The sequence below is a fragment of the Paraburkholderia sp. BL6665CI2N2 genome, assembly GCF_004366535.1.
Lineage (GTDB): Bacteria > Pseudomonadota > Gammaproteobacteria > Burkholderiales > Burkholderiaceae > Paraburkholderia.
Window position 1 is genome coordinate 1,205,705 of record NZ_SORC01000001.1, and the last position, 57,111, is coordinate 1,262,815.

Below are 57,111 nucleotides of genomic sequence, written 5' to 3' on the forward strand. Positions count from 1 at the left end.
TGCACTGCGAGTACCCGGTCAACCGGACACGATATTCCCCGGCCGCGGTCATCATGATGTCCCTGACTACGCCTCGTTTGAACCCGATATGCTGCGCTGCGACCGAGAAGCACAGACCGACATTGCGGACGTCAACTGGAGGCTTGTCGTGTGGCGCTGTCCGAGCAAGTGAATTCGCGTGCCTCAGCTGCCCGACGCGGCAAGGTAACTATGAATCTGATGTACCACAGCCGCACCTTCACCCACTGCGGCCGCGACACGCTTGATCGAGCCGGAGCGAACGTCGCCGATCGCGAACACACCCTCGATGCTTGTCCGCAAAGGTGACGCTGCAAGGCCCGCTTCGGGAAGGTCGGTGCCCGTCAAGACGAATCCTTTGCTGTCCAACGACACGCCACATGTCTTCAACCAGGTTGAATTCGGTTCGGCGCCCACGAACACGAACAGATGGTGCGCCGTCATCGTCCCCTCGATACCGCCGGCGCCGCGGAAATGCACGCGCTCCAGACGTGCGTCACCTTCGAGTGCGGTTAGTTCGGTACGCGTATGAACCGTCACGTTCTCCAGCCCGGTAACACGCTCGATCAGATAGTGCGACATGCTCTTTTCGAGGCTCGAGCCGCGGATAAACAGGTGGACGTGTTCCGCGTGCGACGCCAAAAACACCACAGCCTGTCCCGCGGAGTTGCCACCGCCCACGAGCAGCACCGATTCTTTGCGGCAAAGCCTCGCCTCGATCGGCGAGGCCCAGGAATAGACGCCATGGGATTCGAGACGCGCCAGTCCTTCGACACCGAGGCGCCGGTACTCCGCGCCGCTCGCGATCACGACGGTACGCGCGGAGATGCGCCGCGCGTCGGCAAGCTCCACGATGAACGGGTGCCGATCGCAGTACAGCATTTTGACTTCACAGGGAATACCGAGATGCGCGCCGAACTTTTGCGCCTGAGCGAACGCGCGGCTCGCCAGCGCATGTCCGGTGATCCCGGTGGGAAACCCCAGGTAATTTTCGATGCGCGAACTCGTACCGGCCTGGCCGCCTGGCGCCCGGCCGTCGAATGCGGCCACCGACAGCCCTTCGGATGCGGCATAGACCGCCGTCGCGAGGCCCGCCGGTCCGGCGCCGATAATCGCCACATCGTAGACGTGAGTTGAATCGAACTCGGGAACGAGTCCTAGACATGAAGCCAGCTGACCCTCGTCGGGGTTTCTCAGCATCGTGCCGTTGGGGCACAGGACCAGCGGGAAATCGTCGGGCTGCGTCGTCAGCCGGTCAAGTAGCGCGACAGCTTCCGCATCGCTCTGCGCATCGATCGTCGTTTGCGGACAGCCATTGCGGTGAAGAAAATCCTGCAAGGCGACGAGCCGCGCGTTACCGGGCGGTCCGACGAGAACGACGCCCTGCCCGCGCTCGATGATCAAGGCGCGCCGCAGGATCAACGCACGCATGATTTTTTCGCCGAGGTCGGCTTCGCTCATCATCATCGCGGTGAGTCCGTCCGGCCGCAGCAACAGCGCTTCGACATCCTCTACGACGTGCGCGTCGAGCAGGGCGGGCTTGCGCGAGAGCTGCGCGACATCGGAGGTGAACTCGCCGTACCCTGTCTGAGTCCGAACGACGCGTTCGCGGCCCAAGCCGTCGCGTCCGACGATGCGAACCTTGCCTGAAAGCAGGACGAACACACCCGGGCTGATGGTTCCGGCGCGATAAAGCAGTTCGCCCGCAGCGTAGCGGCAACGGCTGGCAAAGCGCCGCAGCCTGTCGACCTCGGCTTGAGTCAGGACTGGAAACATCTGCTGGAAACGCGGATGGTCGCGCACAGTCGGATCTTCGGCCAGTTCTCCCTCCCGCGCGCGCTGCGCCTCGTCCACTGCTTCGCGGACTAACGCGCTGCCCGATGTTACTGACTCGTTGTCCATCTGAGATTTCCCTCGCGACAATCCTCAACGAGCGGTGTGGCCTCGATTGGCTTCGACACATGGGTGAGTTGTCGATGAAGCCGGTTTTTACCCTGTCGCTCCGTGCCAGGCGACGGACAGCTTCATGCGAGTTGGCCAAGATAGTATCCGAGCCGATCTTCAACATCGCCAGGCTTGTGGAAACCGCGTGCGAGCAGCGCCTTGATGCTTTCCTGCGCGGCGGGTCGCCCTAGCGATGCCATGCAGGCGTCCCACCCGGCGGCGATTTCGACATCCGGTGGCAGGCTGGTGTTGACGAGGCGCTTGGTGTTGGCGATTGCCAACTTGTCGAAGCCTGCGATCCGGGTCGCGAGCGCGTCCACGAAGGCGTCGAGGTCGGTATCGGGGAGCGCCCGGTTGACGTAGCCATAGGCTTCGGCCTGGTCGCCACTGATGTCTTCCGAGCTCAACAGCACCTCCATCGCGCGATTGCGGCCGATGAGCCGCGGCAACCGGGCCATCGGACCGCCTCCGGCGACCAGCCCCACGCCCACCTCCCATTGCGAGAGGATCGTTCTTTCTCGGCTGGCGAAACTCATATCGCAGGCGAGCGTCAGTTCACTGCCGTTCCCCGTCGCGCGCCCGCGAATGAGGGCGATGGAGACAACGGGGACGCGTGTCAGGCGAACGAGGCAGTCCGGCCATTGCGGCAAGCCTGTGGGGCCCGGCGGCATGGCGGCCAGGTCCTGGAACCTGGCCAGGAAATCTGAGTGATTCAAAAAGTAGCCGTCCACCGCGCTGTCGAAGACTACGACCCTGACCTGCTCGTCGGCTTCGAGGGCGCCGATGAGCTCGTGGAACTCGGCGATCATGGGAGGGCCCATGACGTTGATCGGCGGGTTATCGATCGTCACACGCCAATACGCTGGGGACTGCCGGGCAACTTTGATTGCAACAGGGTTCGTCGCCGCTGTCATTTTGGGGCTCCTATCACCGATAGTAAGGATGCTTTGGGCGAAGTCCGCGCGAGGATTTCTTCGCGCTTTCCGCTCCTGATTCAGGACGTTCGCTACCCGGCAGCATTGCGTTGGACGATCTCGTTCAAGCATCGAGCGCAGCTAGCGCGGCCTGCGCAACTGCAATGTCCTGCTCGATGGTTCCTGCGCTGGTTCCCACGGCGCCGATAACGTGTCCGTCGAAGACGACGGGAATGCCGCCGCCAAAAATGACAACTTCACCCGCGATGCTTTCCTGGATCCCGAACAGTGGCATCCCTGATTGCGCAAACCTGGCCAGATCAGCGGTGGTTTTCTCCAAGATTCTCGCTGTCACTGCCTTGTTGATGGCAAGGTCGATGCTGCCGATAATCGCGCCATCTTGACGCAAGAAAGCGACCAGGTGGGCGCCGGCGTCAACCACAGCGATGCTGTACGCGACCCTGAGACTCGCGGCCTTTGCCTCTGCGGCGGACACCATCCGCTTTGCGTCCTCGAGCGAAATGCTGTCGTATGTTCTCGGCATCTCATCCTCCGCGTGATCGAAGCGTTCCGCCCCTGTCCCTCGAGAAAGCGGTCCCACAAGCTCGCCGACTTCAGGGGCCCCCGCCGGATTGAAACTAGGCCTGCAGAACCTTGAGCAACTCCACGGCAGTCGGGCCGGACGAGGCTGGGTTCTGGCCGGTGATCAGGCGCCCATCGACAATAGTCAGTACGTCCCAATTCGCCACCTTTTCAAAATGGCCGCCCAGGCGTTTGAGTTCATCCTCGACGAGGAAGGGCATGACTTTGGTCAGTCCTACGGCTTCTTCCTCGTCGTTGGTAAAGCAGGTGACGCGCTTGCCCTTGACGATGGGTTGTCCCTCATAAGTGGCTTTCAGCAGAACACAAGGGCCATGACAGACGGCGGCGACCGGCTTGCCCGCGTTGTAGAAATCCTCGATCAAGGCGATCGAGTGTTTGTCATTGGTCAGGTCCCACATCGGGCCATGACCGCCGGCATAGAAGATCGTGTCGTAGTCGGCCGCCTTGACGTCAGCGAGCTTGACGCTGCTGGCCAACACTTTCTGCGTCCCAGGGTCTTTCTTGAACCGTAGCATCGAGTCGGTCTGATTGTCCGGATCGTCACTTCTGGGATCGATCGGTGGATGTCCCCCCTTGGGCGAAGTCACGGTGACTTCCGCACCGGCGTCTGTGAACGCATAGTAGGGAGCTGTGAACTCTTCCAGCCAGAAGCCGGTCGGCTTGCCGGTGTCTCCAAGCACATTGTGCGAAGTCAAAACCAACAGGATTTTCATTGCCAATCTCCGTTCATTGAGGCAAATGCCAAAACGCGGCATTGCCGGGGCAAACTCTCGAAGTCGTTGTTCAGGTCAGTTGTCCGGAGTCCCCACGTGCCGGGAAAACGGCTTGAGCAGCTCTCGAGACGGAGGCTGCCCCCACGTCAAGCGGACACTGTCATAGGGCATCGTGTTGGAGACGCGTTCAACGAACACCTCTATTCAAGACCGGCTTCCAGGTGCGCGCCATCCGGCGAAGGTATTGCTGGAGCATCCGATGGTATGAGGGACTTCGCCGTCCGCCATAGCAGGCTGAAACGAGTGCGTTCCGGGCGCGGATCTCGCTTTCGAAGGGGTTGCGGCGCGTCGCCTCGGCGTAAGGATGATCTATAGCGGAACGCTACTTCGAACACCGAAACGTGCCAGGCACTTTGACGCAATGACGGCTAAGTCGTCGTGTTCCTGCTGGAATCAATACAGGAAACTGTGTCGCCACTTGCCATGTTTTTGCGTTTCGTTTTCACCTATCGTGTGTTCACCTACCCGAAGCGGTAGAAGGGGAACCCGTAGCCAACGCCTCCAAGGAGCCAGACATGAGCAACAACCCAATGCAAAGCGGGCACGCAGTTGAGACCTCGCGCGCCGGCATGTACGACACGAAGCTCGAGATCGTCGTCATCCCCGTCTCGGACGTCGATCGCGCCAAGCGCTTCTACGGCGATCTAGGTTGGCGACTTGATATCGATTTCAAGGGCGACGACTACCGCGTGATCCAGTACACACCATCCGGCTCCGGATGTTCGGTGATGTTCGGCAAGAACATCACCAGGGCCGCGCCCGGCTCGGTCCAGGGACTGCACCTCATTGTGTCCGACATTGTGGCCGTCCGTAACGATCTGCTCCGTCGTGGCATCGAGATCAGCGAGCCATTCCACGATACGGGCGGCGTGTTCCATCATGCTGACGGGAATAGCGTGGTTAGCGGCTTGAATCCCACACGACAAAGTTACGCCTCTTACGCTTCGTTCAGTGACCCTGACGGCAACGGTTGGCTGCTGCAGGAAATCACCGTGCGATTGTCCGCGGACGTCGAAGTGGGAGACCCAAGGTTTTCGAGCGAGGTTCTGAAGGCGATTCATTCGACGACACCCGATTGATCGTCGCGGCGCATCCGTCGATAACGGCGAAATCGGGCACCTGTCACTGATGACGGTAGCACTGGAGGACGTCAGCGCGTTGGAAGACGCTGAGACACCATGCCAACTACGAATTTTGCGAGCTCGGCCCGCGCGACCATCTCCTGCACCGAGCCGGCAACCCACCCTTTATCAGCGCGGTTATATAGGTGGTATTCGCGTTGAACGACTTGCTGGTGGATCTCTTCCGCCCTAACCTGAATCCCACATTCAACCGCCCTCCAGCAGTTTGCTGGACCGGCCATCTCATGCAATCCATACACCGGCGAACTTCCGATTAAGGAAGGCGAAGGTCATATTGGAGAAGACATGCACGACAAACTCCTCTCAGTCGTCGTTACCCGGAAATGGCAACTTGCCGAGAGTTACCATGCTGTCGAGCTTCAAACCAGATGCAGATCCGAGCTTCCGCCGTTTGACGATGGATCTTGCGTCACGCTCGTTCGCGACGACGTCACCTGCAAAGAGAAAATATATCCGCTGTGCCGTTCTACGTCCCGGCCGCGTGCCTATGTCATCGCTGTGAGACAGGATGATGGCAGTGCAGATTCGAAAACCGCAGACATTACGCTGAACCAGGGCGACGAGGCGTTTATCGTAACGACACGGAGTCCTTCAGTTATTTTGGACGGTCGTACACAATCGATACTTTTTTCCGGCGGCGTTGGCGCTGCATCGATTGCGGGAATCGCAAAACGGCTAGCGGCCGCAGGGCAAAAATTCGAGCTGCACAACTTCGCTCGGTCACCCGAACGTGCAGTCTTTCGGGAAGAACTCGATGCGCTCAAAAGCGAAAGCAGGGTTTATCACCATTTCGGTTTAGGTGCTGACCGATTGGAACAGGCAACTTCTCACGCGATGAGTCCAGCGCATGCGAACACTCAGATCTACTGCAGTGGTCCGCCGGCATTTATGGATCTCATCGAGCGCCAGGCGCGCGACTGGGTGTATCCGGCCAATATCCACAGAATTTTTCTGGGCGACAGAGGCAAGGCATAGTCGACGGACATTCGTGAATGTCCGCTTCGAAAAACGTCGGCAAAGCCGGGGTGCCGGCAAATCTCCAGAACAAGTCTCCTCAACGTAGCTTCAGCGCGTCACGGCTCGCCGCCCGATTTTCGATTTGTTCCCGCTGCGCAAGACTGTTTGTACGGTGCGGGTATTCGAAACTTGAGTCAATGCGCCTACATTCGGCTCTAACGGACCATGAAGCGGTCAAAGACGAATGGTGCGGATATCAACGTGATGTAGCAAGGCGCCCGCGAGCCACGACGTTCGTTGAGCGCGAAAACAGGTCGTGGCGGCGGTGTGTATGAACGCTATCTAGTGGAGAAATGAAAAGTGAAATTCTCGGTTAAAGATGAAATTCGCTCCGACGATATTCCGGCTATCGAACATGCGATGAGGACCGTCGACGCCGACGCGAAGGTCAACGTGGACATTGATACGAAGACGGTCAGCGTTGATTCGTGGCTGATGCCTGAAGAGTTTCTCGTCGCGTTCGTCGATGAAGACTATGACGCGACGATTGTTGAAGCGTAGACAGGAGCTGCGTGATGTAAGAAAAGCCCGTCATATTCATGTTCACCACCGCGGCGTAGTCTTCCGTAGTGTGTTCGGTGAAAGGCTTGCCGATGTAGATGCCGGCGTTGTTCACCAGCGTGTCGATGCGGCCAAATCGTGCGACGCCTTCGGTAATGACACGATGAGCGGTTGCCCGGTCACCGATATCGCCGGCGATGGTGAGGATGTTCGCATCGTCCGACGGCTTGATCGACCGTGAGTTCGCGACAATGCGGTAGCCGAGCTCGCGAAACGCCCTAGCGACTTCGGCACCGATGCCTTGCGACGCGCCGGTCACGACGACAAACTTCTATGACATGCTCATCTTTCCCCAGAAAAATTCTTATTCCGTTTCGACGCCGATCGAGTCGACGGCGCCTATCAGGACACGTGCGGACACGTTGATTCAGGTTTCGCTTAAACCTGCAATCAAGCCTTCCTCGAGCGCGCGAGCCACTGGTCGAGACTAATGCGGCCGATCCGCGCGTCGCCGAGCGGCACGAGCGATTGTTCCTCGACGCGGCCGCCGTAATACAGCGCATCGCGGTCCGTTACCACTGGGCGCGCGTCGCCTACCGATTTCAGATAACGCGAGACGATCTCCGCGAAAGGCGCGCGGTCCGGGCCGGCAATCTCGACCGTGCCGTTTTGCGGCGCAGCAGGCGCGATCTGCGCGAGGTTTGCTACGACATCGTCTACGGCGATCGGCTGAAACAGTCCTTCGCCGACACGTACCGTGCCGTCGACCGTGCTGAAATCCGCGATACCGCCGATGAACTCCATGAACTGCGTCGCGCGCACGATCGTATACGGCACGCCGGCCGCTTTGATCAGTTCCTCCTGCGCGACCTTGGCGGCGAAGTACGCGTTCTCCGGCGAGCGGTCGCAGCCGACGATGGATAGCGCTACGTGATGCCGAACTCCCGCAGCTGCTTCGGCCTTGCCAAGATTGCGCGCCGAAGTACGGAAGAAATCGAGTACCGCCTGCGGCTCCCATGACGGCGCGTTTGTCACATCCACCACGACGTCCGCGCCTGCGAGCGCATTATCCAATCCCTCGCCCGTCACGGCGTTGACGCCGGTACGCGGCGATGCAGCAAGCGCTTCATGGCCCGCTTCGCGAAGCAACGTGACAAGACGCGATCCGATCAGGCCGGACCCACCGATTACGACGATTTTCATGGCAAATTCTCCAGATGAGAGTAAGTGAACGCGCGGGAGCCGGGCGAGGGTCGTATCGCGCGAAAGTGTTTCGCCGCCGTCTCATCGCGTGAGGCCATTGTGGAAGAATCATGGCCAATCGGAAAGTGCCAGGAATCGACGATCCGACTAGTACAAACCGTTTGCCGCTTTTCTTGTCCGCGAGACCGTCATGACCGTTCCGACTTCCGCTTTGGCCATTGAAATCGACCGGCAGCAGCAGTTGCCGATCTATCTGCAGATCTGCGCAGGTGCGACGGCTTCAATGTCGCTGCATAGCCTGTGCTCATACGGGCTCGTAAGCGATGAGCCCATCGTTGTCGCTTTCAACCTCGATGAGGAGAGGCGTGTATGAGTGATACCCACGAAGAGGATCGCGTGATGGATTATGACACGTACGGGCCACGCATCGCGATGCGTGAGCGCGCCGTGATGATGGTGATCGCGTCACGACTTCGAGCAATTGCTTGTGGCCGTGCCGCTGATAGCCGAGTGGATTCTGGCAAACGTGTGTGAGTCCGAAGCGAAAGAGGGCTCAGCATGAGCCGCACGCTGTGGCCGCTAATCGTCGCGGCGCGCAGTCGCCAAACGAATCAACTTGCATAATTTTCGAAGATTTACCAATTTTTCACCTTTTGGCTCATCCACGCGATGGAATAGCGCTGATCTCCCACCCAAAAAGCGACAGTGCTGCATTAACGTGAACCCCTTCTGGCAGATTGGCAGGGGGAAAAGTCGCCGCCATTTAAACCGCGGTGCATAGGGCCACCAAATCTCAAAAACACATTCTCCGGCTGATCTGTTATTTTGCATGCTCGCACGCCATCACCTAAATGCTACAGGCTCTTCGTCACTATGTCGATTAAAGAAGAAAAGCTGAATCGAATTTCAAAAAACGCTATATTTTTCGCTGGCGGCGTATTTTTATTGATCGCAGCGAATTTTTTATACTTGCAGACTACGGATTTTATAAACAACTCCGTAGTTGTGAGTGGCAAAGTCGCCCGGCTTAATCACGGCGGCCACCATGTTCAGGTGGAATTTGACACGCAAAGAGGCGAGCATATTTCCTCTTCGCAATCGGCATTTATATCCGCAAATGTCGGCGACACACTACCCATCCGCTACAGGCCAGATGACCCCACTCACACTTCAGAGATTGATCGTTTTATGGATATCTGGGATTTACCGCTTGTGTGTTTTGCACTTGGAATGGTCTTCTTGTGCTCTACCTTGGTTGATTGTTTGTTCTGGAAACGCAATCTGTTCGAAAGGAGAAGTGGCAAATGATATCGTTGCGTAAAAGCGGATGGTCGTTAAATACGAGTGCAACGGGCGGGCTTGGCATTGAGTTACTATCCATCTCGGGCGGAAAAATTATTCTCGATGATCCGCAGAAACAATCTCACGATTTTTCTTATTTCGGATTTGGAATTGGCTACTCACGAGGACTACCGAAAATCAAACTTCCGCCTATTCCAATATTGAACAGGGAAATGTCTGGCACGGGCTCTACGAAAGATTTTACGAGCGACGGCGTACTCTATATGACCAGTTATTTTCACAGGCAAGAACTATCGACATCCGATATTAAGGGTGCAACAATATATTTCGACGGTGGCGCGGGATTGCTAGCGGGATACGGTGGATCAATTATGTTGCTCGGCATTAATACGGAATTAATTGCTCCCTGGCTGGTAAATCCCGGCATTTTCGCCAGTATGGCAAAGAAGGCCCTAGATTGCGCTCCTGCCGTTCTTCTATTGGCGGGCGAGGCAGAGGGATTAATCGCCGGTGGCGGACTCAGCGCAATGATCGGTCATCTCCAGTAAACAATATCCAAACTTTTAATTATGGCGCAAGATATTTTGATTGATATCAACGGCATTTCGGGAGAATCTCAAGACTTCGAACATCTCGACGAAATTGATGCCCAGTCGTGGAGTTGGCAAGTCGCACAAAATTCCTCCATGCTTTCGGGATCAGGCGGCGGCGTGGGCAAGGCTTCAGTGTCAGACCTTGGATTTTTCCACGCATATGATCGAGCTAGTCCGAACCTGGCTAAATACTGCTTTACTGGAAAGCACATTGAAAAAGCTGTATTAACCATGCGTAAGGCAGGCACCGTACCTCATGAGTTCGCTCGCATCACCATGTATGACGTGGTAATTACCAACGTCTCGCCGGTTGCTAATGGTTCGATATGTCATGAGCATGTGACGCTTTCTTTTGCATGAATACATACTTCAAAATCCGCTTGGCGGTAGCGGTGGAGCGGTAACAGCTATGATGTATATCAAGGAAAACAGTACTGTCAAATAGTGTGGTGGCCGATGCTGCGTGCCGTTATCTCGGAAGATGCGTTGGAGAAAATGCCACACAGCACGTACACCCGCCAACAATCGTGATGAGAGTGAATATTGCGAATTTCGGCGCGAACGGCGGGCACCGGATACGAATCGAAGAATGTCATGATGCCCCGTTCACCGCGGGTTGGGACGCTGAAAAAAGCGCTGCAGCGGGCCGCTGTTGCTCGCGGCGTGCGGGCGGTAGCGCCACCCCCGCCGTGCCCCCTGTGTCTTCTATGTGGTCGGAGTTGCCCTTGATGTGCACGAAGGTGCAGGCACCCGGCGCAAGCGCCGCAAGCACCGTCAACACCAGGCACATGAGCCGAACCACATGCCCGCGAATAGCGGCTTCATGCCGGTAGCTCAGGCCACTCGATAGCGAGCGGAAAGCCTGCCTGCTGCGGCACGTCGCGAAGCGCCGCCGGTACGTTTCCCACACGTCCGCGCCGGTCTACAGCGTGACGGGCGCATCAGGTGGCACCATCACCTTGCTATCGCGCCACGCGTGGCATTCGTTACGGTAGGCGCGCACGAACATCGCACGGTGACGTTTCTCGTCGGCCCTGAAGCGCGCGAGAAAACGTGAGCAAGCCCCGCGCGAGTTGGCATCGCACGTCCGGAAACGGCCGTAGCACGGGCCTGCGTGGGCAATAGCCCGAGCCGGGTGATGCAAGTATGGAATGTGAGCTTTTACTCCGACATCTTCCGTACGGAACGCAGCGAGCGAGCCGATTCAACGGAGATCGGTATGAGCGATATCACCACTGCCATGAAGCACAATCACGTTAGCTTCCCTTCATCCGATGTGAGCGCCACCGCCGCCTTCTTCGAGGACCATCTAGACCGTACGGTTGCCGCGCGAGGGACGAGCTGCTTTCTGGAAACGCTCCGGTTTCGACATCGTGATCGATGACGCCGCCGACCATCCGGTCGAGTGGCCGCAGAACTCTCACATCGGTTTTGAGCTGGCGTCCCTCGACGAGGTTCGCGCGCTACACGAACAGATGGCCGGCGTCGGCGTCGTGATGAAAAGCGGCGTGTTCAAGCATGAACGCGGCTCGCGGTTTTTCTGCGAGGTGCCGGGTGGCGTCTCGTCGAATCAATACGCGTTCGGATGCCGACGAGAAATATCGAAGCACCTTCGACCTTTGATGTTTTCGCCTGCCGCACCGCCGAGCCGAACCACGCCGACCCACGCCGGAATCAGAAGCTGACGAACGCCTGCACGAGCCTGTTAAAAGCACCGGCGTTCGACACATTCATGCCGTGCGACGCACCGGCAATGGTTTGCCGCTCCGCATAATCGATCCACTCCGCGAGCTTTTCGACGTTGTTGCGGAACATGCGCGGACTGCGCTGGCCGTCGATCAGCAGCGTCCTGCATTTCACGTCACGCGCGGTTTCACGGGAATAGGCGGGCAACGGATCGCGGAGTTGCTTGGGCAGCGTGCCCGCGTTGTCGATCGCCATGGTGCGGAACGCGACCGGGCTCTTGCGCCACGCTCCCGGCATGCTCACCGAATCGACGAAAAGCTCCAGGCCCGCGTCGATCTGCTCGCTCTCGATGAGTTCCGCGACGCGCGCGCGTAACACATTCGTCGTAGCCGGCAGCGCCGCCTCCGGCATGCCGTCGGTCTGCAGCGGACCGCCCGGGTCCGCGAGCGTGAGCGTCTTCACGAGCCGCGGATTGTCGCGCGCAACATGGAACGCCACGCAGCCGCCGCGCGAATGGCCGACCAGATGCACGGGCCCAAGATCGATCGCCTCGATAAACTCGGCCAGTTCGCCGACGTGCGTCTGCCAGCCGAACTCGCCCTGAATGCACGCCTCGCTCGCCGGCCAGTAGTGGCTCAGGCTCACCGAGATGCAGCGGAAATGTTGCGAGAGCGCCGCCGTCTGCGCATTCCAGTAGCGATAGTCGCACAGCGAGCCGTGCACGAACACGAGCGGTTCGCCTTCTCCGCACTCGACGTACGGCACGCAGATGCCCGATGCGATGGTCGCAAACGACAGTTCGGGTACGGCAAGCACTGAGAGGTCGGTACGGGCGTTCATGGACTGGCTCCTTTGCAGCCACTATGCCCCATGTCACAACTTTAGAAAATCGCGTAATATTGATCGAATCTATCTACTTTTCTGATACCAGACTCCTTGAAAGCCCTCGACCTGGACGTGATGACCATGATCGTCGCCGTCGCCGACACCGGCAACATCAGCCGGGCGGCGGAAGTCGTGCATCGGTCGCAATCGGCGGTGAGCATGCAGATCAAGACGCTCGAAACCGCGCTGGGCAAGCCGCTGTTCGTGCGCAAGCCGAGAAATGTGGTGCCGACTCAGGATGGCGAAGTCCTGCTGACCTACGCTCGCCGCATGCTCGCTTTACGCGACGAAGCATGGGCGGCGGTGGTTCGGCCGGACGTGACGGGACGCGTGAGTATCGGCGTGCCGGACGATTACGCGTCGTCGCTGCTGCCGCCGATCCTCAAGAAGTTTTCCGCGACCTATCCGAAGGTGGAGATTCAGGTTGTCGGTTTGCCGAGCGTCGCACTCGCGCCGATGGTGAAAGACGGTTCGGTCGATCTGGTGTGTGCGACGCGAGTCAAGGGTTTATCGGGCGAGTTCATTCGCCATGAACCCATGGAATGGGCGGCCGCGCCGAGCGCCGATGAGATATGGCGCGAACGGCCGTTGCCGATCGCCGTGTTCCTGCCGGGCAGCGTCGCGCGCGAGAACGCGATTCGCAGCCTGGAGCGCGCGAAGATTCCGTACCGCACCTCATATGAAAGTCCGAGTCTGCTGGGCCTGCTGTCGATGGCCGAAGCAGGTCTCGCGATCGTGCCGCTCGCCCGCTGCGCGGTGCCGGCGCACTTCACGCTGCTTGGGCGCGCGCACGGCTTGCCCGAAATCACCGCGTTGGAAATGGTGCTGGCGCGCAGCACGGCTTCGAATCGTCCGCCGTGCGATTTTCTGGCCGAGAAGATTGTCTCCGAGTTGAGGCGCTAGTTTTTCGGCGCGCGTCCCCGGTTGGCCGGGATCATGGTCCGATTTCCGCGGCTTTGAGCGCCGCTCGAGCAGTCAACTCGTCGTCGCGATCGAACATGCCGATCAGCACGATCTGCGATTGGGCGGATGTACAAGCCGGCGACGCGCTAATTACCACGCGGTTGCCGACCACATGCAATTCATGCAGCGCGCCGTCGCTCTCCAGTCGGACAAAACCTTTCGCACGCAACAGCTTTGCCGAGAAACTCCGCAACGCGTCCTTGAGTTTCTTGCGGCTCAGGTACGCGTCGGTGACAAATGAAAAGCTGCACAGATCGCGCGGGGTGGGAGAGGCGGCCAGTGGCATCGCGCCGATAGGGCGCGCGGGTAGTACGTGCCCCTCCTCGAAGATCAAACCGAGCGGCACGGCCGCGTGTGTGGCCTGAACGATGACACGGCTATTCGCAAGCGCTTCAATGCGCGCTTTGACAGCCTCGCGTGCAGGCTCGCCAAGCAGATCCATCTTGTTCAGCACGATGGCCGTGGCGCCCGCGATCTGCCGTTGCGCGATATCGCCGACATAAGGATCGGCCAGCGTCTGTTCGACACGTTCCGCATCCACCAGCACGACAATGCCGTCCAGACGAAACGCGCGATCGAGCAAACCGATCTGCGCGATGCGCACCGGGTCGGACACGCCGCTCGCTTCGATGATCAGCAGATCGGGGGCGTCAGTGCGCGAGCTTATGGCCAGCAGCGCCTCGACCAGCCGGCCGCCGATCGAACAGCAGACGCAGCCGTTTTCCAGGTTGATCACGTCGTCGGTGCGCTGGCGAATCAGCGAAGCGTCGATATTGATCGAGCCGAAGTCATTGACGAGTACGGTGATGCGTCGCGGTCCGGCGTTGCTCAGAATATGGTTGAGCAGTGTGGTCTTTCCCGCACCGAGATAGCCGCCAATCACGACGAGCGGAATCGCACTCATCCCGCCGGCGCCTGGAAAATGCGGCCGCCGAGCACCGTGCCCCACACTTCCAGATCCTTCAGACGTCGCGGCGCGACTTCGGCGGGGTCTTCGGCGAGCACCGCGAAGTCCGCGAATTTGCCGACTTCGATACTGCCCACCAGGTGATCCATCTTGAGTGTGTAAGCGGCTCCGAGCGTGATTGCGCGCAATGCATCGGCAATCGGCACGCGTTCGTTCGCACCGAGCACTCGACCTGATGCGGTCTCGCGCTGCGACGCGCACCATGCGGTGAAAAGCGGATTGAGCGGCGTAATGGGCGCATCGGAATGAAACGCAAACGGAATGCCCAGGCGGCGCGCCGATTCCGCGGCGTTCATCCGATTCGCGCGATCCGCGCCCATGGTCTGCGAATAGTGCGCATCGCCCCAGTAGTAGATGTGGTTCGAAAAGAAATTGATGCACAAGCCAAGGCTCGCCGCGCGCGCGAGCTGGCTGGCGTCCGCCATCTGACAGTGCTGCAGCGTATGCCGATGATCGCGCCGCGGATAAAGCGTGAGAAGCCGTTCGAACGCGTCGAGCACGAGTTCGGTCGCCTCGTCGCCGTTGGTGTGCACGTGCAGTTGCAGGCCGGCTTCGTGAAACGGCCTGAACACCTCGACAAACTGGCTCGGCGGAATCAGCCACAAACCGTTGGGCTTGCCGTTCAGATAGCCGGGCCATTTCAGGCGTGCCGTGAAGCCCTGGATCGACCCGTCGACGATAAATTTGACGGGCCCGAAGTGCAGCTTCGGCGTCGCGGTTTCCATCGCCGAGAGCACGCGTTGAGCGCCGCCTTCAGGACTACGTTGCGGCGCGAACGCGGGCACGATGCGCACGGGAAAATCGGCATTCCCCGTGATTTCACGCAGATTGCGATTGCCCTGTTCGGAGAAGTCGTTGACCAGATCGGTGGCGGTCGTCACACCGGCGAGTTGCGCGACGCGGCCGAAATTCCAGATGGCCTTCGTGCTTTCGCTCGCGGCGATCGAGAGGCCGGCGCCGATCACGCGGTAGACCGGGAACATTGCGGCGAACTCCTGCAACTCGCCGGTCGGCTGTCCGCTTTCGTTCTTGTCGATGCCGTCGATATCCGTTTCGTCGTCTATCCCGGCGCGCGCGAGCATCGCCGAATTGACGTTCATCAGGTGCACGCTCGCATGCAGAATCACGACGGGCCGCTCGGCCGACACCGTGTCCAGCTCGCGCACGCTCAGGCGTTGGGTGCCGAAGAAGATCGGATCGAAACCCCACGCGAGCAGCGGAGCGTCGGCCGACGTCATCTCCGCTTGAGCCGCCCTCAGGCGCTCGATCACGGCATCCAGCGATGTCAGGCCTGGCCAGCGCCGGCCGTCGGGGCCGCGGCGGTCGTAGTAGCCGACATAGACGGCGTCCCACATCGCGCCTTCCATCAAGTGGCAATGGCCTTCTACGAAGCCGGGCATCAGCACCTTATCGCTGAATGTATCTACGATTTGTGCATCGCCCCATTGCTTGACGTCGTCAGCGTCGCCCACCGAGAGAATCTTGCCGTCGCGAATCGCAACATGCGTCGCATAGGGTTGCATGGGATTCATCGTCACGATCTTTTTCGCAACGAAGACTTGTGTCGCGTGCTTCTCTTCTCGTTGAGTCATAGGGCAGTGATTGAAGTTCGTTTCAGCTCAGCGCGTGCGCGCGGCTCGGTTTCGCGGTGAGATTCACCGCGGTAAGCACCAGCAGGTTCACGCCGAGGCACAAGAGTCCCAGATTGAAGCCGCCCAGGTCGATCTGCAGCACATACAGGATGATCGCCAGCACCTGTCCGGTCAACATGCCGGACGCGATGGCGGACGGCCGCACGCGCAATCCGAACAGCACCACCATCACGCCGGGGAAGAATTGCGTGACGCCGTAATACGTAGTGTTGATCAGCGTGAGCATCAGATTCGGCGTGAGCAGCGTCATCACGATCGACACCAGCAGATACAACACGATCACTACCTTCGTGCCGGTCTTCTGGCGAGCTTCCGGCATGCGCGGCAGAAGATTGCGCGTCACGATCGGGCCGATCGCGAGGCAAATGCCGGCCAGCACGAGCAGACCGGAGAGCGAAGCGCCGGCCGCCACGAGTCCAAGCAGCCAACCCGGCAACAACCGGATCGCGGCAGCGAAGAACGCTTCGTTAGGCGACGCGAGATGCAGGTTTTGACTAATCGCATAGTACGACGCGACCACGAGAAACGGGTACATCAGCATGTACAGTGGCATCGCGACCTGCGTGCGGCGGATAGTGTTCGCGCTTTTCGCGGTAAAGAAGTTCTGCACCGCGAACGGCATGACGTAGAAGCCGAGCGACTGGAACAGCATGGTGCTCATCGAGAAGCTTAGCTGATGCGGATTCATCAGGTTGCTCACATGCTGGCTGGCGGCATGAAAGACCTCGGTCACGCCGACTTCCATCGACACGGCAACGCCGGTAACGACGATCGCGACGACCATCAGGATATCTTTCAGCACGGCGATATAAGCCGATGCCCGCACGCCGGCAATCGCGATGTAGGTGAAGGCGAGCAACGCCGCGAACAGAATCAGATACAGCGGTTTGAAGTTCCAGCCGAGCCCGTTCAACGCGGCAACGAGTCCGGTGAACTGCAACTGCCCCCACGGCAGCAGAAAGACGATCGCGGAGCCTGCGACGATCAGTTCCAGCGAGCGGCTCTGAAAATGCCCTTTGAACAGATCGGGCAGGGTGATCGCGTTATAGCGCTTGCCGGCCTGCCAGATCTTCGGGCCGATGAAATAGCCGACGGGATAGGCGAGCAGAATGTAGCCGAGAAACCAGACGCCGTACGTCGGACCTTTGGCATAGATGCCGCCTGGAAAACCGACCATCGTGCCGATGCTGTAGATCTCGCCGGCCGCGAGAAAGAAGACCAGGTAGGCGCCGAACTGCCGCGACGCCACGAAGAAGTCATGCACGCTTTGCGGACCGCGTCCCTTGTTCGAACGGATCGCGAGGTAAAGCGAGAAAGCGAGGAAGCCGAGAAAGACTGCGGTGGCCATCCGGACACTCCTTTAGCAGTTTTGCGGGTGGGACTCGTCGTGACGGCAGTCGAACACGCGCCAGCAGATCATCAGGCAGCCGGAGGTGAGGATGAACCACGCGAAGATCCAGGCATAGATGAACGGCACGCCCAATACGAAGCGATCGACGGACGCCACCCAGGGCAGCAGGCCGATCACGCCAAGATAGGGAATGCCGAGTCCGATAAACAGTTTGAGCACGTCAACTCCTCGTAGCATGTGGCCGATACCCTCAGTGTTGCCGAACAAAAAAATAGAACCATAGAGCCAGTTCACGGGAGTCGATGAGTCCAATTCAGCACTTGCCGCAAACGTCGCGAAACCCGCGTCACGAGGCGCTGCACCAGGCGAAAGCACCGCACTGGACCTACCGGCTAAAAAACCCCCTGCCTACAATTTCCTCACGGATCGCCAGCCACCGGCGGCGTCTCATGCCTTACCGAAACGAACGCGAAAGCGAAAGTCATCCAGGAGGAGAAAGCAATGGCTCAAACACAGACCCCGCTGCAGCACGTCACGGCCGAGACACTGGCCGCGTTTTCCGATGCGTTCAATCGTCATGACGCAAACGCGCTGATGACCTTCATGACCGACGATTGCGTGTTCGATGCGGCAGGCGGTCCGGAAGTCTTCGGCGCACGCTTCGTGGGCCGCGAGGCGACGCGCGCGGCCTTCGAAGCCGTCTTCAAGACCTTTCCCGACGCGCATTGGGGCAAGGGCCGCCATTATGTGATCGGTGAACGCGGCGTGTCCGAGTGGGTGTTCACGGGAACGCACGCGGAAGGCTGGCGCATCGAGGCGGAAGGTTGCGACCTGTTCGAGTTCCGCGATGGCCTCATCGCGGTCAAGCGGGCCTTCCGCAAGGAACGTCCGAAGCAGAACCTCGCACGCTGATCGGGAGCTTCACATGGAGCACAGTGAAATCGAACGCGTCGCGCACGGCATGCCGTCCGGCCGCGAAGGCGACACGCGCTACGATCCGGCGTACGACCCGCTGGTGTCGCCGGGACCGGGCTGGGGCAAGCAATACGCGCCGACCTACTGGGTCGCGACCGCGGGCACGCCGCCCGAAGACGACGGCCCGATCACGGCGGACGTCGACGTGGATGTGGCGATTATCGGCGGCGGCTATACCGGGCTCGCCACGGCGCTCTGTCTCGCGCGGGAGCACGGCATCAAGGCGGTCGTGCTGGAAGCCAACAAGACGAGCTGGGGCTGCAGCAGCCGCAACGGCGGGCAAGGTCAGAACGCCTCGGGCCGCCTGTCGCGTTCGCAATGGATCGAGCGTTGGGGTAAAGACGTCGCGTTGAAAATGCACGATGAGATTCAGGAAGGCTTCGATAATTTCAAATCGCTGGTCGCGGAGATCGATTGCGATCCGCAACCCGGCGGCCACTTTCTGATCGCACACCGTCCGCGCATCATGCAGAAGCTCGCCGCTGAGGCCAAGGTCTGGAAGGACGTGTTCGGCTATCCGTCCGAGCTGATCGACAAGCAGACGTTCCAGCGCGAATACGTCAACGATCACGAAGCGGCCGGTGCGCTGCACGAGCCCGAGGGTATCGGCATTCATGCGTTGAAGCTCGCCTTCGGTTATCTGCGGCTGGCCCGCGAGGCGGGCGCCAAAGTGCATCCGGCGAGCCCGGTGCTCGGCTGGGAAACGATCAACGGCGTGCATCATTTGCGCACGCCGGGCGGCATCGTGCGTGCGCGCGCGGTCGGCATTGCAACGGGCGCGTATACGTCGCAAACGCTGCACAATTCGCTGCGCAGCCGCGTCATGCCGATCCTGTCGAATTCGATGGTCACGCGCCCGCTCACGAAGCAGGAAATCGACGCGTGCAACTTTCGCACGACCCAGGTGCTGACCGATACGCGCACGCTGCGTTTCTACTACCGCTTTCTGCCGGACAATCGCTTGCAGATCGGCAGCCGCTCCGCGATCACAGGCGCCGACGCACCGAATACGCGGCACTACGATCTGCTGGTCAACGGCATGCTGCGCAAATTTCCAGCCTTGCGCGGCGTTCCGATCGATTACTCGTGGTGGGGCTGGGTGGACGTCAGCCACGACATGATGCCGCGCGTGTATCAGCCGGATCCGATGCAGACGGTGTATTACGCGCTCGGCTACGGCGGCAACGGCGTGTCGTATTCGCAGCAGGCCGGGCGGCGGCTCGCTGAACGCATCGCGGGAAAGGGTGCGAAGCAGACGTTGCCGATCTTCACGTCGCCGTTGCCGGGGCACCCGTTTGCGCCATTCCGGCGCATTGGCCAGCGGATGCTGTATCAACTGTATTTCCGGCGCGACGAAAAACCCTGATGCAGCGGGCGGAAAATCGCCCGCGCGCCGGGTGGCGCTGAACTTGCAACCCGCAACTCGCCGCGCGCGCTGTGCAACCGCGCACCCAACGGCGCACACTTGCACCATGCGCGAGAGGCGCGCGGTGCTTCATCAAAAATCATACGGCGAGACGCATGAGCGTCCTCGCCCCATCCAGTATTGACGACGATAGGACCGGGGCGGCCGCGAAAGCAGGCCGGCCCGGTCCGCGATCGGATAACGGAATTGGAGGTGACATGCAGCGATCTACAGACACAACGGAATTGAAGGCGGGCCTCAAACAGCGCCACATGACGATGATCGCACTCGGCGGCGTGATCGGCGCGGGGCTCTTCGTCGGCAGCGGCGTGGTCGTGCAACAGGCCGGCCCCGCGGCCGTGCTGTCGTTTTTGATCACCGGCGCCCTGGTCGTGCTGGTCATGCGGATGCTCGGCGAAATGGCCTGCGCGATGCCGGCCGTCGGTTCGTTCTATGAATACGCGCGGCTCGCGTTCGGCGGCAAGCGCGCGTCCGGCAACCTTGCCGGCTTTTTGACCGGCTGGATGTACTGGTATTTCTGGGTCATCGTCGTCGCGGTCGAGGCCGTGGCCGGGGCGAAACTCGTGCAGTTCTGGCTACCCGACGTTCCCGCGTGGGCAATCAGTCTCGTGCTGCTGGTCACGCTCACGGCGACCAACCTGGTCTCCGTCGGCAGTTACGGTGAATTCGAGTTCTGGTTCGCGTCGATCAAGGTCGCCGCGATCATGGTGTTCCTGTTTCTCGGCGGCATGTATGTGCTGGGACTGTGGCCCGCAGCGAAGCATGTCACCGCCGTGCTGCCGACGCTACTCTCGCACGGTGGCTTGATGCCGAAGGGAATCGGACCCGTGCTGAGCGGCGCGGTCGCCGCCACCGGCTTTTACTTCGGCGCGGAGATCGTCACGATCGCGGCGGCCGAAGCGCAGGAGCCCGCCAAGGCCGTCGCCAAAGCAACCAACTCGGTGATTACGCGCGTGCTGGTTTTTTATGTCGGCTCGATTCTGCTCGTCGTCGCGCTGGTGCCGTGGAATTCTCCGAAGATGGCGACACCGTATGTGAGCGCACTCGATGCCATGGGTATTCCGGCGGCCGCCAGCGTGATGAATGCCATCGTGCTGACTGCGGTGCTGTCGGCGCTCAACTCAGGGCTGTACGCCGCGTCGCGGATGATCTTCGCGCTGACGCGCCACGGCGACGCGCCCGCCGCGCTCGCCAGGGTCAACCGTCGCGGCGTGCCGGTTCGCGCGATCCTGATCGGCACCATGTTCGGCTATGCGTCGGTGGTGATGTCGTATGTGTCGCCGGATACCGTGTTCGCTTTCCTCGTGAATTCGTACGGTACGGTGGCGATTTTCGTGTACGTGCTGATCGCCATCTCGCAACTGAAACTGCGTGCTCGTATCGAGCGGGATGCGCCTGAGAAACTGCGCGTCAGGATGTGGTGCTACCCGTACCTCACGTGGGTCGCGATCGTCGGCATGGTCGGCATTCTGGTGGCGATGGCGTTCATTCCGGAGCAACGTCAACCGTTGTGGTTTGGCGTAGCGAGCCTCGGCGTGTTGCTTCTTGCTTATCTGCTGCGCGTCCGCAAGACCGGCACCGGCTTTAGCGAACCGGACGCGCTGGAGTACCGGCATCACCATCGCTGATATCGGAGTTGCATCGGTTATAAAAAACGAGATGATTTGTATCGAAAAAAGAAAGTGCGTATGATGGACCGGCGAGGCCGCGCCGCCAACCTGTTGGCCGTCGGCCGCTGTCGTGACGAAGCGCGAGGAGACCGTAGTGACCGATATCGTGACAGGCAAGCCGGACCGGATGGTCTCGGTGCGCACGTTGTTTGGCATCGACTCAGACTTGATGGTGCCGGCCTTCAGCGAACGCGACGACCACGTTCCGGAAATCGACGAGGTGTACCGCTTCAATCCAGAAGTGACGCTGGCGATTCTCGCCGGCTTCATGCGCGAGCGCCGCGTGATGGTGCAGGGCTTGCATGGCACGGGCAAATCCACGCATATCGAACAGGTCGCGGCGCGCCTGAACTGGCCCTGCGTGCGCGTGAATCTCGACGGCCATATCAGCCGTCTCGATCTGGTGGGCAAAGACGCGATCATCGTGCGCGACGACGTGCAGGTCACCGAGTTTCAGGAAGGCATCGTGCCGTGGGCGCTGCAACGGCCCATGGCGCTGATCTTCGACGAATACGACGCGGGCCGTCCCGACGTGATGTTCGTGATCCAGCGCATTCTCGAGCGCGACGGCAAATTCACGCTGCTCGATCAGAACCGCGTGATTCATCCGCATCCGTATTTCCGCTTGTTCGCTACGACCAACACGGTCGGCCTCGGCAATCTGAACGGGTTGTACCACGGCACGCAGTTGTTGAATCACGCGCAGCTGGACCGTTGGAATGTGGTCGCCACGCTCAACTATCTGCCGCGTGCCGAGGAAGCCGGCATCGTGCTGGCGCGTGTGCCCGAACTCGCCGACGACACTGGCCGCGCGCTGGTCGAGTCGATGATCAGCGTCGCGGAACTGACGCGCAAAGGCTTCGCGACCGGCGATCTCTCCACGCTGATGTCGCCGCGCACCGTGATCGACTGGGCGGAAAACTGCCAGATCTTCCGCGATCCGGCCATGGCGTTTCGCCTGACCTTCGTCAACAAGTGCGACGAGGCCGAGCGGTCCGTCGTGGCCGAGTATTTCCAGCGCTGCTTCGATAGGGAACTGGAAAGCACGGCGGAGCGCGAGATGCGCTCGACGGTGCCGCAATGACGCCTGCCGAGCGGCAAGCCACACGCCGCGCCGAACAGCGTCAGAATCTGTGCGCGGCGGCGGTGCGCGCATTGACCGGCGACGCCGAGCTGCATTACCGAGCCGGCCGTTTGTACCGTGGCCTGCGTCCGGTGCATCTGCATGCGCCGCATCTGCGCACGGACCCGCAACTGGATGATCTGCGTTCCTTGCGCGGTGCCGCGGACGGCGCAGCATTACGCCTCACGCATTCCGACGCGAATCTCCACGCGAGTCTATGTCCCACTGAGCAGGCCGAGCCGGTCGAGCGACTCCTGTTCGAACTATTCGAGCAGCTACGTTGCGAAGCGCTTGCGCCGGCCGGCATGCCCGGACTCGCACAGAATCTGCGTCATCGTTTCGAAACATGGTCGCGTGCGTTCTATCGCACGGGATTGACCGATGGCCACCTCGGCATTCTGCTTTACACGGTGGCCCAGATCGTCTGGTCGCGTCTGTCGGGCTGGCCGGTGCTGGAAGAAACAGAAGGTCTGATTGAGGCCACCCGCGCCGCGATCACACCGACGTTGGGCGTGCCGCTCGCGGCGCTACGGCGGCATAGAACGGAGCAGGGCGTGTTTGCACTTCATGCGCTCGAATTGGCCCGTCTTGTCAGCCAGATGATGCGTGACGCGCGTGCGCAGTCCGTCGAAGATGCAGAAGCCCAGGCGCCGGAAGATGACGAAGCCGTGCGCGCCATGTTCGCACTCTGGTTCGATACCGACGACGGCGAGCAGGTCGACATGGGTCTCGCCGCCACCGGCGAAAGCCGCGTGCTCAGAGAGGCCGAGCATCGCTACCTGGCGTACACCACGCGCTACGACCGTGAGTTCATGCCGGGCTCGCGCATACGCGGCGAGTTGCTGGCCGAATACCGCGACCAGCTCGACAAGCGCATTGCCGCGCAGCGCATCAACGTGCCGCGACTCGCGTATGCGCTCAAGGCGGCGCTCGCCGTGCCGCAACGCGACGGCTGGTCGTTCGGCGAAGAGCACGGCCGTATCGACGGCCGGCGTCTGTCCCAACTGGTCAGCTCGCCGGCCGAGCGGCGCCTGTTTTTGCTCGAACGGCACAAGCCGATTGCTGATTGCGTGGTGAGTTTTCTCATCGATTGTTCGGGGTCCATGCGCACCTATATCGAACCGGTGGCGATGCTGGTCGACGTGCTCACGCGCGCGCTCGATCAGGCGGGTGTCGCGAGCGAGGTGCTGGGTTTCTCGACCGGTGCCTGGAACGGCGGCCGTGCGCGGCAAGACTGGCTGGCCGGCGGCAGGCCGCCGCATCCGGGGCGGCTCAACGAGGTCGCCCATCTCGTCTTCAAGGATGCGGCGACTAGCTGGCGGCGCGCTCGTGCCGACATCGCGGCGTTGTTCAAGGCCGATCTGTTCCGCGAAGGCGTGGACGGCGAAGCGGTCGACTGGGCCTGCACGCGGCTGCGCGCGCGTGCCGAGGCGCGGCGGATTCTCGTCGTGATTTCAGACGGCAGTCCGATGGACAGTGCGACCGCCCAGGTCAACGACGCCTACTACCTCGACAATCATCTGAAGCAAGTGGTGGCGCGCAACGAAGCCGCGCGCGATGTCGAGTTGCTGGGCCTTGGCGTTGGACTCGATCTCAGTCCGTATTACCGCCGTTGCCTAGCGGTCGATCTGTCCACGGCGCCTGACATGTCGCAGTTTGCCGAACTCGTCGGCTGGATCGGCGCGCGGCGCTAGGGCGCGTGTGTCCGCGGCCTCTTAGCGGAGCAACTGCTGCAACGCGTGCAGTATCAGGGAGCCGCCGATCACCACCAGAATCGCGTACGCGATGCGGCGTGTCATCACGCCCGACAGTGGCGGCGGATACTGCCGCGCGACGAGCGTCATCAGCGCGACGACCGGGACCGCGAACGCGGCCTGCATCCAGATATCGGCGTCGAGTTGGCCCTCATACGCACTGAACAGCGTACGAGTGATCGAAGTCACCGTGAAGATCAGAATCAACGCGTAGCGGATCTGCATGAGTGAGAGCGGCTGGCGATAGAACTGAAAAATCAACGGCGGCCCGGATACGCCGAACATCCCGCTCAGTAGACCGCCGAACAGGCCGCTCACGAAGAAACTCCGGTCGCCCGAGCGGCAAGCGAGCGGCGCCGGCCGCAGCGCCGCGCTCAAGCCGCCATACAGCACCACGGCGCCCAGCAGCAGTTGCAATACGCTGGAAGCCGAATTGCTCAACAGATCCAGCACCAGCACGCCCGCCACCACCGACGGCAGAATCCCCAACGTGGCGGCGCCCACCGCGCGCCAGTCGATGTGATGCAGTTTGCCGGGCAACGCGGCTGCGCTGTTGGCGAGCGTCACGAGGCTGAGCAAAGCGGCGAGACTCGTGACCGGCGCCAGGTCCAGGCCGCTGGCCGCGCCGATCACGATCATGCTCAGACCGAAGCCGGTGATGGTTTGAAAATAGCTCGCGACGCCCATCAGCGCGAGCAGAGGCAGCAACTTCTGAACGATCATGAACGAGACGGCGTGAGGAGGGCGTCGGGATGCGTGAGCGCGGCTTGCGCCTGCACCGCGGTGACGGCGGTGACGTAGTAGATGTCGTCCGCGCTGCAACCGCGCGAGAGGTCGTTGGCGGGCTTGCGCAGGCCTTGCAGCAAGGGGCCGATCGCCTTCGCGCCGCCGATCCGCTCGGCCAGCTTGTAGCCGATATTGCCCGCCTCGAGACTCGGAAACACCAGCACGTTGGCGTGGCCTTCAACTTGCGAATGCTTGACCTTGCGCAGCGCGATTTCGGAGACGATGGCCGCGTCGAGTTGAACGTCGCCGTCGATCGCGAGATGCGGGCGGCGTTCCTGCACGATGTGAGTTGCGTTGATCACTTTGTCGACTGCCGCATGATGCGCGCTGCCGCTCGTCGAAAACGACAGCATGGCCACGCGCGGTTCGTCCATCAGCAGGCTTTTTGCGCTGTCCGCCGCAGCCATCGCGATCTCGGCGAGTTGGGCGGCATCGGGCTCCACCACGAGTGCGCAATCGGAAAAGATCAGGCCACCTTTGAGCGTGTGGAACGGCTCGCACAACATCATCAGAAAGAAGCTCGAGACGAGCTTGAATGACGGCGCAATGCCGATGATCTGGATCGCGGTGCGCACCACGTCGGCGGTGGTGTTGACCGCGCCGGACACGGAACCGTCGGCCTGGCCGAGGCGCACCATCAGGTTCGCGAAGCACAAAGGGTTGAGGATTTCCTTCTGCGCCTGTTCGAACGTCATGCCCTTCTTGCTGCGCAATGCGAACAATTCGCCGGCATATAACGGTGCGAGCGCCGAAGCGGCGGGGTCCACCAGTTCCATACCGCTTAGATCGACGTCGAAGCGGGCGGCGGCCTCACGGATGCGCGCGGCGTCGCCCACCAGCAGAATGCGCGCAATGCCTTCGCGGCTTGCGCGCTGCGCCGCCTGCAACACGCGCGGGTCCTCGGCCTCGCTTAGCACGATACGCATCGGCGAACGGCGCGCGTGTTCAATGATGCGGTTGATGGCTTTCATAATCGTGGCCGAGAGGAGAGGTAGTGAGATCTCGAACGAAGAAGCCGGAGACAGCGCGCGTAAAAAGAATGCGCGCTGTTTCCGGCCGGTGAGCGCGGCGGCCTCGGTCCGCTTGAACACGGCGGCCGCCCGCGCCGCATGACACGCTCAGACGTAGTCCTTGTACTTGTCGAGCATGCGCACCGGCTTGGAGAGCGCGTCGCGGCGGAACGGGTCGCCCAGTTCACGCGTACACATGATTTCGATGATGGTGGTCTTGCCGTGATTCATCTGCGCGTCGATCGCACGCTTGAGCGCCGGGCCCACATCTTCGAGACGATCCACCACGATGCCTTCGGCGCCCATCGCGCGGGCAATCGCCGCGAAGCTCTGGTTGTCGAGTTCGCCCGCTACGAAGCGGCGATTGTAGAAGTCCACCTGATTCTTCTTCTCCGCGCCCCACTGACGGTTGTGGAACACCACTGCCGTCACCGGAATGTTGTGGCGCACGCAGGTCATGGTTTCCATCAGGCTCATGCCCCATGCGCCATCGCCTGCATACGACACAGCCGGACGGTGCGGCGCGGCAACCTTGGCGCCGATGATGGTCGGAAACGCGTAGCCGCAATTGCCCCAGCTCATCGCCGCGAAGAAACTGCGCGGCTTGTTGAAGCGCAGATAGCTGTTGGCCACCGAGTTGATGTTGCCGATATCGGTCGAGACCATCACGTCTTCAGGCATGGCCTTTTCCAGTTCGCGCAGCACCTGGCGCGGATGCAGATAAGCGCCGCCGCCGGGCGTGCGTTCGTGCTTCTGCTCCTCGATCATGTCGAGGCTGTAGGCATCGCGTTCGTGCGTCCAGTCGTCGAGTTCTTTTTCCCAGGCCGCTTTCTCGGACGCGATCTGAGCGCCGCGTTCCTCGCGCGTGGCGTCGCTTGCGAGCTTGCGTCCCGCAAGACGCTCGGTCAGCGCGACGGCAGCGGCCTTCGCGTCGCCGCAGATGCCCACCGAAATTTTCTTCACCAGGCCGAGCATCTTGTGGTCCGCATCGATCTGGATGATCTTCGCGTTGGTCGGCCAGTAGTCCATGCCATGCTGCGGCAGCGTGCCGAACGGTCCGAGGCGCGAGCCGAGCGCGATCACGACGTCGGCGCGCGACAGCAGCTTCATCGCTGCCTTCGAGCCTTGATAGCCGAGCGGGCCGCACCACAGCGGATGGTTGGCGGGGAACGAATCGTTGTGCAGATAGCTGTTGACCACTGGAGCGTTCAACCGCTCGGCGAGCGCCTTGCATTCTTCGATCGCATCGGCCATCACCACGCCGCCGCCGGAAATGATCACCGGGAACTTGGCTTGCGCGAGCAGTTCAGCCGCTTCGTTCAGGCTTTGCTCACCGCCCGCGCCGCGATCGAGACGCTGCGGCTGGGGGATTTCCACCTTGACCTGACCGTAGAAGTAATCGCGCGGAATATTCAACTGGGTCGGTCCCATTTCCGCCATCGCGCGGTCGAAACAGCGGCCCGTGAATTCGGCCATACGCGCCGGATGGGTGACGTGGCCTTGATACTTGGTGAACTCCTGGAACATGGGCAGTTGCTTGGCTTCCTGGAAGCCGCCCAGACCGATGCCCATGGTGCCGGCCTCCGGCGTGACGATCACGACCGGGCTGTGCGCCCAATAGGCCGCCGCAATGGCGGTGACGCAGTTGCTGATGCCGGGGCCGTTCTGGCCGATCACCACGCCGTGACGTCCCGAGACGCGCGAATAACCGTCGGCCATGTGACCGGCGCCCTGCTCGTGCACCACCGGAATCAGACGGATGCCGGCGGGCGCGAAGATGTCCATGGCGTCCATGAAGGCGGAGCCCATGATGCCGAACATATCGGTCACGCCGTTGGCCGCCAGGGTTTCGACAAACGCTTCCGACGGCGTCATGGCCTGCGGGCCGCTGGCACGGTTGTCGGCGGTAGCGTCACGCGGGGAAGGATTCTGCTCGCTCATGGGGTGTCTCCAGCTCTTTGAGATAAATGGAACAAAAAATACCGAAAAATGCTTGGTGTCTGAAATGTAGGCCAGTGGTTTCCGTCAGTCAACCAAAATTCAAATAAATGGAACGTTTTGTATCAAAAAAATGTACTGTTTTGTAGGGTTGCGGCTTGCGCCGTGGCAGCGGCGGCCGCTCACGGCCTTACTGCCATGGCAATGAGTACGTTTTGACGTTGGTGAAGCTCTTGATCGCTTCCTGGACACCTTCCTTGTAGCCGAGCCCCGAATCCTTGATGCCGCCGAACGGCGTCAGTTCGAGCCGGTATCCCGGCACCTCGCGCACGTTCACGCTGCCCACCTCCAGCTCCGCGATAAACCGCGTGATGTAGTCGAGCCGGTTCGTGCAGACGGAAGAGGACAGGCCGTAATCGGTGGAGTTGGAGAGTCGGATCGCTTCGTCGATATCGCGGAAACGGATGACCGGCGAAACCGGCCCGAAGGTTTCATAGCGAACGAGCGGCATATCCGGCGTGACGTGATCGACCACGGTCGGCGAATAGAGCGCGCCGCGGCGCACGTTGCCGAGCAGCAGCTTCGCGCCGCGGCTGACGGCGTCGTTGACTTGCGCTTCGAAGAATTTCGCGGCGTCTTCGTCGATCACAGTGCCCATGTCGGTGGCGGGATCGGCCGGGTCGCCGTAGCGTATCGCGCGGGTCTTCTCCACCAGCAATTCGACGAAGCGGTCCGCCACCGCTTCATGCACGAGCATCCGCTTGATCGCGGTGCAGCGCTGTCCCGAGTTCTTGTACGAGCCGGAAACGGCCAGCGTGCTCGCTTCGTCGAGGTCCGCGTCTTCCATCACGATGATCGGATCGTTGCCGCCCAGTTCTAAAACCGCGCGCCGATACCCCATTTTGTTCGCGATGTATTTGCCGATGGCGACGCCGCCCGTGAACGTGATCAGGTCCACGTGCCGGTTCGTGATGAGTTCGTCGGCGATGTCTTTGGGGGCGCCCGTCACCACCTGGAGCATTTGTTGCGGCAGGCCGGCGCTGTAGAGAATGTCGGCGAGCAGGCAGGTGGACAGCGGCACCTTTTCCGACGGCTTGACGACGATCCGATTATTGGTCGCGATGGACGGCACGATCTTGTGCGCCACCTGGTTCATCGGATGATTGAACGGCGTGATCGCGCAGATCACGCCGAGCAGCGGTTCGCGCTGCGTGTAGACGCGGCGCTGTTTGCCGTGCGGTGTCAGATCGCAGGAGAAGATCTGGCCGTCGTCTTTTAGCGCTTCATTGGCGCCGAAGACCAATACGTCGCTGACGCGGCCGGCTTCGTAGAGCGAATCTTTTTTGCAGAGCCCCGATTCCGCGGTAATCAGGTCGGCGATTTCGCCGGTCCGCTCGCGCACGATATCCGCCGCGCGGCGCAGGATCTGTGCGCGCTCATAGCGTGTGAGCCGGGCGCGATACGCGTGCGCGTATTCGAAAGCATGGCGCACGTCGTCCACGGTGGCTTTTGGAACGGTGCCGACCAGTTCGCGCGTAAAAGGGTTGAATACTTCGATGACCTCGGCGCGCGTGACCCTTTCACCGCCGATGCGCATGGCCTCGTGCCGAACTGCAGCAGGCATCCGTGGTTTGAAGATGGCGTTCACGCGGCCCCCTGACTGGATTGACGATGGTGGAAGATAAATGTCGTACCGTTGAGGTCGATAGTGCCGTTGGGCACGCCGGCGGGGTAGAGCCAGCGTGGGGGAGTCGCTGAGTCCAGCGCCGTGTCACCACGTGACGCAAAAAAAGAGAAAGGGCCCGAAGAAGGGCCCTTGTCAACGAACTGAACTGCGGTGAAGCCTCGTCAAACCTTCCCTTTCCAAGGCACCAGCACGCGCTCGATATAACGCATCAGCAAATCGAAGCACAGCGCAAAGAACCCGATCACGATGATCCCCATGATCACCACATCGCTCGCGAGAAACTCCGCGGCGTTGAGCACCATGAAGCCGAGCCCGCTGGTCGAGGCGACCATTTCAGCGGCCACCAGCGTGGTCCAGCCCACGCCGATGCCGATCCGCATGCCGGTAAAGATCTCCGGCATCGCCGACTTGAGGATCACGTACAGCACCACTTGCGTGCGCGAGGCGCCCATCGAATACGCGGCGTGAATCTGCTCGATCGACACCGACCGCACGCCTGCGCGGGCCGCAATCGCGAGCGGCGCGAAGATCGCCAGGTAGATCAGCAGCACCTTCGAGAATTCGCCGATGCCGAACCAGATGATGATGAGCGGCAAATACGCGAGCGGCGGCAACGGCCGGTAGAACTCGATTGGCGGATCGAACGCACCGCGCGCGAAGCGCGACACGCCCATCATCACGCCGACGGGTATCGCCGTGAGACAGGCGAGCGCGAACGCGCCGAACACCCGCAGCAAGCTGATGCCGGTGTGCTGGGCGAGCGTCGAATTGGCGAAGCCTTCCGTCGCGACGTAGATGAACTTTGCGTAGACGGCCTGCGGCGATGGCAGGAACAGCGGCTTGATCCAGTGCAGATTGGTCGCCGCGAACCAGAGCGCAAGGAACGCGGCCACCGTGATCAAGCTCGTGGCGACGCTGCTGCCTTGTCCCGGCACGCCGAACGTGTCGCCGGGCCGGGCGGGTTTCTTCGCGAGCATACGAGGTCCACGGCCCGGTCTGCGGGGCGGTCGGACCGGCGTGTTCGTCTCCATGGGCGCGGCCTCGCCGTGCAACACGGCATGAGCGGATTTAGAACTAAGCATGAGCGACTCCGGCGTCGGCGCCGTGCATTTTCTCGTCGCCGTAAATGATGTTGAGAACCTGCTCGCGCATCGCGATGAAATCGGGACTCGATTTGATCGCCCGTGCGTCGCGCGTTTCGAGAAAACGGCGATTGAAGTCCAGTTCGTAGGTATGCGTGATGCGCCCGGGACGCGGCGACATCACGATCAGCCGGCTGGCGAGAAACAGCGCCTCCTCCACGCTGTGCGTGATGAAGAAAAACATCTTGTTGGTCTTTTTCCAGACGTCGAGCAGAAGCTCCTGAATGGTTTCGCGAGTGAGCGCGTCGAGCGCGGCCATCGGCTCGTCCATCAGCAGCATCGCCGGATCGCAGGTGAGCGCGCGGGCAATGCCGACGCGCTGCTGCATGCCGCCGGAGAGCTGATAGATCATGTGCTTATGGAAGTCCTGCAAGCCGACCAGCGCGAGATTGCGCACGGCGATTTCGCGCCGCTGCGCGCGCGGCACGCCTTGCAGCTTGAGGCCGAATTCCGCGTTGTCGATCACGTTGAGCCACGGCAAAAGCGCGTGCTTCTGGAACACCACGCCGCGGTCCGCCCCAGGCCCCGCGATGGGTTCGCCGCCGAGCAGCAACTCGCCCCGGCTCGGTGCGATGAAGCCGGCCATCAGCGATAACAACGTGGTCTTGCCGCAGCCGGATGCGCCCAGCGCGACCACGAAGTCACCCGAGCGGATCGTCAGGTTGATATCGTCGAGCGCCTGCACGGTCTGGCCGGGGCGCCGCCCCGGAAACACCACGCTCACGTTTCTGACTGTCATGTTTTCCATGTTGCCTCCTGATCTCGCGGATCACGGTTACGTCATTTGAGTTGCGCGGCGGCTTCGGCATAAGCCGGTGTCACGAATTTCGAGTAGTCCGGCAACACGGTGCCGATCTGTTTCTGGCTCTTCAGGAACTCCGACGTGTCCTTGAGTGCGAGCGCGGCGCGGCTCGTCGTACCGCCGCCCAGCCATTGCGCGGATGCCTGTTCGCTGACCGTGGGGAACGCGTACAGCGACAGCGACGCCGGCACTTCCGCCGGCGAGCCGCCGATCATCTTCGCGATGGCGGCCGCTTGCGGTGAACTGGCATTCCATTGCGACGGATCGTTGCGGTACTGCTGGTCGACGTCGGCGATCGCCTTGACGAGTTTCACCATGAAGTCCTTATGTTCCTCGCCCCACTTGCGATCGACCGCGATGCCGTCGAAGGTCGGCTTGCCGAGCTTCGACAGGTCGCCGGAGGTGATCAGCACCTTGCCGCTTTTCTTCAACTCGGCGAGCGCGGGGTCCCACACATAGGCGGCGTCGATGTCGCCGCGCGACCAGGCCGCGACGATCTGATTGGGCTGCATGTTGAGAATCTTCAGGTCAGACGGATTGATGCCCCAGTGCTGCAGCGCGAACATGGTGTGATAGTGGGTTGTCGACACGAACGGCACGCCGATGGTCTTGCCCTTCAGGTCCGCCGGCTTCGTGATGCCGGAGCCGTTGCGCACTACCATCGCTTCGGCCTGGTTGATGTTGTCGAGAATCCAGAAGAGCTGCAGGTCGAGGCCCTGGCTCACGGCGGCGGCGAGCGGGCTGGAACCGATCACGCCGACCTTGACGTCGCCGGATGCCAACGCGGTCGCCACTTTTGCGCCGGACTCGAACTGCCGCCAGTTGATCTTGTAGCCGGTGGCCTTTGCGATCGACCCGTTCGCGATGCCGACCACCCACGGGTCGACGATCTGCTGATAGGCAATCGTGATTTCCTTGTCCTCGGCGTGGGCGGGCGTCGCTGCGAAACACGCCGTGGCGGCGCAAACCAGCGACAGGATGCAACGTGCCGTCCGGTGGAACCACGGCCGTAATGTCGAGTTTTTATGGCGTTTCATAATAGGTCTCACAATAGGTTTGATCAGCGGGTTTGATCAGCGGGTTTCAACAGCGGCTGTCGGTGGAGCATGGAACTCGTATGACCACGACGGGTGCTTGTCCCAATCGCGTTGGACGGGGTGAGTCGAGTATCGTCAGTAAAAAATAGAGCAAGTTAGTGCCAGACGGCGCCGATCGTTGAGTCCACATCGGCGCGTCAAGCCGTTCTGGCCGGCCCGCGCCGTCGCCGCTCACGCGGCAGAAGGCTCTCACGTGCAGCGCCGGCGTGACTGGCGCGGCTCGTTCACTTTCAGGAGGAAGCATGTCTAGCCGTACAGCGACGGCCCTTTGGACGCAGCGTTTCCAGCGTCCGAGCGACTCGAACATGAGCCTGCAAGGGCAGATTCGCCAGATGCTGGTGGCTGCGATTCTGGACGGCCAACTGCCGCCGCAGACCGCGTTGCCGTCCAGCCGGGAACTGGCCGATCAACTGAGCGTCGCGAGAAATACGGTCGTGCTGGCGTACCAGCAGCTCGTGGAGGAGGGCTATCTGATTTCCCGCGAGCGCAGCGGGCACTTCGTCAATCCGGCGATGCTGGAGGGACGGCACGGCTTCAAGGCGGCGCAGACGCTGCCCGGCAGCGAGCAGGAGCACGCGCCCGCGCCCGCGCGCCCCGATTGGGGCCAGCGCGTGCAACGTCGGCCGTCCGCGCAGCGCAATATCGTCAAGCCGGGCAACTGGCAGGATTACGAATATCCCTTTATCTATGGGCAATTCGACCAGTCGCTCTTTCCGACCAACGACTGGCGGGAATGCTGCATGAAGGCGCTGTCGGTGATGGAGATCCGCAACTGGGCGCCCGACCTGATCGGCCGCGACGACGACACGCTGATCCAGCAGATCCGCACGCGCGTGCTGCCGCGGCGCGGCGTGTTTGCGATGCCGGACGAGATCGTCATCACAATCGGCTGTCAGCAGGCGTTATATCTGATCGCCGATCTGCTCGCGCGTGAGCGCACCACGGTGGGATTTGAGAATCCGGGCTATCCGGACGCGCGCAACATCTTCGAGAACCGCAACGCGCAACTGATACCGCTGCCGGTCGACGAGGGTGGCGTGCGCCCCGTCGAAGACGCGCACCTGTTCGCCCAATGCGACTATGTCTACGTGACGCCGAGCCACCAATGCCCGACCACGGCCACCATGCCGATCGAACGCCGGCATGCGTTGCTGGAACTGGCGCAGAAGCACGACTTCGTGCTGATCGAAGACGACTACGAGAGCGAGAACAACTTCTCGGGCCTGCCGCATCCGGCGCTTAAGAGTCTGGATAAGGCTGACCGCGTGATCTACATCGGCAGTCTTTCGAAGACGTTCGCGCCGGGCTTGCGGCTCGGCTATATCGTCGGTCCGCGCGAACTGGTGCAAGAATTGCGCGCGTTGCGCCGGCTCATGGTGCGGCATCCGGCGGCGTACATTCAGCGTGCGTTCGCGACGTTTCTCTCGCTCGGCCATCATGACGCGCTGCTGCGCCGATTGGCCCACGCTTATCGCGAGCGCGCGCTGGCGCTGATGGCGGCGCTCGACACGTACCTGCCCGAAGCGCGCCACATCCCGATCACGGGCGGGGCGTCGTGCTGGGTGGAAGGTCCGCCCTGGCTCGACGCCGTGCGTCTTGCCGACGACGCCGAACAGCAGGGCATTTTGATCGAACTGGGCGGCGTGTTCTTCATGGACGGCCTGGAGCAGAAAAACTGCTTCCGGATGGGCTTCTCGGCGATCAAGCTCGACAAGATCGACGCCGGCGTGCGCCTGCTGGCCGAACTCGTGCGCAAGCAGAAGCCGGTGCTTTAACCCCGCCTGCCGTCAGAGACGCACGAAGGGCGCTCGCGTCAGAAGGTTGCCGCGAGTTCCCTGGCGGCTTCCTGAAGGCGCGGCACGAATTCGAGCGCGCGTGAGAGCGGCGCGCGCGAAACCGGCGCATGCACGGCGATCGCCGCGATACAGGTGCCGTTCGCATCGACCACGGGCGCCGCCACGCACACGATGCCGGCCAGAAACTCTTCGTTATCGATCGCGATGCGCTTGTGCGCGGTGCGGTCGAGTTCCGCTTCCAGTAATTCCGGATCGGTGATGGTGTTTTGCGTGAAGCGTTCGAGCTTCAGCGCGCGCACGAGCGCCGAGCGCTGTTCACGCGGCAGCATGGAGAGCAGCAGTTTGCCGCTCGCGCTGCAATACGCGGGGACGTGCGAACCGGGTTTGAGATCGAGGCGCAGCGGCCACGGCGCTTCCATGCGGTCGAGATAGAGCACCTCGGTCTCATGCAGCATGGTGAGATTGCAGGTCTCGCCGAGGTCGGCCACCAGACGCGCGAGGATCGCATGACGCAGGCGCCGCGCGCCGGAATGCATCACGACGCCCAACGCGAGCTGCGCGAGCCGCGGCCCGATCACGTACGCGTTCTTCTGGCCAGGCTCGCGGATCACCAGACCGCCCGCCTCCAGCGAAGCCAGCATGCGATGCAGCGACGCCTTGGGCAATGCGACATCTTGCGCGATGTCGGCAAGCGAAACCGGGCCGTCCGTGTTGACGAGGTGTTCGAGCAACGCAAACGCGCGCAGCGTCGGAGTGTCCGCTTTGGTCATGCCTGCCGTTCCGGAAAATGGATCGGCGTCATTGTACAACTCGGCTTCGGGTCGCCCGGCCTTGGCGCCGCGGGCCGGGGACTCTGCCGTGTCTAACGGATCGCTCATGGGAAAGGCCTCAGCGCTCATGGTACGGATGCTCCGTGGAAGGGCCGGCGGATAACAGCGGGGCGAGCTTCAGCGCCGCGTCCTTGAGCCTCGGCACGGCCTTCAGCAAATCGTTCAGACTCGCGCGCGCGGTCGGCGCGTGAATCGCCAGCGCGGCGAGCACGTGCCCATTGCCGGCATCGCGCACCGGCACCGCGATCGCCACCATGCCGCGCACCAGCTCCTCGTTGTCGATGCCGATCCCGCGCACCGCGAGCCGGTCAAGTTCCGCTTCAAGCAGATTCAGTTCCGTCAGCGTGCTCTGCGTTCTGCGCTCCAGCGTCAGCCGCGCGAGCACCGGACGGCGTTCAGCCGGCGGCATCTGCGAGAGGAATAGCTTGCCGCTCGCGGTGCAATGCAGCGGCACGCGCGTGCCGGGCTGCAGATGCAGGCGCAGCGGCTCGGTGGTCTCCACTCGCTCCAGATAGAGGACGGTGTCGCGGTCGAGCGCGGTGAGGTTGCAAGTCTCGCCGAGCGTCTCCACCAGTGAGCGCAGCACCGAACGGCAGGCTCGCCCGAACGTGTTATTCGACAGCGTGGTGAGCGCGAGCTGCGCCGCCTTCGGGCCCAGCGTGATGCCGCGATCCGTGCCGCGCGAATCGGGCAGATGCGTTACGTAGCCCTGCACTTCGAGCGATTCGATCAGCCGCATCAGCGTGGCCTTGGGAATGTGCAGGCGCAGCGAGAGTTGCGAAAGCGAAGACGGCTGTCCCGCGGCCGCGAGCTGCTCGAGCACGGCCAAGGCGCGCAGCGCCCGTGAATCCTCGGCGAGAGGTTCACCGCGTGGGGACGAGCAGGGTGCTTGCATACGCTTCCTTGCGGTCGATCAGTGGCTGTCCAGCGTCCGCGTACGTTGCGCGGGCCGGCCGGTCATTTCCGAAAGTGAAACAAAAAGCGCTGTTTCTGTTTCAGATGAGCCGATAGTAGCGGGAATTTCTTGATCAGGAAACGGGCTGAACATAAATTTCAACGAAACATACCGTTTTTTATAAAACATGCAGGAGACAGGTCACATGGCAGACCGATTCGACTTCGTCGTCGTTGGCGCGGGATCCGCGGGTTGCGTGCTGGCGAACCGGCTTTCCGAAGGCGGCCGCTACTCGGTGTGTCTACTCGAAGCCGGCCCCGCCGACCGGTTCATGTGGATTCATATCCCCATCGGCTATGGCAAGACGATGTTTCACCCGGTCTACAACTGGGGCTTCTATACCGATCCTGATCCGAACATGCACAATCGCCGGCTCTATTGGCCGCGCGGCCGCACGCTGGGCGGCAGCAGTTCGATCAACGGTCTGATCTATGTGCGTGGACAGCGGGACGATTACGACAATTGGGCACGGCTCGGCAATCGCGGCTGGAGCTGGCAAGATTGCCTGCCGTATTTCAAGCGATTGGAACATAACGAACTGGGCGAAGGTCCGACGCGCGGTGTCGACGGACCGCTGTGGGCCTCGACGATCAAGCAGCGCCACGAACTGGTCGACGCGTTTGTCGCGGCCTCGAATTCGTTAGGCGTGGCAAGCACCGACGACTTCAATACGGGAGATCAGGAAGGCGTCGGCTACTATCAGCTCACCACCCGCCGCGGGTTTCGCTGCTCGACGGCCGTTGCTTATCTCAAACCCGCGCGGCAGCGGCAGAATCTGCACGTGGAAACCGATGCGATGGCTTCGAAGATTCTCTTCGAAGGCACCCGCGCCTGTGGCGTGCAGTATCGGCAACACGGCGAGTTGCGCGAAGTGCGCGCCAATCGTGAAGTGATCCTGACGGCCGGTGCATTGCAGTCGCCGCAATTGCTGCAACTGTCCGGCGTGGGGCCGGCCGCGCTGCTGCGCGAGTTCGGCATTCCGGTGGTGGCCAATCGCGCGGGCGTCGGCGAGAACCTGCAGGACCATCTGCAGATCCGTCTGATCTATGAAGTGACAAAGCCGATCACGACCAACGACCAACTGCGTTCATGGACGGGGCGCGCGAAGATGGGCCTGCAATGGGCCCTGATGCGCAGCGGCCCGCTCGCGGTCGGCATCAATCAGGGCGGCATGTTCTGTCGCGCCCTGCCTGAAGTATCGGCGACACCGGATATCCAGTTCCACTTCTCCACGTTGTCGGCGGACTCCGCTGGTGGCAACGTCCACGATTTTCCCGGCTGCACTTACTCGATCTGCCAGTTGCGCCCCAAATCGCGCGGCGTGGTGCGTATTCGCAGTGCCGATCCGCGTGAGGCGCCGTCCATTCAGCCCAACTATCTGGACACCGATCTGGACCGGTGCACGACCATTGCCGGCGTGCGTTTCGCGCGCCGCGTCGCGGCGGCGCAACCGATGGCCGGGCTGATGAAACGCGAGGTGCGGCCGGGCGCGGACGCACAGACGGACGACGAACTGCTCGATTTCTGCCGGGAGTACGGGCAGACAATTTTCCACCCATCTGGTACAGCGAAGATGGGAACGGCGGGCGATCCGCTCGCGGTGGTCGATGAACGTTTGCGCGTGTACGGCACACAGGGGCTGCGCGTGGTGGATTGCTCGATCATGCCGACGCTCGTGTCGGGCAATACGAACGTGCCGATCGTGATGGTGGCTGAGAAAGCGTCGGACATGATTCTGCACGACGCAAGCGGCGTCGATCGAGGTGTGGCGACGACGCCCGCGGCGAAAGTGGCCGCTTGATCCAGCAAATGAAGTAGCAAGCGCAGAACGACGGCGGGCGATGTCCGCCGTAATACGCAGCCGCGCAACGTCCGGTGAATGGATAGCCCGTGGTCTGCACATAAACCGCCCCGGAGGAGACAACTGGGGTTATCGGCCGGGCACGCGTGTCGATACGCGCGGCATGGCCGTCCATTGAGGAGCTGCTGCTATGGCAATCGATCCCCGCGCTATCCGGCGCGTTGCGTTCGCCAGTGTGATCGGCGCAACCGTCGAATGGTATGACTTTTTTCTTTACGGCGTGGTCGCCGGCATCGTATTCAACAAGCTCTATTTTCCCGCCAGCGATCCGCTCGTATCGACGCTGCTCGCCTATTCGACCTTCGCAGTGGGCTTCGTGACGCGGCCTTTGGGCGGCGTGATATTCGGCCACTTCGGCGACCGGATCGGCCGTAAGTCTGCGTTGATTCTGACGCTCATCATCATGGGGATATCGACGGCAGGCGTCGCGTTCGTTCCCACCTATGCGCAGATCGGCATCTGGGCGCCGATCCTGTTGTTGTCGCTACGCGTGCTGCAGGGGATCGGGCTCGGCGGCGAATGGGGCGGCGCGGTGCTGATGGCCTATGAGTACGCGCCACCCGAAAAACGCGGCCTATATGCGAGCCTGCCGCAGATCGGTTTGTCGATCGGACTCTGTCTCGCATCGGGGATGGTCGCGGCGCTCTCACGCTTATTGCCCGAGACGGCCTTCCTGTCGTGGGGCTGGCGCATCGCGTTCGGCGCATCGCTCGGTCTCGTTCTGATCGGTCTGTACATTCGCGCCAAGGTGATGGAGACACCCGAATTTCTCGCGCTCAAACGCAATCGGCGCGAAGCGAAGATTCCGTTCGTGGACATGATCACGCGCTATCGCGGCGCTGTGGTGCTCGGCATGGGCGCACGTTATATCGACGGCGTGTTCTTCAATATCTTCGCCGTGTTTTCGATCGGCTACCTCACGCAGCATGTGTCGATGAGCCGTACCGACGCGTTGCTCGGCGTGATGATCGCGGCCGGCGTGATGTGCTTTTTTATACCGCTGTTCGGCAGCATGTCCGACAAGCTCGGCCGCGCGCGAGTGTATTTCTGGGGCTCGCTGATTTGCGGCGTGTCGGTGTTTCCGGCTTTCTGGCTCATTGAAATGCAGCCGGCCAACACGCTGTTGATCTGGGCGGCCATCGTGGTGCCGTTCGGCATTTTCTACGCGATGGTGTACGGCCCGGAGGCGGCATTGTTTGCCGAACTGTTCGACGCCGAAGTGCGCTACACGGGTATCTCGTTCGTGTATCAGTTCTCGGGTATCTTCGCGAGCGGACTCACACCGATCATCGCGACGATCCTGATGCGGCTGAATGGCGGTAAGCCATGGACCGTTTGCGCGTATGTGCTGTTCTCGGCTTTGATATCGGCGCTGTCGGTGCGGGCTATAGAGAGGAAGCGGGCGGGTGGGTTCGATGCGGTGGTGCATGCGCGGTCGTGATTCTGTACCCGCTTTGAACCGCAGAAGCGGCGCGTGACGCACAGCGCGCCGCGGTGAAGACCGCGCTGCCGCGCACGCTGCTAAACCACGGCCGCTGCGGGCGGCGTCATTCCCGAAACGTCTTCGCCGTCTCTTCCGCCGCGTGGCGCAAATCAGGCACAAACGCGAGCAGATCGTCGAGCGTGACTCTGCCCACCGGCGCCTGCACGGCAATCGCCGCGCAGGCGCGATTGCGATCCAGCATCACCGGCACGGCAATCGCGATCAGCCCTTGCAGATGTTCCTGGTTGTTGATCGCGAGCAACCGCCGCCGCGTGGTGGTCAATTCCTTGCGCAACGCGTCGCGATCGGTGATCGTCCGTTCCGAATAGCCGCGCAGCGGCAGCGTCTCGATCACGCGTTCGCGCCGGTCTTTCGGCAGAAAGCTCAGCAGCAGCTTGCCGCTCGCCGAGCAATGCAGCGGCACATGCGAACCCGGCTGCAAATGCATGCGCAGCGGCCATTCGGTTTCGACTCGATCCACGTAGACGACATCGTTGCCTGACAGCATGGTCAGATTGCAGGTCTCGCCGATTTTCGCCACCAGCTGTTCGAGCAGCACGTGACGCGCGGCGGCTGGTCCCGCATGCATCAGCACATTGACCGCGAGCATGCGCACGCGTGGCGAACATTCGTAAAGACGATCACCCGCGCCGCGCGTGACGAGCCACGCATCCATCAATTGCACGAGGATGCGGTGAACGGTCTGCTTAGGCAGGCCGAGCGCATTGACAAGCTCGGTCATAGAGAGCGGGCTGCCCGCTTCGGCCAGCGTTTCGAGTACGCGAAACGCGCGCACTGCAGCTGCATTCGACTGGTTCGATGTCGACATCCCACTCCCTCGCCAGCGTATTCACAGCGTTGATTTTGCATCGACTTCATTGCTTTTCGGGACTATGGAAAGTACCGAATTTTGTGTTTTCCGATGCTGGCGAACCCACTGCGATGGATAGCTTGAAAAACGGGACTTCGTCATAAGCCCGGCTGGCTAGATTGATAGCACTGCAATCAATCTATTCACGCGGAGCGAATCCATATGAACGTCAGGGCCACAGGAGCCGAAATCGCGGGCCACCATGCGGACGGCGAAGCCGAGCGCATCGTCGCCACGCTGGTTGCGAAGGCGCGCGCGGCGCAGCGCGCTTTCGAGCATGCAGGACAACAGGCGCTCGACACCGCCGCCGACGCCGCCGCGTGGGCCATCATGGAGCCCGAGCGCAACCGGCAACTGGCGGAACGCGCCGTGCACGATACGGGCCTCGGCAACGCCGACGACAAGTTCCGCAAGAACTACCGCAAAACACTCGGCCTGCTGCGCGATTTGCACGGGCAAAAGACCACCGGCGTGATCGCCGAAGACAAAGCAAGCGGCCTCGTCGAGATCGCGCGCGCGGTCGGCGTCGTGGCGGCGATCACGCCGTCGACCAATCCGGCGGCGACGCCGGCCAACAAGATCATCAACGCGCTCAAATGCGGCAATGCAGTAATCGTCGCGCCGTCTCCCAAAGGTTACTCGTCTTGCGCATTGCTGATCGAGTTCATTCACGCGCAATTCGCGAAGGCCGGTATCGATCCGGATCTCGTGCAGATGCTGCCCGCGCCGATCAGCAAGGCGGCGACCGCTGCGTTGATGCGGCAGTGCGATCTCGTCGTCGCCACCGGTTCTCAGGCGAACGTGCGCATGGCGTACGCGAGCGGCACGCCGGCGTTCGGCGTGGGCGCGGGCAACGTGGCCTCGATCGTCACGGCATCTGCGGATTTGCATGATGCGGCGCGCAAGATCCTGCGCTCGAAGACTTTCGACAACGCGACGAGTTGCTCGTCCGAAAACAGCATCGTGATCGAAGACGCGATCTATCAGCCGATGCTGGCCGAGCTGACCGCGTGCGGCGGCATACTCCTCGACGCCGCGCAGAAGGCCCGCTTGCAGGCTGCGATGTGGGTCAACGGCAAGCTCTCCGAACAGTGCACCGCTAAATCCGCCGAGGTGATCGCGCGTGTGGCGGGTCTGGAGGAAGTCGCCGCGCGTCATCCCGCTTTCCTGATGGTGGAAGAGAGCGGCGCGGGCAGCAACTATCCGTTCTCCGGCGAGAAACTCGCGCCGGTCCTTACCGTATATCGCGCCGCCGATTTCGATGCGGCGGCCGAAGTCGTACGCAGCATCTATGCATACATGGGCGCGGGCCATTCGGTCGGACTGCATTCGAGCGATGCCGCGCAAGCGGTCCAGCTCGGCGTGACGTTGCCCGTCGCGCGCGTGATCGTGAATCAGGCGCATTGCCTGGCCACTGGCGGCAACTTCGATAACGGTTTACCGTTCTCGCTGTCGATGGGCTGTGGCACCTGGGGCCGCAATAACTTCTCGGGCAATCTGGGCTTTCGCCACTATCTGAACACCACGCGGGTCGCCTATCCGATCGAAGAGCGCGTGCCGGAAACGGACGAATTGCTCGGCGACTTCTTCGCGAGGTACGGCCGATGAACACACCCGCCACCCTTCGCGCGCTGATCGACGAGCGTGCCGCGCAGCATCCGGACAAGCCCTTCCTGCTCGCCGCACGCGATGACGATGAATTGCCGGTCCCGAATCCGCGCGCGACCGTCCTGACGTTTCGCGGATTGCGCGACGACTGCCGCGTGCTGGAGGCACGCTTCAAAGAAGCCGGCCTGCAGCCGGGCGACGTCATTTCCGTGTTCATGGGCAACGGCATTCAAACGGCCCGTCTACTGCTTGCTGCCATGTACAGCGGGCTTGTCGCCAATCCGCTCAATCTGCTGTGCCAGCCCTCGCAGGTGCGCTATATCGTCGATCACTCGGATACGCGGATGATCTTCGCCGCACGCGACACGCAAGCTGCGATTAGCACGGCAGTCGCCGAATTGCACGCTGCCGGGCTGACGCGCGAGATCGCGTTGATCCAGACCGAACCGGACGACGCCGAACCGCCTTCGCTGGCTAGGCATGAACCCGCATTAGTCGAATCCACGGCACATGGCGCGAGCGCTGCCGCAGCGCCAGCGCCAGCGTTCGCGAAGCGCGGCGCCGCGCCGGGGCAAATGGCGGACAGCGCAACGGCGCACGAACCCACCGCAGATGACGTCGCATTGCTGATGTACACCTCGGGCACCACCGGCACACCCAAAGGCGTGCTGCTGACGCATCGCAACCTGCTGGCGAACGCGCGCAACATCAGCGCCGAGCACCGGCTGACGCCGGACGATCGCGTGCTCGCGTCATTGCCGCTCTATCACATCAACGGTCTGGTCGTGACGCTGCTCGCGCCATTGTTTCATGGCGGCTCCGCGGTCATGGCATCGCGCTTCTCCGCCCGCACGTTCTGGCGCGACGTCGCGCTGCACGCCTGCACGTGGATCAACGTGGTGCCGACGATTGTCGCGTATCTGCTCAACGCCGACGAAGCATGCACCTACGATCTGTCGGCGCTGAAGTTTTGCCGCAGCGCGTCGGCCGCATTGCCCGCCGATCATCATCGCGCGTTCGAGGCGCGCTTCGGGATCGGCGTGATCGAAACCATGGGCATGACGGAAACCGCGGCACCAGTCTTCAGCAATCCGTATGAAATGGACCGGCGGCGCGTCGGCAGCATCGGCCTGCCTTCGGGCAGTGAGGCGAGAGTGATCGACCGCGAAGGGCGCGAGTGCGCCGCCAACGAATGCGGCGAACTGGTGTTGCGCGGCGAGCAGGTGATGGGCGGCTATTACAAGCAGGCGGAAGAGACAGCCGCTGCCTTTACGCCGGACGGCTGGCTGCGCACCGGCGACCTCGGTTATCGCGACGCGGACGGCTACTACTACATCAACGGCCGCGCGAAAGAACTGATTATCAAAGGCGGCGAGAACATTGCGCCGCGCGAAATCGACGAAGCATTGTTGCGTCATCCCGATGTGCTGGATGCCGCGGCTGTCGGCGTGCCCGACCCGGCCTACGGCCAGGAGATCGTCGCCTTCGTGGTGCCGCGCACGAGCGACGGACGCGGCGCACCCGATCCGGCGGATCTGCGCGAGCACTGCTTGCGCGAACTCGGACGCTACAAGACACCGAAAGAGTTTCGGTTCGTCGATGAACTGCCGCGCGGACCTTCCGGCAAGGTGCAGCGGCTCAAGTTGGTGCCCACCTGACGCGGCTCGCGGCCGTCGTCGACGCGCAGTAGAGATCGATACATACAATAGAAAGGAGACAGCATGGAAACGCGTATCCGGCGTGTCAAGACACGCCATATCATCCTGGCGGTCATGTGCCTGATGTACTTCATCTCGTACATCGATCGAGTGAACATTGCGGTGGCCGGTCCGTTGATTCGTCACGAAATGGGCCTGACGACCGTTCAACTCGGGCTGGTGTTCTCGGCCTTCGCTTATCCGTATGCGGCGATGCAGATCATCGGCGGCTGGCTCGCCGACAAGTACGGGCCGAAACTGGTGCTCACCGTGCTGTCGTTGATCTGGGGCGTGGCCACGCTCGCCACCGGTTTCGCGGGCAGCGTCACCATGCTGGTCGTGATGCGCTTCGCGCTCGGCATCGGCGAAGGCGGCGCGTTTCCTACCGCGACGCGCGCCTTCACCTACTGGATGCCGGTGGCCGAGCGCGGTTTCGCGCAAGGCATCACGCATAGTTTCGCGCGTCTGGGCGGCGCGATCACGCCGCCGCTCGTGCTGGCCGTGGTGGCGACCGGCGGCTGGCGCGACGCGTTCATCCTGCTCGGCATCGCGAGCCTCGCGTGGACCGTGCTCTATCTCTTCGTGTTCACCAATTCGCCGGAACAGAACCGCCGCATCACGCCCGAGGAAACCGCGGAAATCGGCTACCGCGCCGGCGATTGCGACCGCGCCAAACATGCGGCCACGCCGTGGCGCAAGCTGGTGCGCCGCATGTGGCTCGTCACGTTCGTCGATTTCTGCTATGGCTGGCTGTTGTGGGTTTATCTGACGTGGCTGCCGTCCTATCTGCGCGAGTCGCGTGGATTCGATCTCAAACAATTGGCGCTCTTTACCGCGCTGCCGCTGCTGGCGGGCGTGGTCGGCGACACGCTCGGCGGCGTCGTGTCGGACAAGCTTTACAAGATCACGGGCCGCTTGCGCTTTGCGCGTTGTACGGTGCTGGTGGTGGGCATGGGCGGTTCGCTGGTGTTTCTGTTGCCGATGGTGTCCGCTACCGATCCGCTGACGGCCGTGTGGTTCCTGTCGGCTTCATTCTTCTTCCTCGAAATCACCAACCCGGTATTGTGGACGTTGCCGCTCGACATTGCCGGCAAGTATGCGGGCACGGCCGGCGGCATGATGAACACGGGCTTCGGCGTCGCGGGCATGGTGTCGCCGGTGGTGTTCGGCTATCTGATCGAGAAGACCGGCAGCTACAACGTGCCGTTCAATATCTCCGCGGGCCTGCTTGCGGTCGGCATCCTGGCGGCGCTTTTCATCGACACCAGCAAGACCGTCGAAGCCGATGAGGAGCGCGAGCGTGCCGCAGGCGTCGAGTTGGGCGGCATGCCGTCTTTCTTGCATGCGGGCGCGAGTGTGAGGCTGGAGCGCCATCACTTGCGCCGGCCGTTGCGGTGGCGCAAGTGATACGAGTGGCGTTGGTGACGTGAGCCGCGCGAGTTGCGTGGCTCACGTCATGCACGCTTCGCGCCATTCACGCAAGGCGGCGCACGGGTGGCGCCGCCGCTTTTCATTTGGCGACTGGCCTGAGTACGCATAAGCACGAGACGCTAGCATGGCCATACGGCATCCTGACAAAAACATCATCTTGTAATCATGCTGTCGACCCCTCCGCGAGTCAGACTGGAGTCAAGTTAATACCGACACCAGGTTGAAAGGAGGTTCAGATGAAGTTTCAAAAATTACTTGCCCTTGGTTTGCTTAGTGCTTCTTTATCCACGTTGGCATTCGCAGACGTGGAGCAGGCTTCTCCCAGACAGATCCCCATCGCGCAAGCGGAAACTTACGGCGCCGCATCGCCGGTCAAATCAGCGCATCAGGGAAAAACACGCGCTGAAGTTCGCAAGGAGCTCATTCAAGCCTATAGGGACGGGCTCATACCGACTACCGAAGCCGACTATCCGCCGAGCAAATCGACGATCGAGCGCAACAAGGCGCTGTTTGCCGAATCCGAACGCCATTTCAGGTAATCGGCAAGCACGGATTTTCCTCTCATTGTTGTCTCTCGCACTGTCCCCGCGAGTAGGCGCGACACTATTCGACAGTCACGGAGTCGCATATGAAATTGATCGTCACACTCTGGCTGACCTCGGCCTTACTTATTAGCTCCGCTGTCCAGGCTCAGGGATTGACGCGTGCCGAGGTGAAGCAGCAACTCACCGAGGCACAGGCCAACGGATTGCAGTACGTGACGGAGTCATCTTATCCGTTTGTTCATCCGAGTTTCTCTCACATGGTGAAGGTAAAGGTCGTGGCACAACCGGCGCAAAGCGGCGAGGGTGCGGAAGGTGACGAAGGCGGCGTGCCGGCGGGATCGCAGGAATCTGGCCGCGCGTCGCACGGAAACCCGATGCCGGGCGGCAATCCGCACTGTGTTGGGCCAGTCAGTTTCTGCGACATCTATTCAGGTTCGTGATGCTCGCCCTTGAGCACCGCGCCGCCGCTGGCATGGCAGACGAACCTGCCATGCCCATCCGGGGTAATGCAACGAAGTTTGTCACCGCGTTGCGTCAGCCGCACGCGCAAGCCTGCTTCTGAGCGTCAGCAAAAACGCGTATAGCGGCCAGCGTCACGCGTTGCACCGAAATCCCTTTCAGCAAGATCGCTAGTCAGCTCGCGTACCTGACTGAGTTCCCGTTTGTTGGTCATGTACACGCAGCTTGCGGCTATTAATCAGGTAGCCGAAACATCAGTCCACTTCACGTCGCGTCACGGATGAATGGCTCGGCTTTGCACGCGCGACGCGCCGGGTCAATCCATTGACCGGCGGCGCAGGCCGCGGCACGACGTAGAGACGATGGCCGGCCGATCCGCGGTGTTTGCGAGTGTGCGTCCCCCGAAAACCCGGTCGATCTTCCTACCTTGTACAAAACGTCTGGATTACACAACCATCATGAATCTACGCGAACAGTTTGCATCGTTTCCCCGCGACATGTTTGCCGGCACTGTCGTCTTTCTCGTCGCACTTCCGCTGTGTCTCGGCATTGCCAATGCAAGCGGCGTCGATCCATTCGCCGGTCTGCTTTCCGGGATTATCGGCGGGCTTGTCGTTGGGTTGCTGAGCGGATCGCATCTGAGCGTCAGCGGTCCCGCGGCCGGACTTGTGGTGATCGTCGTCGACGGGATTACGAGGCTCGGCAGCTTCCCCTCGTTTTTGATGGCGGTTCTGCTCGCGGGCGCCATGCAGTTCGGACTCGGCCTGCTTAAAGCAGGCCGCTTCGCCGCTTATGTGCCGACTTCGGTTATCAAGGGCATGCTGGCGGCGATCGGGCTGCTGCTCATCATCAAACAGACGCCGTTGGCAGCAGGGTTGGGCAACGGCGCCGCAGGCGGCACGGCTGGCACAATCACCACGCCGTTCGGCGCGATGTCCGTGGCCGCGTGCGCGATTGCGATCGTGTCGCTGGCGATCCTCGCCAGTTGGGAAACCCGTGCCGCGCGACGCTTTGCGCTCGTGCGCTATGTGCCCGCGCCGCTCGCGGTCGTGTTGTTCGGCATTGCGCTCACGCTGTTGCTGGACTTCGTTGCTCCCGGCTTCGCACCGCCGCTCGAACATCGCGTGTCGTTGCCGTCGCTGGCCTCGCTTGCCGCATTGGACCAGGTGTTTAACTGGCCTCAATTGACGCACTTGCTGAACCCCGACGTTTGGCGCCTGGCGATGACGATTGCGATCGTCGCGAGTCTGGAGACGCTGCTCAGTCTCGAAGCCGTTGAGCAGATCGATCCGAAGAAACGCCCGGCGCAGCCGGATCGCGAACTCAGGGCACAGGGTATCGGCAACATGGTGGCCGGCGCGATTGGCGGATTGCCGATCACGTCCGTGATCGTTCGCAGTTCCGCCAACGTCAATGCGGGTGCGCAGAGCCGTTGGTCGGCTATCGTGCACGGCGTATTGCTGCTCGTGAGCGTTTTCGCGCTGACGGCGGTGATCAATCTGATTCCGCTCGCGAGCCTCGCCGCGATCTTGATCTTCACGGGTCTGAAGCTCGCCAAACCGTCGATGTTTGCGGATGCCGCCAGGCAAGGTCTTACGCGTTTCGTACCGTTCGTCGTGACGATCGGCGCCGTGCTGCTCACCGATCTGCTGATGGGCATCGTGCTGGGGATCGTGTGCAGCGTCGCGTTCGCCATTCATGTGCATATGCAGCGGCCGATCACGATGGCTCGGCATGACGACCACATTCTGCTGTCATTGCGCAAGGACGTGTCGTTTCTCGCGAAGGTCAGTCTCAAGGAACATCTGAAGGCAATTCCTGATCGCGCCACGGTGATACTCGACGGCAGCCGCGCGGACTTCATCGATCCCGACGTGCGAGACATGATCGATGAATTTCTGGAGAACGCGCCGGCGCGGGGGATACATGTGGAGTGCCGGCAGTTGGATCCTGTTGCCAGGAGCAGCGTGAAGTTTGCGGGCTTCCGGATGTTTCTTCGCCGGCAATGAGCAGTCGCTATAGGGTTGTGTGATCGACCGGCGCATCAGGTCGTGGGTGGATGACGGTACTCGACCTCGAACGATACCGCCAGCATTGCCGTGGGCGAGTCTTCCCAGGCCAACCGTGCGGCGGGCATCGCCGCCGCCGCGGCTAACCCAGTCGCGCCGGCCGCGAAAGATGACAGAAATCTCATTTTTCCACCATGTTGGCATGGCGGCGGGACCGTAGCATCGGTCGCACCTCGTCAACATGTCACATCACCATGCTCACCCGCAACCTGGCTGCCGCACTTGCGATCGCTGCGGTGAATCCGGCCGTCGCGCAATCCGCCGCGCCGCTGGCGCAAGACAATCGACCTTTATCACCAATCGCACAAGCTGCGCCTCCCGGCGGTGCCGCCCTGTCGCTCGACGAGGCGCTCGGTATCGCCGCCGAGAACAACCCGCTGCTGCGCGGTGCGCGCGCCGACGCCGACGCGTCGCGCGGCACGTTCATCCAGGCAGGCGCCCGCCCCAATCCACAAATCTCGCTGCTGCAGGAAGGATTCGGCGGCATGGAGCGCACGTCGACGGCGCTCGTCAATCAGACCGTCGAACTCGGCGGTAAGCGTCAGGCGCGCCTCGACGTCGCCTCGTATGGGCGTGAAGTGGCGCTCGCGTCGCTCGATGCGCGCGGCGCGGCCTTGCGCTCGGACGTCATCGCCGCGTTTTACGGCTTGCTCGCGGCGCAGCGCCAGTTGCAGGTGGCGCGCGAGTCCGCGGACATCGCGACGAGATCGGCGGAACTGGCGGACAAACGCGCGCAGGCCGGCAAGGTGTCGCCGGTGGAGGCGACCAAAGCGCGGGTCGCCGCGACCGGCGTTCAAATCGAACAGGCCAATGCAGCCTCGCGGCTGACCATCGCGGCGGAAAGGCTTTCGAACGTGACGGGCAGTCCGCTCGCGCGTGGACGTCCTGTGGCGGGCGACATCGAAAACGTGCCGGCGCTCGAACCGCTCGCCGGACTGTTGCCCCAACTGTCAGACGCGCCGCTCGCGCGCGCCGCCCAGGCCGAGACGTTGCGCAGCAACGCCGCGATTGCCGTCGAGCGTGCCAAACGTATCCCCGATATCACGTTCAGCGCGGGCATGAAGCGGGTCGTGACCGGCGGGGTGCCGGGCAACCAGGCAGTGGTCGGCGTTTCGATTCCGCTTCCGCTGTTCGACACCAACCGGGGTGCGCTGCTCGAATCGGTGCACAAAGCAGAGAAGGCGAGCGCCGACTTCGACAGTGAAAAGGCGCGCCTGCAACTCGATCTGACTCAGGCGTACGCCAAGTACGAGCGGTCGAGCCTGGAAGCGCGGCGTCTGAAAACGGATGTCCTGCCGGCCGCGCGTGAGGCGCTCTACGCGATGTCGCGCGGCTATGAGCTCGGCAAGTTCAGCTTCCTCGACGTCCTGGATGCGCAGCGCACGCTGTTTCAGGGCCAGTCGCAATACGTGCAGGCATTGACCGATGCGCACCTCGCCTACGCCGAAATCGATCGTCTGGTCGGCGTCCCGCTGCCTGGCCGCGCGCCCCGTCTACCTTGAAGGACTTCTCATGCTGAGTACAAAGAAACTTATGGTCGCCGCTGCGGCGACCCTTAGCGGCGTGAGCGTCGCGCTCGCCGTGTTTGCGATGACGCGGGTGCCGTCGGAAACCGCGAGTGCTTCGGGCGCTGCCGGCACGTCGGCAAGCGCAATGGCTGCGCCCGGCCAGCATGGCGGCACCGTGTTCCGAAATGGCGCGCTAGCCGTCGAAGTCGTCCTGTCCGAGAAGCCGGGTGACGCGCGGCTCGTCGTCTATCCGTTTGTCGAAGGCAAACCCGCCGACAAGGACGTGGGCGTCTCGGGTTCGATCAAGCGTTACGACGGTTCGATCCAGCCATTGCGATTCGCGTGGGCGGGGCAGAAGCTGACGTCCGCGGAGCCGATCGCGAAGCCTCACGTCTTCGACGCATCCATCGACCTCCAGTGGCGCGGGCAATCCGCCTCGTTCGTGTTTTCGCGTGCCGATGGGGCGATCGCGCTCAGCGCGGCGCAAATCGAGGCGGCGCGGATTCGTCTCGACCGCGCCGGTCCCGCGCAGATTCTCGCGGCCTTCCAGTTTCCCGGTGAGATCAGATTCAATGAGGATCGGACAGCCCACGTCGTGCCGCGCGTGGCGGGCATCGTCGAGCGGGTAAATGTCTCGATCGGCGAGAAAGTCGTGCAGGGGCAAGTGCTGGCCGTCATCGCCAGCACCGATCTTGCGGATCGCCGAAGCGAGCTGTTGAGCGCGGAGCGCCGCCTCGCCGCCGCGCGGACTTCGTACCAACGCGAAAAGACGCTGTGGCAGGAGCGTATCTCGGCCGAGCAGGACTATCTCCAGGCGCAGGTCGTGTTGCGCGAAGCGGAGATCGCCACGCAAAACGCCCGCGCGAAGCTGGCCGCGCTGAATGCGCCGCCATCGGGCGGCGCGTTGAACCGTTACGAATTGCGCGCGCCGTTTGCCGGAACACTGGTCGAAAAGCACGTGACGCCCGGCGAGGCAATCGCGGCGGATGCCAAGGTGTTCGTTCTCTCCGATCTCTCGTCCGTGTGGGCCGAAATGGCGGTGCCCGCGCAGCGTCTGAACGATGTGCGTGTCGGCCGCGAAGCGACGGTGAGCGCCACCGCGTTCGACTCGAAGTCGAGCGGTCCGATCGCCTATGTCGGCGCGTTGCTCGGCGAGCAGACCCGCACCGCGCCGGCGCGCGTCGTGCTGCCGAATCCGGACGGCGCGTGGCGGCCGGGCATGTTCGTCAATGTATCGGTGGATGCCGGCAAGCAAAGCGTGCCGCTCGCGGTTGCAAGCGACGCGCTGCAGGAGATCGACGGCGCGCCCGCGATCTTCGTGCAATCGCCGGGAGGTTTTGTTGCGCAAGCGGTCGAGACGGGACGGCGCGACGACAAGGTGATCGAAGTGCTGAAAGGACTTCGACCGGGTCAAACGTACGCCGCTGCGAACAGCTTCGTCCTCAAGGCCGAACTCGGGAAAGGCAGTGCCGGGGAAGACTGACGCCTCGCCGCCATGAAGCTGCCGTGATCTGCCTTTGGCAGACCGCTTTTCCGAGCCCCGGTTTTCCAAGGACCCTTCGCATGTTCGAAAGACTGATTCGCTTTGCCATCGCGCACCGCTGGCTGGTCATGCTGGCCATGGCCGCTATCGCGGGATGGGGCGTGTACAGCTATCAGAAGCTGCCCATCGACGCCGTGCCCGACATCACGAACGTTCAGGTGCAGATCAACACCGCGGCGCCGGGCTATTCGCCGCTCGAAGCCGAGCAACGCATCACGTATCCGGTGGAGACCGCGATGGCCGGTCTTCCGAATCTGGCGCAGACGCGCTCCATCTCCCGCTACGGCCTGTCTCAGGTCACGGTGATCTTCAAGGACGGTACCGACATCTATTTCGCGCGTCAGCTCGTCAACGAACGGATTCAGGAAGCCAGAGACAAGCTGCCGCCCGGCGCGACGCCGGCGATGGGACCGACCTCCACGGGTCTCGGCGAAATTTACCTTTGGACGGTGGAAGCCGACGCGTCGGCCGTCAAGCCCGACGGCACCCGCTATACGCCGGTGGATCTGCGCGAGCTTCAGGACTGGGTCGTCAAGCCGCAACTGCGCAATGTTCCAGGTGTCACCGAGGTGAATTCCATCGGCGGCTACGTCAAGGAGTTCTGGGTCGCGCCGAATCCCGCCAAGCTCATGTCTCACGGCCTGACGCTCGCGGACGTGGTGCGCGCGATCGACCGCAACAACGCCAACGTCGGCGCGGGCTATATCGAAAAACGCGGCGAGCAGTATCTCGTGCGCGTGCCCGGTCAGGCTCGCTCGGTCGACGACATCGCCAATGTCGTGATCACCAACGTCGGCGGCGTGCCGGTTCGCATCAAGGACGTCGGACAGGTGGATATCGGCCGTGAATTGCGCACGGGCGCCGCCACCTCGAACGGCGAAGAGGTCGTGCTCGGCACGGTGTTCATGCTGATCGGCGAGAACAGCCGCACCGTCGCCAAGGCGGTCTCCGTCAAGATGGAGGACGTCAACCGCAGCTTGCCGCGAGGCGTGCGCGCGATTCCCGTGTACGACCGCACCGTGCTGGTTGAAAAAGCCGTGCAGACAGTGAAGAAGAACCTGCTCGAAGGCGCGGTGCTCGTGATCGTCGTGCTGTTCCTCTTTCTCGGCAACCTGCGCGCGGCGCTGATCACGGCGCTCGTCATTCCGCTGTCGATGCTGATGACCTTCACCGGCATGGTCAATGCGAAGGTGAGCGCGAACCTCATGAGTCTGGGCGCACTCGACTTTGGGATCATCGTCGACGGCGCGGTTGTGATCGTTGAAAACTGTGTGAGGCGGCTGGCTCACGCGCAGGCGCTCGCCGGCCGGCCGCTGAGCCGCGAGGAGCGTTTCGCCGAAGTCTTCGGCGCGTCGCAGGAAGCGCGGCGCGCGCTGATATTCGGTCAACTGATCATCATGGTGGTCTATCTGCCGATCTTCGCGCTCACCGGCGTCGAGGCGAAGATGTTTCACCCGATGGCGATGACGGTCGTGATGGCGCTTGCTGCCGCAATGCTATTGACGGTCACCTTCATCCCGGCCGCGGTGGCGTTGTTTATCGGCAAGCGCGTCGAAGAAAAGGAAAACGGCTTGATGGGTTGGGCGAGGCGCGTTTATGAGCCGCTGCTCGGCGCTTGCCTCGCGCGCCCGAAACGCGTGCTGGCGGGCGCGTTCCTGATCGTCACGCTGAGTATCGGCCTCGCGGCGCGCCTGGGCAGCGAGTTCATCCCGAGTCTGAACGAGGGCGACCTGGCCGTCGCTGCATTACGTATCCCGGGTACGAGTCTGTCCCAATCGGTCGACATGCAAAAATCTATTGAGAAAACGTTGAAGCAACGGTTTCCGGAAATCGAGCGCGTCTTTGCCCGCACAGGGACAGCGGAAATTGCCGCGGATCCGATGCCGCCCAACCTGTCCGACGGCTACATCATGCTCAAGCCGACCGACAAATGGCCGGACCCGAACAAGTCGCGGGACACACTCGTTGCGGAGATCGAAGCCGTTCTTGCCGAATTGCCGGGGAACAGTTATGAATTTTCCCAGCCGATTCAACTCCGTTTCAACGAATTGATCTCTGGCGTACGCAGCGATGTCGCGGTAAAACTCTTCGGTGACGACATGGCGGTGCTCAGCGACACAGGCGAGAAGATCGCGGCGGCCTTGCAGAAAGTGCCGGGCGCCGCGGAGGTCAAGATCGAACAAACCAGCGGCTTGCCGGTTCTCACCATCAACGTGGACCGAGACAAGCTGGCGCGCTATGGCGTCACGGTAGGCGACATTCAGGACACGGTCGCGGCCGCGGTGGGCGGCCAGAAAACCGGCACGCTGTTTCAGGGGGACCGGCGCTTCGATATCGTCGTGCGCTTGCCGGACGAACTTCGCTCGGACATCGAAGCGATCAAGCGCTTGCCGATCGCGTTGCCGTTTGCCGCGGCGGTGGGCGGCAGCGTGCCGCTCGCGCAGGCGCCGTATGTGCCGCTCGCCGAACTGGCCACGGTCGATGTCGCACCGGGTCCCAACCAGATCAGCCGCGAAGATGGCAAGCGGCGTGTGGTGGTGAGCGCGAATGTCCGTGGGCGCGATGTCGGCTCGTTCGTGGCGGACGCGCGCGAGCAGATCCGTCAGGACGTCCAGGTGCCTTCCGGTTACTGGCTGTCGTGGGGCGGCCAGTTCGAGCAGTTGCAAAGCGCGAGCGAGCGCCTGAAGCTGGTGGTGCCGCTTTCGCTCTTCATGGTGTTTGTTCTGCTGTTCATTATGTTCAATAATGCTAAGGATGGCTTGCTAGTCTTCACGGGTATTCCATTCGCACTGAGCGGCGGCGTGCTGTCGCTCTGGCTGCGGGGCATTCCGCTGTCCATTACCGCTGCGGTGGGATTTATCGCGCTGTCGGGTGTCGCAGTCCTTAACGGGCTCGTCATGATTTCCTTCATCCGGAACCTGCGCGATGAAGGCACGGCGCTGGACGCGGCCGTCCAGGAGGGCGCCTTGACACGGCTGCGGCCCGTGCTCATGACAGCACTCGTCGCGTCGCTCGGCTTTTTGCCGATGGCGTTCGCAACCGGCACGGGCTCGGAGGTGCAGCGTCCGTTGGCAACGGTGGTCATCGGCGGCATCCTGTCGTCCACGGCCTTGACATTGCTGGTCTTGCCCGTGCTATACCGGTCGGCTCATTCGTCGTCATGGCGCGCCGCTGCATCGGGCTGGCTGGCGAAAACGTCGCCCGCTCAGCTGCTGCGCCGGCTGGGCATTTTTTCGAGGTAGCGGCAAATGCGGATTCTGCTGGTGGAAGATGAGCCGAAGACCGGCGCCTATTTGCGAAAGGGCTTGTCGGAGGCGGGCTACGTTGTCGATTGGGCGCAAGACGGTGTGACGGGACAGCATCAGGCGGAGACGGAAGACTACGACCTGCTGATCCTCGACGTGATGCTGCCGGGACAGGACGGTTGGACGCTGCTGCAAAACCTGCGCCGCACACGGTGCACGGCGGTGCTGTTTCTCACTGCGCGCGACGACGTGGGAGACCGCGTCAAGGGACTGGAACTCGGCGCCGACGACTACCTTGCGAAGCCATTCGACTTCGTCGAACTGGTCGCGCGCGTGAGGTCTATCCTGCGGCGCGGCAAGCCACGCGAATCCGCGTTGCTGAAGGTCGCGGATCTCGAACTGGATCTGACGCGGCGCAAGGCGACCCGGCAAAGCGACGTGATCCTGCTCACCGCCAAGGAATTCACGCTGCTGTGGCTGCTCATGCGCAAGGAAGGGGAAATCCTGCCACGCGCAACGATCGCGTCGCAAGTGTGGGACATGAACTTCAATAGCGACACGAACGTGGTCGATTCGGCAATCAGGCGGCTGCGCTCCAAGATCGACGACGCCTACGAACCCAAGCTGATTCACACCGTGAGAGGCATGGGCTATGTGCTGGAAAACCGGGGCAGCGGCAATTGATCAGGCGCGTGGTGCCACGTACGCTGCGTGCAAGGCTCACGGTTCTCATCATCCTGTCCACGTCCGCGATCCTCGCGCTGAGCGGGCTTGCGCTATATCAGGCGCTGCGCGGCCGTCTCGAATCGAACTCGATCGAACAGATGTCCGGCACGATGGCGGCGTTGCGCACGCATCTGGCGGGGATTCCGACTGTGAAGGGCATTGCCGCCGATGCGCAGACGTTGACCGACCACCTGCATGGGCATCCGCACATGGCGCTTGCCATTTACGATGCAGCCGGCCAGCGCCTGCTGAGCACGGCGGGGTTCAAGCCGTATGCGCCGCTCTCCGCAAGCGGGCTGCAGCGTGCTCGCGTGGCGCTCACGCGCGCCGGTTCGAATCTTCGATATCTGCTGGAGAGCGCGCCGCTCAACGACGGCATCGGACCGCAAATGCGCGTCGTCGTTCAATACGATCGAACCAGTGATCAGGCTCTGTTGAACGCATACGCGTACACCGCGCTGGTCATTGAAGTGTTCGGCGTGCTTCTGGCCGCCGCGTTCGCCTACGGCATCGCCATGCTGGGTCTGCTCCCGCTGCGCAGGCTGGTGGCCCGTGCAGAGGCGATGTCGACGAGCGGCCTCGCGCAGCCGCTGCCGGAGTTGCATGTGTCGGGCGAGCTGAAGGAACTGGAGCAGGCCTTTAACGGCATGCTGGCGCGGCTCGACGAATCGTTTACGCGGCTGAGCCAGTTCTCGGCCAATCTGGCGCACGATATGCGCACGCCGCTCACCAATCTGCTTGCCGCTGCTCAGGTTGCATTGTCACAACGTCGAAGCGCGGAAGATTACCGCGACGTGATCGAATCCAGCGTGGACGAGTATCAGCGGCTGTCGCGCATGATCGAAGACATGCTTTTCCTCGCGCGTTCCGATCAGGCCGACGCGCTGCTGTCCTTGCGTTCACTCGACGCGGTCGCGGAGGCCGAACGCGTCGCCGGCTACTACGAGACCGTGGCCGAAGACGTGCACGTCAAGATCGAGGTGACGGGCGAGGGCACGGTGCGTGCCGATCTGCTGCTCTTTCAACGCGCGCTCAGTAACCTGCTGTCGAACGCGCTCGTGCAGGCGCCGCAAGGGACCAGCATTACCATCGACTGCAAGGAGGAGCAGGACGCGACCACGCTGAGCGTGTCGGACTCGGGAGCGGGAATCGAAGCTCGCCATCTCGAACGCATATTCGAGCGGTTCTATCGTGTGGACCCTTCGCGGCACGGTTCGGCATCGGGCACAGGGCTGGGTCTTGCCATCGTGAAGTCGATCATGAAGAGCCACGGAGGACAGTGCGGCTTCGAAAGCCGCCCGCATGTTCGCACCCGTTTCTGGCTGCGCTTTCCCAACCACGGTTGATCACCTCGCGGCGTGGCGGCGCGCCCGGCACGCGACGCCGTGCGCGAAGCGTGAGGGCGCGCCGTGCATCGGCAACCGGCGTACGCATGCCGCCGGGCATCTTCTCCCGGCGGCACGTGCCGTTACTTCGCGGCGAGCTTGTCATGCTGGTCCAGAGCGGGCGACTTTTCACCGCCATGCAACGTAATGGCGTGTGTCTGCTTGTTGCGGGCAA

At 62.1% G+C, this 57,111-nt stretch carries 50 protein-coding genes and 2 pseudogenes (1 of these 52 running past the window's edge); 29 read left to right on the plus strand and 23 right to left on the minus strand.

Going from position 1 to position 57,111, the window contains the following annotated elements:
* Positions 1-183: 183 nt before the first annotated feature.
* From B0G81_RS05420 to B0G81_RS05435, 4 genes are all read right to left on the minus strand, one after another.
* A complete protein-coding gene (locus tag B0G81_RS05420; RefSeq protein ID WP_134133797.1) occupies positions 184-1,920 on the minus strand; it encodes an FAD-dependent oxidoreductase in 1,737 nt (578 codons plus the stop codon).
* A 122-nt stretch (positions 1,921-2,042) separates the two neighbouring features.
* Positions 2,043-2,876 carry an enoyl-CoA hydratase/isomerase family protein gene (locus B0G81_RS05425; RefSeq protein ID WP_134133798.1) on the minus strand — a complete coding sequence of 278 codons (834 nt, stop codon included), beginning with the start codon at positions 2,874-2,876 and terminating at the stop codon, positions 2,043-2,045.
* A gap of 124 nt (positions 2,877-3,000) precedes the next feature.
* Positions 3,001-3,420 (minus strand): heme-binding protein, encoded by a 420-nt coding sequence (locus tag B0G81_RS05430; RefSeq protein WP_106276933.1) that lies wholly within the window; start codon positions 3,418-3,420, stop codon positions 3,001-3,003.
* A 94-nt stretch (positions 3,421-3,514) separates the two neighbouring features.
* Positions 3,515-4,192 (minus strand): type 1 glutamine amidotransferase domain-containing protein, encoded by a 678-nt coding sequence (locus B0G81_RS05435; RefSeq protein WP_134133799.1) that lies wholly within the window; start codon positions 4,190-4,192, stop codon positions 3,515-3,517.
* Positions 4,193-4,767: 575 nt separating this feature from the next.
* Here B0G81_RS05435 and B0G81_RS05440 point away from each other — a divergent pair.
* The 3 genes from B0G81_RS05440 (at position 4,768) to B0G81_RS44400 (ending at position 6,912) form a co-directional block, all read left to right on the plus strand.
* Entirely contained in the window at positions 4,768-5,331 is a 564-nt protein-coding gene (locus tag B0G81_RS05440) for a VOC family protein (protein WP_243856365.1), read from the plus strand.
* A 348-nt stretch (positions 5,332-5,679) separates the two neighbouring features.
* Positions 5,680-6,369 carry an oxidoreductase gene (locus tag B0G81_RS05445; RefSeq protein ID WP_134133800.1) on the plus strand — a complete coding sequence of 230 codons (690 nt, stop codon included), beginning with the start codon at positions 5,680-5,682 and terminating at the stop codon, positions 6,367-6,369.
* 342 nt (positions 6,370-6,711) lie between these two features.
* Positions 6,712-6,912: a copper chaperone gene (locus B0G81_RS44400; RefSeq protein WP_116123211.1), complete on the plus strand. Its 201-nt coding sequence runs from the start codon at positions 6,712-6,714 to the stop codon at positions 6,910-6,912.
* A gap of 4 nt (positions 6,913-6,916) precedes the next feature.
* Here B0G81_RS44400 and B0G81_RS05455 read toward each other — a convergent pair.
* Both B0G81_RS05455 and B0G81_RS05460 read right to left on the minus strand, forming a co-directional pair.
* A pseudogene (locus B0G81_RS05455) lies at positions 6,917-7,231 on the minus strand (SDR family NAD(P)-dependent oxidoreductase); the annotation flags it as partial.
* A 131-nt stretch (positions 7,232-7,362) separates the two neighbouring features.
* Positions 7,363-8,115, minus strand: a complete 753-nt coding sequence (locus B0G81_RS05460) for an SDR family oxidoreductase (RefSeq protein WP_134133801.1) — start codon at positions 8,113-8,115, stop codon at positions 7,363-7,365.
* 190 nt (positions 8,116-8,305) lie between these two features.
* On the opposite strand from B0G81_RS05460, the gene B0G81_RS05465 reads away from it, so the two are divergent.
* From B0G81_RS05465 to B0G81_RS45555, 6 genes and pseudogenes are all read left to right on the plus strand, one after another.
* A complete protein-coding gene (locus tag B0G81_RS05465) occupies positions 8,306-8,488 on the plus strand; it encodes a hypothetical protein (RefSeq protein WP_134133802.1) in 183 nt (60 codons plus the stop codon).
* The gene (locus tag B0G81_RS43480) at positions 8,485-8,649 is read left to right on the plus strand and encodes a hypothetical protein (protein WP_166678924.1); all 165 of its coding nucleotides are present in this window, start codon (positions 8,485-8,487) and stop codon (positions 8,647-8,649) included. Before B0G81_RS05465 ends, B0G81_RS43480 begins: the two co-directional genes overlap by 4 nt.
* A 339-nt stretch (positions 8,650-8,988) precedes the next feature.
* Positions 8,989-9,423, plus strand: a complete 435-nt coding sequence (locus B0G81_RS05470) for a DUF3592 domain-containing protein (protein WP_134133803.1) — start codon at positions 8,989-8,991, stop codon at positions 9,421-9,423.
* Positions 9,420-9,965: a hypothetical protein gene (locus tag B0G81_RS05475; protein ID WP_134133804.1), complete on the plus strand. Its 546-nt coding sequence runs from the start codon at positions 9,420-9,422 to the stop codon at positions 9,963-9,965. Before B0G81_RS05470 ends, B0G81_RS05475 begins: the two co-directional genes overlap by 4 nt.
* 21 nt (positions 9,966-9,986) lie before the next feature.
* Positions 9,987-10,455, plus strand: a pseudogene (locus tag B0G81_RS05480) (type VI secretion system tube protein Hcp).
* Between the two features lie 774 nt (positions 10,456-11,229).
* On the plus strand, positions 11,230-11,394 hold the full coding sequence (locus tag B0G81_RS45555) for a hypothetical protein (RefSeq protein ID WP_347877442.1): 165 nt from the start codon (positions 11,230-11,232) through the stop codon (positions 11,392-11,394).
* A gap of 290 nt (positions 11,395-11,684) precedes the next feature.
* Here B0G81_RS45555 and B0G81_RS05495 read toward each other — a convergent pair whose 3' ends face one another.
* Positions 11,685-12,536 carry an alpha/beta hydrolase gene (locus tag B0G81_RS05495; RefSeq protein WP_134133805.1) on the minus strand — a complete coding sequence of 284 codons (852 nt, stop codon included), beginning with the start codon at positions 12,534-12,536 and terminating at the stop codon, positions 11,685-11,687.
* A 126-nt stretch (positions 12,537-12,662) separates the two neighbouring features.
* On the opposite strand from B0G81_RS05495, the gene B0G81_RS05500 reads away from it, so the two are divergent.
* Positions 12,663-13,484 (plus strand): LysR substrate-binding domain-containing protein, encoded by an 822-nt coding sequence (locus tag B0G81_RS05500; protein ID WP_181196480.1) that lies wholly within the window; start codon positions 12,663-12,665, stop codon positions 13,482-13,484.
* Positions 13,485-13,515: 31 nt separating this feature from the next.
* Here B0G81_RS05500 and B0G81_RS05505 read toward each other — a convergent pair whose 3' ends face one another.
* From B0G81_RS05505 to B0G81_RS05520, 4 genes are read right to left on the minus strand one after another with little or no spacing between them, the layout of a single operon-like run.
* Complete coding sequence (locus B0G81_RS05505) at positions 13,516-14,448, minus strand: GTP-binding protein (protein WP_134133806.1); 933 nt, start codon at positions 14,446-14,448, stop codon at positions 13,516-13,518.
* On the minus strand, positions 14,445-16,103 hold the full coding sequence (locus B0G81_RS05510; protein WP_134133807.1) for an amidohydrolase: 1,659 nt from the start codon (positions 16,101-16,103) through the stop codon (positions 14,445-14,447). The genes B0G81_RS05505 and B0G81_RS05510 overlap by 4 nt, the downstream gene beginning before the upstream one ends.
* Positions 16,104-16,125: 22 nt before the next feature.
* The gene (locus B0G81_RS05515; protein WP_134133808.1) at positions 16,126-17,511 is read right to left on the minus strand and encodes a sodium:solute symporter family protein; all 1,386 of its coding nucleotides are present in this window, start codon (positions 17,509-17,511) and stop codon (positions 16,126-16,128) included.
* Positions 17,512-17,523: 12 nt separating this feature from the next.
* Positions 17,524-17,733 carry a DUF3311 domain-containing protein gene (locus tag B0G81_RS05520; RefSeq protein WP_134143002.1) on the minus strand — a complete coding sequence of 70 codons (210 nt, stop codon included), beginning with the start codon at positions 17,731-17,733 and terminating at the stop codon, positions 17,524-17,526.
* Positions 17,734-18,015: 282 nt separating this feature from the next.
* Between B0G81_RS05520 and B0G81_RS05525 the strand changes: the two genes are divergently transcribed.
* From B0G81_RS05525 to B0G81_RS05545, 5 genes are all read left to right on the plus strand, one after another.
* Positions 18,016-18,426 carry a nuclear transport factor 2 family protein gene (locus B0G81_RS05525; RefSeq protein WP_116123220.1) on the plus strand — a complete coding sequence of 137 codons (411 nt, stop codon included), beginning with the start codon at positions 18,016-18,018 and terminating at the stop codon, positions 18,424-18,426.
* 13 nt (positions 18,427-18,439) lie between these two features.
* Positions 18,440-19,855, plus strand: a complete 1,416-nt coding sequence (locus B0G81_RS05530; RefSeq protein ID WP_134133809.1) for an FAD-dependent oxidoreductase — start codon at positions 18,440-18,442, stop codon at positions 19,853-19,855.
* Positions 19,856-20,112: 257 nt separating this feature from the next.
* The gene (locus tag B0G81_RS05535; protein ID WP_134133810.1) at positions 20,113-21,543 is read left to right on the plus strand and encodes an amino acid permease; all 1,431 of its coding nucleotides are present in this window, start codon (positions 20,113-20,115) and stop codon (positions 21,541-21,543) included.
* 136 nt (positions 21,544-21,679) lie between these two features.
* Complete coding sequence (locus B0G81_RS05540) at positions 21,680-22,669, plus strand: AAA family ATPase (RefSeq protein WP_134133811.1); 990 nt, start codon at positions 21,680-21,682, stop codon at positions 22,667-22,669.
* Positions 22,666-24,402 (plus strand): cobalt chelatase, encoded by a 1,737-nt coding sequence (locus tag B0G81_RS05545; protein WP_134133812.1) that lies wholly within the window; start codon positions 22,666-22,668, stop codon positions 24,400-24,402. The genes B0G81_RS05540 and B0G81_RS05545 overlap by 4 nt, the downstream gene beginning before the upstream one ends.
* A 21-nt stretch (positions 24,403-24,423) precedes the next feature.
* Here the strand turns inward: B0G81_RS05545 and B0G81_RS05550 are convergent, their stop codons facing one another.
* The 7 genes from B0G81_RS05550 to tauA all read right to left on the minus strand — a co-directional run bounded on the left by B0G81_RS05550 (position 24,424) and on the right by tauA (position 32,864).
* Complete coding sequence (locus B0G81_RS05550; RefSeq protein ID WP_116123224.1) at positions 24,424-25,185, minus strand: sulfite exporter TauE/SafE family protein; 762 nt, start codon at positions 25,183-25,185, stop codon at positions 24,424-24,426.
* The gene (pta, locus tag B0G81_RS05555) at positions 25,182-26,219 is read right to left on the minus strand and encodes a phosphate acetyltransferase (RefSeq protein WP_134133813.1); all 1,038 of its coding nucleotides are present in this window, start codon (positions 26,217-26,219) and stop codon (positions 25,182-25,184) included. Before pta ends, B0G81_RS05550 begins: the two co-directional genes overlap by 4 nt.
* A 147-nt stretch (positions 26,220-26,366) precedes the next feature.
* Positions 26,367-28,199 carry a sulfoacetaldehyde acetyltransferase gene (gene xsc, locus B0G81_RS05560; RefSeq protein ID WP_181196469.1) on the minus strand — a complete coding sequence of 611 codons (1,833 nt, stop codon included), beginning with the start codon at positions 28,197-28,199 and terminating at the stop codon, positions 26,367-26,369.
* 187 nt (positions 28,200-28,386) lie between these two features.
* Positions 28,387-29,820, minus strand: a complete 1,434-nt coding sequence (gene phnY, locus B0G81_RS05565) for a phosphonoacetaldehyde dehydrogenase (RefSeq protein ID WP_134133814.1) — start codon at positions 29,818-29,820, stop codon at positions 28,387-28,389.
* A 224-nt stretch (positions 29,821-30,044) separates the two neighbouring features.
* Positions 30,045-30,860 (minus strand): ABC transporter permease subunit, encoded by an 816-nt coding sequence (locus B0G81_RS05570; protein ID WP_241974999.1) that lies wholly within the window; start codon positions 30,858-30,860, stop codon positions 30,045-30,047.
* A gap of 97 nt (positions 30,861-30,957) precedes the next feature.
* Entirely contained in the window at positions 30,958-31,773 is an 816-nt protein-coding gene (locus B0G81_RS05575; RefSeq protein WP_134133815.1) for a taurine ABC transporter ATP-binding protein, read from the minus strand.
* Between the two features lie 32 nt (positions 31,774-31,805).
* Positions 31,806-32,864, minus strand: a complete 1,059-nt coding sequence (gene tauA, locus B0G81_RS05580) for a taurine ABC transporter substrate-binding protein (RefSeq protein ID WP_134133816.1) — start codon at positions 32,862-32,864, stop codon at positions 31,806-31,808.
* A gap of 302 nt (positions 32,865-33,166) precedes the next feature.
* Between tauA and B0G81_RS05585 the strand changes: the two genes are divergently transcribed.
* On the plus strand, positions 33,167-34,699 hold the full coding sequence (locus tag B0G81_RS05585; RefSeq protein ID WP_134133817.1) for a PLP-dependent aminotransferase family protein: 1,533 nt from the start codon (positions 33,167-33,169) through the stop codon (positions 34,697-34,699).
* A gap of 38 nt (positions 34,700-34,737) precedes the next feature.
* Here the strand turns inward: B0G81_RS05585 and B0G81_RS05590 are convergent, their stop codons facing one another.
* Positions 34,738-35,490 carry an IclR family transcriptional regulator gene (locus tag B0G81_RS05590; protein ID WP_106277671.1) on the minus strand — a complete coding sequence of 251 codons (753 nt, stop codon included), beginning with the start codon at positions 35,488-35,490 and terminating at the stop codon, positions 34,738-34,740.
* Positions 35,491-35,608: 118 nt separating this feature from the next.
* Complete coding sequence (locus B0G81_RS05595) at positions 35,609-36,445, minus strand: IclR family transcriptional regulator (RefSeq protein WP_134133818.1); 837 nt, start codon at positions 36,443-36,445, stop codon at positions 35,609-35,611.
* A gap of 205 nt (positions 36,446-36,650) precedes the next feature.
* On the opposite strand from B0G81_RS05595, the gene B0G81_RS05600 reads away from it, so the two are divergent.
* Both B0G81_RS05600 and B0G81_RS05605 read left to right on the plus strand, forming a co-directional pair.
* Complete coding sequence (locus tag B0G81_RS05600; RefSeq protein WP_134133819.1) at positions 36,651-38,306, plus strand: choline dehydrogenase; 1,656 nt, start codon at positions 36,651-36,653, stop codon at positions 38,304-38,306.
* A 190-nt stretch (positions 38,307-38,496) separates the two neighbouring features.
* Entirely contained in the window at positions 38,497-39,807 is a 1,311-nt protein-coding gene (locus tag B0G81_RS05605; RefSeq protein WP_106276977.1) for an MFS transporter, read from the plus strand.
* A gap of 106 nt (positions 39,808-39,913) precedes the next feature.
* Here B0G81_RS05605 and B0G81_RS05610 read toward each other — a convergent pair whose 3' ends face one another.
* Positions 39,914-40,678 carry an IclR family transcriptional regulator gene (locus B0G81_RS05610; protein ID WP_106300702.1) on the minus strand — a complete coding sequence of 255 codons (765 nt, stop codon included), beginning with the start codon at positions 40,676-40,678 and terminating at the stop codon, positions 39,914-39,916.
* 204 nt (positions 40,679-40,882) lie between these two features.
* On the opposite strand from B0G81_RS05610, the gene B0G81_RS05615 reads away from it, so the two are divergent.
* The 6 genes from B0G81_RS05615 (at position 40,883) to B0G81_RS05640 (ending at position 48,469) form a co-directional block, all read left to right on the plus strand.
* Entirely contained in the window at positions 40,883-42,328 is a 1,446-nt protein-coding gene (locus B0G81_RS05615; protein WP_134133820.1) for an aldehyde dehydrogenase family protein, read from the plus strand.
* On the plus strand, positions 42,325-43,986 hold the full coding sequence (locus tag B0G81_RS05620) for an AMP-binding protein (RefSeq protein WP_134133821.1): 1,662 nt from the start codon (positions 42,325-42,327) through the stop codon (positions 43,984-43,986). The genes B0G81_RS05615 and B0G81_RS05620 overlap by 4 nt, the downstream gene beginning before the upstream one ends.
* A gap of 63 nt (positions 43,987-44,049) precedes the next feature.
* Positions 44,050-45,432, plus strand: a complete 1,383-nt coding sequence (locus B0G81_RS05625; protein WP_106276987.1) for an MFS transporter — start codon at positions 44,050-44,052, stop codon at positions 45,430-45,432.
* A 260-nt stretch (positions 45,433-45,692) separates the two neighbouring features.
* Positions 45,693-45,995, plus strand: a complete 303-nt coding sequence (locus B0G81_RS05630) for a DUF4148 domain-containing protein (protein WP_134133822.1) — start codon at positions 45,693-45,695, stop codon at positions 45,993-45,995.
* Positions 45,996-46,084: 89 nt separating this feature from the next.
* Positions 46,085-46,441, plus strand: a complete 357-nt coding sequence (locus B0G81_RS05635) for a DUF4148 domain-containing protein (protein ID WP_134133823.1) — start codon at positions 46,085-46,087, stop codon at positions 46,439-46,441.
* Positions 46,442-46,915: 474 nt separating this feature from the next.
* A complete protein-coding gene (locus tag B0G81_RS05640) occupies positions 46,916-48,469 on the plus strand; it encodes a SulP family inorganic anion transporter (protein WP_208328597.1) in 1,554 nt (517 codons plus the stop codon).
* Positions 48,470-48,504: 35 nt separating this feature from the next.
* Here B0G81_RS05640 and B0G81_RS43485 read toward each other — a convergent pair whose 3' ends face one another.
* Positions 48,505-48,654, minus strand: a complete 150-nt coding sequence (locus B0G81_RS43485; RefSeq protein ID WP_166678925.1) for a hypothetical protein — start codon at positions 48,652-48,654, stop codon at positions 48,505-48,507.
* Between the two features lie 69 nt (positions 48,655-48,723).
* Here B0G81_RS43485 and B0G81_RS05645 point away from each other — a divergent pair, with 69 nt between their 5' ends.
* The 5 genes from B0G81_RS05645 to B0G81_RS05665 all read left to right on the plus strand — a co-directional run bounded on the left by B0G81_RS05645 (position 48,724) and on the right by B0G81_RS05665 (position 56,897).
* A complete protein-coding gene (locus tag B0G81_RS05645; RefSeq protein ID WP_134133825.1) occupies positions 48,724-50,031 on the plus strand; it encodes a TolC family protein in 1,308 nt (435 codons plus the stop codon).
* A gap of 13 nt (positions 50,032-50,044) precedes the next feature.
* Positions 50,045-51,520: an efflux RND transporter periplasmic adaptor subunit gene (locus tag B0G81_RS05650; protein WP_134143003.1), complete on the plus strand. Its 1,476-nt coding sequence runs from the start codon at positions 50,045-50,047 to the stop codon at positions 51,518-51,520.
* Between the two features lie 80 nt (positions 51,521-51,600).
* The gene (locus tag B0G81_RS05655) at positions 51,601-54,822 is read left to right on the plus strand and encodes a CusA/CzcA family heavy metal efflux RND transporter (RefSeq protein WP_134133826.1); all 3,222 of its coding nucleotides are present in this window, start codon (positions 51,601-51,603) and stop codon (positions 54,820-54,822) included.
* 6 nt (positions 54,823-54,828) lie between these two features.
* Positions 54,829-55,509, plus strand: coding sequence for a heavy metal response regulator transcription factor IrlR (gene irlR, locus B0G81_RS05660; protein WP_121309173.1), 681 nt, complete (start codon positions 54,829-54,831; stop codon positions 55,507-55,509).
* Positions 55,506-56,897, plus strand: a complete 1,392-nt coding sequence (locus tag B0G81_RS05665; protein ID WP_134133827.1) for a heavy metal sensor histidine kinase — start codon at positions 55,506-55,508, stop codon at positions 56,895-56,897. Before irlR ends, B0G81_RS05665 begins: the two co-directional genes overlap by 4 nt.
* Positions 56,898-57,019: 122 nt before the next feature.
* Here B0G81_RS05665 and B0G81_RS05670 read toward each other — a convergent pair whose 3' ends face one another.
* A protein-coding gene (locus B0G81_RS05670; RefSeq protein ID WP_134133828.1) for a DUF4148 domain-containing protein crosses the window boundary here: on the minus strand, positions 57,020-57,111 show its final stretch. Its footprint extends 181 nt past the window's final position; only the last 92 of its 273 coding nucleotides appear in the window; its start codon lies off the right edge, out of view; it ends in the stop codon at positions 57,020-57,022.

What these genes read in the sequence shown, in the direction of transcription:
- B0G81_RS05600 (WP_134133819.1), top strand. Translation starts at nt 36,651, where the DNA reads ATGGCAGACCGATTCGACTTCGTCGTCGTTGGCGCGGGATCCGCGGGT.
- irlR (WP_121309173.1), top strand. Translation starts at nt 54,829, where the DNA reads ATGCGGATTCTGCTGGTGGAAGATGAGCCGAAGACCGGCGCCTATTTG.
- B0G81_RS05525 (WP_116123220.1), top strand. Translation starts at nt 18,016, where the DNA reads ATGGCTCAAACACAGACCCCGCTGCAGCACGTCACGGCCGAGACACTG.
- B0G81_RS05625 (WP_106276987.1), top strand. Translation starts at nt 44,050, where the DNA reads ATGGAAACGCGTATCCGGCGTGTCAAGACACGCCATATCATCCTGGCG.
- tauA (WP_134133816.1), bottom strand. Translation starts at nt 32,864, where the DNA reads ATGAAACGCCATAAAAACTCGACATTACGGCCGTGGTTCCACCGGACG.
- B0G81_RS05595 (WP_134133818.1), bottom strand. Translation starts at nt 36,445, where the DNA reads ATGCAAGCACCCTGCTCGTCCCCACGCGGTGAACCTCTCGCCGAGGAT.
- B0G81_RS05630 (WP_134133822.1), top strand. Translation starts at nt 45,693, where the DNA reads ATGAAGTTTCAAAAATTACTTGCCCTTGGTTTGCTTAGTGCTTCTTTA.
- B0G81_RS05635 (WP_134133823.1), top strand. Translation starts at nt 46,085, where the DNA reads ATGAAATTGATCGTCACACTCTGGCTGACCTCGGCCTTACTTATTAGC.
- pta (WP_134133813.1), bottom strand. Translation starts at nt 26,219, where the DNA reads ATGAAAGCCATCAACCGCATCATTGAACACGCGCGCCGTTCGCCGATG.
- B0G81_RS05605 (WP_106276977.1), top strand. Translation starts at nt 38,497, where the DNA reads ATGGCAATCGATCCCCGCGCTATCCGGCGCGTTGCGTTCGCCAGTGTG.
- B0G81_RS05430 (WP_106276933.1), bottom strand. Translation starts at nt 3,420, where the DNA reads ATGCCGAGAACATACGACAGCATTTCGCTCGAGGACGCAAAGCGGATG.
- B0G81_RS05535 (WP_134133810.1), top strand. Translation starts at nt 20,113, where the DNA reads ATGCAGCGATCTACAGACACAACGGAATTGAAGGCGGGCCTCAAACAG.
- xsc (WP_181196469.1), bottom strand. Translation starts at nt 28,199, where the DNA reads ATGAGCGAGCAGAATCCTTCCCCGCGTGACGCTACCGCCGACAACCGT.
- B0G81_RS05530 (WP_134133809.1), top strand. Translation starts at nt 18,440, where the DNA reads ATGGAGCACAGTGAAATCGAACGCGTCGCGCACGGCATGCCGTCCGGC.
- B0G81_RS05495 (WP_134133805.1), bottom strand. Translation starts at nt 12,536, where the DNA reads ATGAACGCCCGTACCGACCTCTCAGTGCTTGCCGTACCCGAACTGTCG.
- B0G81_RS43480 (WP_166678924.1), top strand. Translation starts at nt 8,485, where the DNA reads ATGAGTGATACCCACGAAGAGGATCGCGTGATGGATTATGACACGTAC.
- B0G81_RS05435 (WP_134133799.1), bottom strand. Translation starts at nt 4,192, where the DNA reads ATGAAAATCCTGTTGGTTTTGACTTCGCACAATGTGCTTGGAGACACC.
- B0G81_RS05425 (WP_134133798.1), bottom strand. Translation starts at nt 2,876, where the DNA reads ATGACAGCGGCGACGAACCCTGTTGCAATCAAAGTTGCCCGGCAGTCC.
- B0G81_RS45555 (WP_347877442.1), top strand. Translation starts at nt 11,230, where the DNA reads ATGAGCGATATCACCACTGCCATGAAGCACAATCACGTTAGCTTCCCT.
- B0G81_RS05545 (WP_134133812.1), top strand. Translation starts at nt 22,666, where the DNA reads ATGACGCCTGCCGAGCGGCAAGCCACACGCCGCGCCGAACAGCGTCAG.
- B0G81_RS05510 (WP_134133807.1), bottom strand. Translation starts at nt 16,103, where the DNA reads ATGACTCAACGAGAAGAGAAGCACGCGACACAAGTCTTCGTTGCGAAA.
- B0G81_RS05440 (WP_243856365.1), top strand. Translation starts at nt 4,768, where the DNA reads ATGAGCAACAACCCAATGCAAAGCGGGCACGCAGTTGAGACCTCGCGC.
- B0G81_RS05570 (WP_241974999.1), bottom strand. Translation starts at nt 30,860, where the DNA reads ATGCTCGCGAAGAAACCCGCCCGGCCCGGCGACACGTTCGGCGTGCCG.
- B0G81_RS05445 (WP_134133800.1), top strand. Translation starts at nt 5,680, where the DNA reads ATGCACGACAAACTCCTCTCAGTCGTCGTTACCCGGAAATGGCAACTT.
- B0G81_RS05500 (WP_181196480.1), top strand. Translation starts at nt 12,663, where the DNA reads ATGATCGTCGCCGTCGCCGACACCGGCAACATCAGCCGGGCGGCGGAA.
- B0G81_RS05615 (WP_134133820.1), top strand. Translation starts at nt 40,883, where the DNA reads ATGAACGTCAGGGCCACAGGAGCCGAAATCGCGGGCCACCATGCGGAC.
- B0G81_RS05585 (WP_134133817.1), top strand. Translation starts at nt 33,167, where the DNA reads ATGTCTAGCCGTACAGCGACGGCCCTTTGGACGCAGCGTTTCCAGCGT.
- B0G81_RS43485 (WP_166678925.1), bottom strand. Translation starts at nt 48,654, where the DNA reads ATGAGATTTCTGTCATCTTTCGCGGCCGGCGCGACTGGGTTAGCCGCG.
- B0G81_RS05655 (WP_134133826.1), top strand. Translation starts at nt 51,601, where the DNA reads ATGTTCGAAAGACTGATTCGCTTTGCCATCGCGCACCGCTGGCTGGTC.
- B0G81_RS05515 (WP_134133808.1), bottom strand. Translation starts at nt 17,511, where the DNA reads ATGGCCACCGCAGTCTTTCTCGGCTTCCTCGCTTTCTCGCTTTACCTC.
- B0G81_RS05550 (WP_116123224.1), bottom strand. Translation starts at nt 25,185, where the DNA reads ATGATCGTTCAGAAGTTGCTGCCTCTGCTCGCGCTGATGGGCGTCGCG.
- phnY (WP_134133814.1), bottom strand. Translation starts at nt 29,820, where the DNA reads ATGCCTGCTGCAGTTCGGCACGAGGCCATGCGCATCGGCGGTGAAAGG.
- B0G81_RS05420 (WP_134133797.1), bottom strand. Translation starts at nt 1,920, where the DNA reads ATGGACAACGAGTCAGTAACATCGGGCAGCGCGTTAGTCCGCGAAGCA.
- B0G81_RS05610 (WP_106300702.1), bottom strand. Translation starts at nt 40,678, where the DNA reads ATGTCGACATCGAACCAGTCGAATGCAGCTGCAGTGCGCGCGTTTCGC.
- B0G81_RS05470 (WP_134133803.1), top strand. Translation starts at nt 8,989, where the DNA reads ATGTCGATTAAAGAAGAAAAGCTGAATCGAATTTCAAAAAACGCTATA.
- B0G81_RS05475 (WP_134133804.1), top strand. Translation starts at nt 9,420, where the DNA reads ATGATATCGTTGCGTAAAAGCGGATGGTCGTTAAATACGAGTGCAACG.
- B0G81_RS05575 (WP_134133815.1), bottom strand. Translation starts at nt 31,773, where the DNA reads ATGGAAAACATGACAGTCAGAAACGTGAGCGTGGTGTTTCCGGGGCGG.
- B0G81_RS05460 (WP_134133801.1), bottom strand. Translation starts at nt 8,115, where the DNA reads ATGAAAATCGTCGTAATCGGTGGGTCCGGCCTGATCGGATCGCGTCTT.
- B0G81_RS05645 (WP_134133825.1), top strand. Translation starts at nt 48,724, where the DNA reads ATGCTCACCCGCAACCTGGCTGCCGCACTTGCGATCGCTGCGGTGAAT.
- B0G81_RS05590 (WP_106277671.1), bottom strand. Translation starts at nt 35,490, where the DNA reads ATGACCAAAGCGGACACTCCGACGCTGCGCGCGTTTGCGTTGCTCGAA.
- B0G81_RS05505 (WP_134133806.1), bottom strand. Translation starts at nt 14,448, where the DNA reads ATGAGTGCGATTCCGCTCGTCGTGATTGGCGGCTATCTCGGTGCGGGA.
- B0G81_RS05465 (WP_134133802.1), top strand. Translation starts at nt 8,306, where the DNA reads ATGACCGTTCCGACTTCCGCTTTGGCCATTGAAATCGACCGGCAGCAG.
- B0G81_RS05620 (WP_134133821.1), top strand. Translation starts at nt 42,325, where the DNA reads ATGAACACACCCGCCACCCTTCGCGCGCTGATCGACGAGCGTGCCGCG.